Below are 55,548 nucleotides of genomic sequence, written 5' to 3'. Positions count from 1 at the left end.
TCGCTGGCGGCGGGTCTGGGTCTCAACCTTGTGCCATCGGCAGTGCAATATCTGCCCGGCGTGGTCAAGACGCTGATGACATCTGCCGTGGCGCCAACTGCGGCGGTGGCGATCTTCCTCAATCTGCTGCTGCCTGACGAGGTCTGACCACCAAGATCGGATAACCAACTCGAAAAGCGGGGGCAGTGCCTCCGCTTTTTGCGTTTTGGTCTGCGCGGATATTCAAGACCCGCGACAATACGCGCATGTCGGGCACATGCGCATGCTGTCGCACCTCCGGTGATATTAAGGCTTTGCCCGCTATATCAGCATCAAGACGCGAATTCTTGGCGGTTTTGACCATCGGAGGCTCACATGGACACCCTAATGCTGTCCCGCATTCAATTCGGAGCGAACATCTCGTTCCACATCCTGTTCCCAACGATCACGATCGCGCTGGGCTGGGTGCTCTTGTTCTTCAAACTGCGCTTCAATGCGACAGGTGATGACAAGTGGATGGAGGCCTACCGGTTTTGGGTCAAGGTCTTTGCCCTGTCCTTTGCCATGGGGGTTGTGTCGGGCATCACTATGTCTTTCCAATTCGGCACCAACTGGCCCGGGTTCATGGAGATCGTCGGCAATATCGCGGGGCCGCTCCTCGCTTACGAGGTTCTGACGGCCTTTTTCCTTGAGGCGGTGTTCCTTGGGATCATGCTGTTCGGTTTTTCGCGCGTGCCGGGGTGGTTGCACACCACCGCGACGTTCCTTGTGGCCTTTGGCACCACGATGTCGGCCTTCTGGATCATCGTGCTGAATTCGTGGATGCATACGCCACAGGGCTATGAAATGCGCGATGGTGTGGCCTTTGCCACCGACTGGATGGCGATCATCTTCAACCCGTCGATGCCCTATCGCTTTATCCATATGCTTCTGGCCTCGGGTCTGACGGTTGCGTTCCTCGTGGCTGGCTTCAGCGCCTTTCGCTGGCTGCTGGGCGACCGGTCCGAAGGGGTCCGGGCAACGCTGAAAACCGGCGTCTATCTGGGTGCTTTGCTGATCCCTGTGCAGATCTTCATGGGGGACTTGCATGGCCTCAACACGCTGGAACACCAGCCCCAAAAGGTCGCCGCGATGGAAGGCAACTGGGACACCGGGCCGAGCGTTCCGCTGCTGCTGTTCGCCCTGCCGGACGAAGAGGCGCGCGAGAACCGATTTGAAGTCGGCATTCCCAACGGCGCTTCGCTGATCCTCAAGCACAAAGCCGATGGTGTGGTTCCCGGGCTCAATGACTTCGTGACCGAAGACGGCGAGGTGCTGCACCCGCCCGTCGCCCCGGTGTTCTGGTCCTTCCGGATCATGGTCGGCACCGGGTTTGCCATGCTGTTCCTCAGTTGGGGCGCTGCATTCCTGATGCTGCGCAAGGGGCGTGGTCCTGAAGGTCTGCCTAAACTCGTGACATATGCGATGGTGCCGATGGCCTTTTCGGGTTGGGTGGCGACCCTTGCGGGCTGGTACACCACCGAAATCGGGCGCCAACCTTGGCTCGTGCAGGGTGTCCTGACCACCGAGATGGCCGTGGCCGATGTGCCCGCACCTTTCGTGGCAATCACGCTGACCACGTATCTGGCCATCTACGTGCTGCTGCTCGGGGCCTATATCGGCGTGCTGTTTTACCTTGCGCGCAAGGCGGCCCATGGGGACATCCCGCGCCGCCGCACCCCTCAATCGGGCGAGGCGATCACACGCACCGTCCCAGCGGAGTAGTGACATGGAACTCTTTGGCGATCCGGCACAATGGCTGCCATTCACCTTTGCCGCGCTCATGGGCGTGTCGATCCTGATCTATGTGGTCCTTGACGGATTTGATCTGGGCGTGGGGGTTCTGTTCCCCTTCGCCTCGAATGATGAAAAGGACATGATGGTGGCCTCGATCGGCCCGTTCTGGGACGCGAACGAGACGTGGCTGGTGCTGGCCATCGGCCTGTTGCTGGTGGCCTTTCCAACAGCGCATGGCACAATCCTGACCGCGCTTTACCTGCCTGTGGCCATCATGCTGATCGGGTTGATCCTGCGCGGCGTGGCCTTCGAATTCCGGGTCAAGGCGCCGACCCCGCACAAGGCGACATGGAACTGGCTGTTCTTTGCAGGTTCGCTGATGACCTCGCTGGCACAGGGTTTCATGCTGGGCAAATACGTCATGGGGTTGGAAAGCACGCTGGGCACATGGGTCTTTGCGATGATCACTGCCGTGTTCCTCACCGTCGCCTATTCCTTTATCGGGGCATGCTGGCTGATCCTGAAAACCGAATACACTCTGCAGGCCAAGGCGGTGGACTGGGCCAAGGGCGGCATCTGGGGCCTCGTTCTCGGGCTCGGGGCGGTGTCTTTGGCCACACCACTGGTCAGCCCGCGCATTTTCGACAAGTGGTTCACCTTCCCCGAAATCTTTATTCTGGCCCCGCTGCCCATCATGTCGGCGGCGCTGGTCTGGTTGCTTTGGCGGTCGCTGCAAGTCCTGCCCAACCCTACGGACGCAGGCGCGCGTACTCCCTTTCTTTACGCCATCGCGCTGTTCGTACTGGCCTTTGGCGGGTTGGCCTATTCCTTTTACCCGTACGTCGTGCCGGAAAAGCTGACGATCTACGAGGCCGCCAGCGCGCCCGAAAGCCTGTTCATCATCCTCGTCGGCACCGTTTTCGTCCTTCCGATGATTGGCGGCTACACCGCGCTCGCCTATACCATCTTCAAGGGCAAGGCGGCCGAATTGCGCTACGACTAGGCTTCTTCTGACCAAAAATACCACGGGGGAGGCCGAAGGCCGGGGGCAGCGCCCCCCTGGAAGCCCTTTCGTCTCCCCACTCGCCCGTCTAGTCTAGCAGGCGAAACCAAGGGGACACACCAATGTACGATCTGGCCGCACTGGGCGCATGGGCCGAATTCGCTATTCGCTGGCTGCATGTGATCACGGCGATCGCGTGGATCGGGTCATCCTTCTATTTCATCGCGCTTGATCTGGGCCTGCACCGCGATCGCAACCTCAAAAGCGGTGCGGATGGCGAGGAATGGCAGGTGCATGGGGGTGGATTCTATCACATCCAGAAATACCTCGTGGCCCCGGCGGATATGCCCGACGGGCTGATCTGGCACAAATGGCAAAGCTATTGGACATGGATAAGCGGCTTTGCCCTGCTGGTGCTGGTCTACTATCTTGGCGCAGAATTCTACCTGATTGATCCGGCCGTGATGGACCTCGCGCCTTGGCAGGCGGTGGGCATCTCGCTGGCCTCGCTCGCCTTTGGCTGGTTGGTCTACACGCAGTTGTGCAGCCTGTTCGTGAATGCCAACCAAACCACGCTGATGGTGGCGCTTTTTGCCGTGCTGATCGCGATGGCTTGGTTTTATACGCAGGTGTTCACGGGCCGCGCCGCACTGCTGCATCTGGGCGCCTTCACCGCCACGATCATGTCGGGCAACGTGTTTTTTGTCATCATCCCGAACCAGAAAGTCGTGGTCGACGACCTGATGGCCGGGCGCACGCCAGATGCAAAATACGGCAAGATCGCCAAACAGCGGTCGACCCACAACAATTACCTAACTCTGCCGGTCATCTTCCTGATGCTGTCCAACCACTACCCGCTGTCCTTTGCGAGCCCGTACAATTGGATCATCGCCAGCCTCGTCTTTCTGATGGGCGTCACGATCCGGCACTGGTTCAACACGCATCACGCGCGCACAGGCAACCCGCATTGGACATGGGGGGCGACCGCGCTGATTTTTATCGCCATCGTCTGGCTCAGCACGGCACCCGCACCTGATCGCGAGGCACGGCTGCTTACCCGATTTGCGGAGGCGGAAGGGTTCACACAGGTTCATGACATCGTGCTGGGCCGGTGCAGCATGTGCCATGCGGCTGAACCCGTCTGGTCCGGGCTGCTCTGGGCGCCCAAGGGGGTGAGGCTCGAAACCGAAGGGGATCTGACCCGCAATGCCCGCGCCATTTACCTGCAATCGGGGATCAGTCACGCGATGCCGCCGGCAAATCTGAGCTATATGGAAGAGGACGAGCGCGCGGCTATCGTCGCCTGGTACCGCGCTGCACTTGATGGTTGAGATGTAAGGCGGACGTGTCATCCGCCCCACCGCAAGGTGTGGTCGAATCGCAGCCCATCATGCTAAGTCTTGTGGCATGAACGACCAGACCCCCAACATACGTCCCGTGATCCGCCAACTCGACACTGCGGCTGTCAACCGCATCGCAGCGGGCGAGGTGGTCGAACGTCCGGCATCTGCCGTCAAGGAACTCGTTGAAAACGCAATAGATGCAGGCGCCCGCCGCATCGGGATCGACGTGTCGGGTGGTGGCAAAATCCTGATCCGGGTGACGGATGATGGCTGCGGAATCGCGGCCTCTGACCTGCCGCTCGCGCTCAGCCGCCATGCCACGTCCAAGATCGACGGATCGGATCTGCTCAACATCCACACCTTCGGCTTTCGCGGCGAGGCATTGCCCAGCCTCGGGGCCGTGGGCCGCCTGACCATCACCAGCCGCGTGCCGGGTGAAGGTGCTGCCGAAATCACCGTCGCAGGTAGCGTCACCTCGCCCATCAAACCCGCCGCGCTCAACAACGGCACGGTTATCACCCTGCGCGATCTGTTCTACGCCACGCCAGCGCGCCTCAAATTCCTGCGCACCGACCGGGCGGAGGCGCAGGCGATCACTGATGTGGTCAAGCGCCTCGCCATGGCCGAACCCTTCATCCGGTTCGAGTTGCGCGACGTGACAGGCGATCCGCGTACCGTGTTCCGGGCCGAGGCGCAGACAGGTGATCCCATGGCCGCCTTGCGCGCGCGACTGTCGGATGTGCTGGGTACCGAATTTGCGGAAAACAGCATTGCCATCGACACGATGCGCGAGGGGCTGCACCTGACTGGCTATGCCGCTTTGCCGACCTACTCGCGGGGCGCGGCGGTGGCGCAATTCCTGTTCGTCAATGGACGGCCCGTCAAAGACAAGCTGCTGACCGGGGCATTGCGCGCCGCCTATTTCGATTTCCTCAGCCGGGATCGCCATCCTGCGGCGGCGCTATTCGTCGATTGCGACCCGCAACTGGTCGACGTGAACGTGCACCCGGCGAAATCCGAAGTGCGCTTTCGCGATCCGGGCCTTGCACGTGGGCTGATCGTTTCGGGCCTGCGACACGCACTGGCTGACGCTGGCCATCGTGCGTCTTCGACCGTGGCGACGGCCACACTGGGGGCCATGCAACCCGAACCAACCGCGCCGCGTGTCTACCAGATGGACCGGCCCAGCCTTGGGCCGCGTGCCTCATCGGGCTTTGCCGAAATGGCGCAAGACTATAGCGCGCAGGTGGTCGAAACCCCGCCCGAGGCGGACCCGTCTGACCTGCCCCTGGGTGTCGCGCGCGGGCAGTTGCACGAAAACTACATCGTCGCCCAGACCGCCCATGGCATGGTGATCGTGGATCAGCACGCAGCCCACGAACGGCTGGTTTATGAAAAGCTGAAGGCCCAGATGGCCGAGACAGGAGTCGCGGCGCAGGCCCTGCTGATCCCCGAGATTGTTACACTGTCGCCGGCCGAGCGCGACGCGCTGATGGAGATCGCAGACGATCTGGCCCGCGCGGGTCTGGGCATCGAGCCTTTTGGCGGGGATGCCATCGCCGTGCGGGAAACGCCCGCGATCCTCGGTGAAGTGGACGCCACGGCGATGATCCACGACATTCTGGACGAGTTGTCCGACCTCGGCTCCAGCCATTCCGTGCAGGCGCGGATCGAGGCGGTCCTGTCTCGCGTGGCCTGCCATGGCTCCGTCCGGTCGGGGCGGCGCATGCGGGGCGAGGAAATGAACGCCCTGCTGCGCGAGATGGAGGCGACACCCCATTCCGGCCAGTGCAACCACGGGCGGCCGACATATGTTGAACTCAAACTGGCCGATATCGAACGGCTGTTCGGGCGGACATGATCCAGATCGGTGAAATGACAATCGACACCTCGGACCCGCTGGTCATCGCGGGACTGGTCGGTGCCGCGGTGGCGCTGCTGATTGTTGTGCTGCTGATTGCCGCCCTGCGCGCCGCTGGCCGTTCGGCCCGCGCGAGCGAGCCGCTGGCGCAGCAGCTTGGCTATCTCGGGCAGCACGTGCAGGGACTGGCGCAAGGACAGGAAGGCTTGCGCGCCTCGATCCAGACGGTGTCTGACACGTCGACCACCGGGCAGGCGCAACTGGCCCAGACCATCGAACAGCGCCTCGCCCACGTGCAGCAGCAGATGCAGGACCGGCTGGCGGACAATGCGATGCGCAGTCAGCGCGGCCTGACCGAAATGCAGGAACGGATGAAGGAAACGCTGCACGGCTCGTCCAAACAAACCACAACCAGCCTGACGCAGCTGCAGGAACGCCTCGCGTCCATCGACAAGGCGCAGGACAACATCACCAAACTGTCCGGCGACGTTTTGTCGTTGCAGGATATCCTGTCCAACAAGCAGACGCGGGGGGCCTTCGGGGAAATTCAGTTGCGCGATATCGTGTCCAAGGCGTTGCCGAGCGACAGCTATGCGCTGCAGCACACGCTTTCCAATGGAAAGCGTGCCGATTGTCTGATCGACCTGCCCAACCCGCCGGGCCCCATCGTGATTGACAGCAAATTCCCGCTGGAGGCTTACGAGGCCCTGCGTGCCGCCGACACGGATCTCGCGCTCAAAGCGGCGGTGGCGCAGATGAAGGTTGCTGTGAAAAAGCACATCACTGACATCTCTGACAAATACATCATCGAGGGCGAGACGGCGGATGGCGCACTGATGTTTCTGCCCTCCGAAGCGGTCTATGCCGAACTGCACGCCAATTTCCCCGATCTTGTGCGCGCAGGGTTTGATGCGCGGGTGTGGATTGTTTCACCCACCACCTGCATGGCTACGCTGAACACGATGCGCGCGATTCTCAAGGATGCGAGGATGCGCGAACAGGCCGGCGAGATCCGCAAGATGCTGCGCAACCTGCACCGGGATGTAGAGCTGGTGGTGGAACGCGCAGGTAAGTTGGAAACCCATTTCGATCAGGCCCGCCGGGACGTCGAAGGGATCGCGACCGCTGCGGAACGGGCGGGCAAGCGGGCGGCCCGGTTGGACAATTTCGACTTTGAAGAGGTCGAGGCTCCGACACCAAACGTCGTGCCATTGCAAGCCCCGGACAACTAGGGCGCTGCACAGCTGCGCCTTACGGGTTTATCCCGAGGCACGTCCCTTGTTATCCGTAAGGCGTAGCTGCGCTGTGCCTTTGTCCACCAATGGCACCCGCACGCCCGGTTGAATGATGCCCAGATCGTACGGTTCGCGCGCAAACACCTGGCGCACCAGCGGGCGAAAGTGATCGAGCGGCAGCGATGGATAGGCGGGGTCAAAGCTCGATTGATCCCAACGCTCGCAGAACATCGCACAATCGTCGAAATAGGGATGCCCGGCATAGGCGTCGCGTTTGTGCGGGTTGGCGCCAACATGTTGCCCGTAATAGATCATCTGGAAATCGCCGTGCTTTTCCACCACCCATGTGCACTGTTCCCGCACAAACGGTTTGAGGATGCTGGCCGCATATTCGTCGTGATTGTAAGGGGCAAAGATGTCGCCAATGTCATGCAGCAGGGTCGCGACCAGCCAGTCGGTGTCCGCCCCGTCCCACCATGCCCGGGTGGCCGACTGCAGCGAGTGGCCCAGCCGCGTGACCTGATAGCCCGACAGCCCCTCGTCCAGCGTTTCCAGCGCTGTCATCAGCCGATCCGCCGTGCCTTTGGTGAATTCAACCTCATGCTCGGTCAGGAACGCGTAATCCTCCTGGTCGCCATCCTTCATCGCGGTGAATTTGACCTGATCCATCATGCGTAGATCTCCGTTGATCCCTTGGCGCCCTTCATCATGACGCGGGCCTGTTGGTCGCGGATCTCATCGTAGAGCGTCAGCGCCTCCGGAGCAAAGTTCTGCTCTGGCACCGGGACGTGGATAAAGTTGCCATGTGTGTCAGTGCCGCGTGCGTGCATGGCATAATCCTTGCCACCGACCTCTTGGGCCATGTCGGGGCGGATATAGCGCACAACGCAGGCGATGCGCCGGTCGTCGGATGTGTTGGGGCCTGAGCCGTGGATGGTCAGGCCATGATGCAGGCTCATCTGGCCGGGGTGGATTTCAATGGCGGTCTTGTCCTCGGGCTTGACGTCGACCTTCACCTCCTGCCCGCGGCTGAGCAGGTTGTCGGGATCAAAGCTATCCTCATGTTCGAGGATCGCGTTCTTGTGGCTGGCGGCGACGAAATCCATGCAGCCCGAGGCTGGTGTTGCAGGCGACAAGGCAATCCACGCCGTGACCAGTCCGTCAATCGCGCCCAGCCCCCAATAGGTGAGGTCCTGATGCATCGACACGATCTGGCGGGTGTTGGGCTCCTTGATAAAAAACTCGGTGGAATAGATCAGGATGTCGGGGCCAAGAATGCCCTCAATCACGTCCAGAATGGCCGGGTCCTGTGCCACACGCGCAGCCATCGGCATCACCACATGGGCGTTGACCCGTTTGTAGGTGTTGAGAGGGTGGGGCAGGTCCGCCTCCCGCCACGTCGCCTCGACATCTTCCAATTCTGTGCGCGCTGTCAAGGCCGCCTTGGGACTGATGGCAGGGAGTGGAAACAGAAAGCCGTCGCGCCAGTATTGTGCCTGTTGCACCCCTGTCAGGTGACCATTTTCAAGCGTAATCGTGTCCAGCATGCCGAGCCCCTCGCAAGATTGCTGATGGGGTCAGGGTCACCGACAGTTGTTTCGGCTTCTATCTTGGGGACGACATCAGTGATGTCGGTTCTGATCAGGCAAAGATGCGGTAGTAGAGCCAGTCGGGCAGGAATTGCGAGCCCCGGAACAGCAGCGAAAACACGGTTGGAAAGCTCTTTTTGAAATGATCGGTCAGCATAAGTTCGAACATCTCGCGCGCGGCATCTTCGGGTTCCATGATGAAGGGCATCTTGAAATCGTTCTTGTCGGTCAACTGGGTCTTTATAAAGCCCGGATTGGCCACCTGCACCCGCACGCCGGTCTTGTGCAGGTCGGCATACATGCATTCGGCCAGCGACATGGTAGCGGCCTTGGACGCTGTGTAACCGATGGAGCCCGGCAGGCCGCGAAAGCCCGTCAGCGACGAGGTAATCACGATGTGACCTGCGTCCTTTTCGACGAATTTCGGCACCACCTGCCCCAGCACCCGCATGAAACCGGTAAAGTTGATGTCGGCCATTGCCACGGCCTGGTCTGCGTTCCAGTTGCGGGCCGAGAACGGCCAGTAAACGCCCGCCAGAAGCACCACGCCGTCGATTTCACCGACCGCCTCGGCGGCGTCTTTGACGCTGGCGTCATCGGCGATGTCCACGGTCTGGTACGACGCCTTGCCCGGCAGTTCCTCGACCAGCACGGCGAGCTTTTCCTCGCTGCGCGAAGAGACGATCACCTCGATGCCTGCACGGCTCATGTGATGGGCCAGCGCCTTGCCAAGCCCATCGCCGCCTCCGACGATCCAGTACCGTTTGCCGTGCAAGTCCATATTAGTCATGCTGCTTCTTTCATCTCCGCTGCGGGTGCGGGGCGCATTGTGGCGACCAGTTCAGCCACCTTGACCCCGAATTTGCGAAACTGCGAGCGGTTCACGATGGTGCCGTTCGGGGCCAGATACATCCAGTCCACTGTGTCCAACACGTGCCCGCCGGATTTTTCGGGCAAGCGGAACCGGTATTTCAACTGCACCGCGTTCCCGGCCTGCTTGCCGGTGCCCTCGCCTTCGACATCGTCGGCCAGCGCGCGGATGCGCCCGTCATTGCCAAGGGTCAGATCCCAGGCCCGCGTCTGTTCGGACCCGTCATCATAGCGGAAATGTTCTTTCATCACGCCTCGGTTGCCGTCCCAGCGGCAGTCGAATTCGCCGACAAAGCGGGACGAGACACGACCCGTTGGCCCATAGATCACACCCTCGCAGATGATAGGCCCATTCAGGTGCGTGCGAATGTCAAACACCGTGCCGTCGGCAGCATAGTCGTCCGGCGATTGGGCAAGGAACCCGGCATAGCGTGTCCACGCCCAGTTCAGGGCGATGATGGTGCCCGCGCCGATCAGCGCAAAAATCAGTCCGTCCATATCACGTCTCCTTCAGGTCTGTTGTCGCCAGCAAAAGGATGGCGACAAGCTTGAGGCCACAAGGCACAGCTGCGTAAAGCAGGGTGAGAAGCGCGAGCGCTTCGGGCGTGTTACTGGCCGCGCCACTGTCAAATCCCGCCCGCTCAAGCAGCGGCAGCAGGGTGACGGCGGCAAAGGCCAGGGTGAATTTCGAAACAAAGGACCACAGGCCAAACCCCTCGGCGGCCGAGGGGCTGATGCGGGCCATGCGGTTGGCAAAGACCGCGGGCAGCAACGTAAGGTCCGCGCCCAGCGTGGCCCCGGATGCGACGCAGATCACCGCAAAGGCAACCCAGTCGCCGGGCCCCAGCATCAACGCCCCGCCAAAGGCGGCAATGGCCAGCACCATCGCGCTCAGCAGCACGGGCTTGGTCCCATGCCGTTCGGCCAGCTTGCCCCAGACCGGGGCGGCAACAGCGGCGCTGAGGAAGAAGAGCAGCAACAGCGGCCCCTCGAAACCAGGCGCAAGCAGGCGGCTTTCTACAAAGAACAGGAACAGGGTCGAACTGACGGCCACCGGGGCGGCATTGACCAGCGCGATCAGCAGCAAGCGCCGCGCAAGGGCGTCACCCAGAACGGCGCGGAACCCAACCGAAGGCGGCAACCCGTCATTGGCCCATTCACCACGCATCATCACGAGGGCCGCGAGTGCAAGCACACAGAAACCGACCGCGAACCCGGCAAAGGGCGCGCCCATAAACCCGCCCAGCATCACCGGCGCAATGGCGGCCACGCACACCCCCAGCAGCGCGCCCGTCTCGCGCCAGCGCGCCAGTGACAGGTGCCCGTTGCCGGGCAGGCGGTCGGCCTTGACGACGCCTTGCGCGTAGAAATTGATGGTCAGAAAGCTGAAGGCGGAAAATACGCCCGTCAGCATGAGCGCAAACCAGATCAGCGGCGGCAGCAGCGGCGGCACCGCGAACAGGCCCAGCATCGACAGCGCCATGACGTTACTGCCGATCAGCACGCCCAGACCCCGGCGACTGCGCAGCGCCTCGCTGAGCCGTCCAAACAGTGGGTCCTGCACCACATCCAGCAGGCGCAGGCCGAACAGCACAGCCCCGAGCGCAGCCAGCGATACGCCATACTCATCCACGTAGAATTTAGGCGCGTGGATATAGATCGGCAGCCCGGCAGAGGCGAGCAATGCGGCAAAGACCGCATAGGCGGACAGGCGATGGGGACCAGTGTTGTTCACCGTGACACCTCGTCCGTCGGGGGCACAGGACAGGGGCGAAAGGTTGCCCGTTTGATCCAGAGCTTGAGCGCCTGCCAGTGAATCAGCGCCAGCACCCGGCGTGCGCCAAGGGGGCGCCGCAGAAAGGCGCGCAGGATCGAGCGATTGGTGAGGGCCGCGCGCTTGCCTGTCAGCGTAGCGATCAGACCGCCTTCGCCACGGGTATAGTCGATCCAGACGCCGATGCGGTCGTCGCGGATGTCAAAGCGGAACTCATACCCGCCTTCGACCGGCTGAAAGGGCGAGACATGCAGGATCTTGGTGGCCTGCAGGCGATCTTCGGGCGCGATGGGGCGCAGGTCAGAGTGATGGACTAGGTAGCTGTGGCGGTCTCCGAACGTGTTGGTGACCTCGGCGATGACGGCGATCAAGGCCTCATCATCACGCCGACACAGCCAAAAGCTGACCGGGTTGAACACATGGCCGAGCACCTTGGGCTGGGCCAACAACTCGATCCGAGCCACGCCGGTGACCTGATGGGCCTGCAGTACATCCCGCACCCAAGACGCGCCGCGCCCGTCCTTGGGCGGGCCGCCATGGTCGATATCATCAAGGGCCATCAACCCCCGCCCATTGCGCGCAAACAGGGACGGAGTCGAAACCTCCGTCTCGGCATCCAGCAGCATGTAATCCACCGAATATCGAAAGGCGTTGTTCACCGCCCCCTTGCGCCCATGAAAGGTCACGCCGGAAATATGATCGACCGTTGCGGTCATTTATGCGGCCACCTGCAGGGTTGGGGTCCGGTTGATCGCACGCACGACATCCACGGCGCTGGACAGACCGTCCTCATGGAACCCGTGACGCATCCATGCGCCGCAGAACCACGTGTTGTTCGCCCCGTTCATAGCCCGCACCGTCTCCTGCGCTGCCAATGCGGCCAGATCATAGACCGGGTGGCGCAACAAGGTCTTGTCATAGATCAACTCGTCCCTGATCTCGCGTTTGGTGTTGAGGGTCACGAAATGCGGATCATCCATCGGCACAGGCTGCAGCGAATTGATCCAGTAGGTAAGGTCGATCCGGTCATTCTGCGCGCCCGCGTCTTCGGTATAGACCCAGCTCGACCAGGTCTGGCGGCGTTTGGGCATGATGCTTTCGTCGCAGTGCAGGATCACGTCATTGGGCTGGTATTTGACCGCACCAAGGGCCGAGCTTTCCGCAGCGGTTGGGTCAGCCAGCAGCGACAGGCTGTCATCGGAATGTGTGGCAAAAATCACGTCGTCAAATGCCTCCCACTCACCGCCCCACGCCTTGACCTCGACCCCGGCGTCGGTGCGGCGCACCGATTGCGTGGGTGCCCCAAGGCGGATGTCGACGCCATTGGCGCGCATCGCCGCCTCGAGCCGACGGACATATTCAATTGAGCCACCATTGACCGTGTACCACTGGTGCTGGCCCGTGTGGCTGAGCAGGGCGTGGTTTTCAAAGAACTGGATCATGGCGTGGGCCGGGAAATCCATGATCTTTTCCGTGGGCGTCGACCAGATCGCGCCGCTGAGGGGCAAAAGATAATAATCGCGGAACCACGTGCCCGTGCCCATCACGTCCAGAAATTGACCCACCGTGCGGGTGCGATCCTCGTTCGCGACGCGCAGCGCACTGCGGTTAAAGCGGAACACATCGCGCACCATACCCAGAAAGCGCGGGTTCACTGCGTTGGAGCGTTGGGCAAAGAGCGCATCAAGGCTGGCGAGCCCGTATTCCAGACGCCCACCGTCGATAGAGGCGCCAAAGCTCATGTTGGATTTCACGACAGGGACATCGAGTTCCTCAAACAGGGCGGCCATGTGTGGATAGTTGGCATAGTTGAACACCAGAAATCCGGTATCCACCGGCTGATCACCGTTTTTACCCGCCATGATCGTGCGGGCGTGACCACCCAGACGCGGTTCGGATTCGAACAGGGTGACGTGATGATCTGTGGCCAGCATGTGGGCTGCGCCCATACCGGAAATGCCCCCTCCGATCACGGCGATACGTTTGCGGATGGCGGCAGAAGTTTCAAAAGGCATGTGTCTGGGGCGTCCCTGTCGTCTGTGTTGTTCTATTGTCTACGTCCCACTGCGCAAAACGGATGAAGAAAGACCAGACATTTATTTTTTGATCCGAATGACGCGAGAGGCCGTAGACCGTTCATGTACGCGGGTTTAGATACGGCGCAACCAGATGCACAACCACCCATGGGACTTGTCCCGGGGGCGGCGACAGGACCTGCAAAGATGAGTGACAATGACGGCAAGCGGATGTTGTGGGTCAGCCACATGATCCGCATCCGGGATGATCAGGATCAGGCGGCCTTTGCCGAGCTGTTCGAACATTTTGCCCCAAGGGTGAAGGGATTCTTGATCAAGTCGGGGTCAGATGCGTCGCTGGCTGAGGAGTGCGCGCAAGAGGTGTTGGCCACCTGCTGGCACAAGGCGCACATGTTTGACCCCGCGCGGGCGTCGGTGGCGACCTGGATCTTCACCATCGCGCGGAACCGGAAGATTGACGTGCTGCGCAAGCAGCGCCGCCCCGAGCCCGAAGATTTGGCGTGGGGCCCCGAAGAAGAACCTGATCAGGCCGATGTGATGGCTCTGCAACAGGAAAGCGAACTGCTGGGTCGGGCGATTGCTGAATTGCCCGCCGCTCAGCGGGAATTGATAGAACAGGCGTATTTCGGGGATATGTCCCACAGCGAAATCGCCCAGAAAACCGGTCTGCCTCTGGGCACGATCAAAAGTCGGATACGTTTGGCGCTGGAACGACTGCGCCACGCAATGAAGTGATGAATGAAATGGAACAGAACATTAAACACCACCTGACGGATGATATCCTGATGGCCTATGCGGCGGGCACCTTGCCCGAGGCGTTCAACCTGTTGGTTGCAGCACACGTGTCCTTGTGTGACGCCTGCCGGGCCGAGGTCGAAAGCTATGACGCTGTGGGCGGCGAGATGCTGGCGCAGGAACCCTCCAACGACATCGCGCTGGCGCCGGGCAGCTTTGCCGCAACCATGGCGCTGATCGCAGGTGGCCCTGTGGACGAAGCGCCCAAGGCGCGGGTGCGGGGTTCGATCCTGCCAGGTCCCTTGCAGGACTATGTGGGCGGTGACCTCGACAGCATCAAATGGCGCGGCATTGGCCTTGGCGTGAAACAGGCGATCCTGCCCACTTCGCGCGATGCATCTGCCCGCCTGCTCTTTATCCCGGCCGGGGCTGCGATGCCCGATCACGGCCACCAGGGCAATGAGATGACGATGGTGCTGCAGGGCGCGTTTCAGGACGAAGACGACTATTTCGCGCGTGGTGATGTCGAGGTTGCGGACAGCGATATGCACCACACACCCGTGGCCGATATCCACGAGGATTGCATTTGCCTGACTGTCACGGACGCGCCGCTGCGGTTTCAGGGGCTCATTCCGAAAATCGCACAGCGGTTTGCGCGGATCTGATTATCGCCACATGGTGAGTTTGTAAGGCGGGGGTGTCCCCCGCCTTTTTCATGTCTGCGCCATGGCCTGATCAAATGTCGCCCTTGCCCGGCCCCAGACACCTGCATTCAGATCGCCCAGGGTCCGCAGGCTCGGCAACAACTGATCCGCGTAATCCTCGGAAGATTCCACTGGCAGCATCGAGGGCAGATTGTCGATCGCCGTCACATCCAAAGGTGGTGCATCATGCACGCGCAGCGACGGGGCCTCCCACGTGGTGGTGCGATCATAGACCTTGATCGGGGAAAAGTCGCTGTCCGGGTCGCAGGCGATATCACCAATGACGCTGAGGCGACGGGGTTGATGCGCAGCGTTTGACGGTACAAAAACCGGTGTGCCGGGCCGCGCGAGGATGCAGTTGAAAAAGATGTCATGGGCCAGCACTTCGGGGAATGGGCCGCCATGGGCCGTCTCTTCCATGTCCCAGCGCGTGGTGGGCACACCCATAACAGTGCACAGGTCCGCCGCCCCGGTGCCGACCCGCCCAAGCGCGCCGATGATCAGTGCGCTGGGGCGGTGAGTGCCCGTGCCGACCAGTTCGGATTGCAAATCGGCCAGCAGGTGGTTGGAACTGGGATAGGGCGCAACCGGCCCCGACACCTGGTCGCGTTGCTGGGCGATCCAGCATTTCAGCGCAACGGCGGCCCCGGCATAGCCCGCCCAATAGCCAAAAGCGGCAACGCGGCGGTTGTCCGCATCCACCAGGTATTCAAGATCATAAAGCGCACCGCCCCCCGCCTTGAAACGCGCCAGCAGGCGCTGTCCGGCAGGTTGTCCCTTGAACGCATGGCCGAACATGATGTGGCGGTGCGGCAGGGGTGTGCCGTCTTCGGGCAGTTCCTTCAGGCCAAAGATGATCGCATCGCTCGGCGCGTCAGGCCATGTGTTCTGGCCAGCAATCGTCGCCCCGGCGGCGGCGTAGCGCTCGGTGGGCAAGCAGCGGGTCGGGCTGTCTTCGACTGTCACGGTGATGCCTGCGGCAATCAGCGATGCGGCCCCCTCGGGGGTGAGACCAACGCGGGTTTCGTTGGCGCGCTGCTCGGCCCGGACCCACAGATGTGTCACGGCAGCATTCCATTGGCGCGCACGGCCTGCACACTGGGGCGCGCCTCCATCGCGGCCATGAAGGCGCGGAGTTTCGCGAAGGGCGCAAGGTCGACGCCGTCCCCTTCTAGCCAGTTGCAGACCACGAACAGGTAGGCGTCGGCGATGCAGATATGTTCGCCCAGAACAAAGGGGCCGCGCAGGCACTCGGCCTCTACAAATGCGGCAGAGGCGGTCATCGTCTCTGGCACCTTGGCCGCCATGTCGGCCCAGCTGGCCTCGGTGTTGGCCCAGCGGCTGCCGCGCATCTTGTGGGCGTGGTTCACGTGCATCGTCGAGGCAAGGTAATACATGACCGACCGGGCATGGGCGGCATGCAGCGGATCGGCGGGCATCAGGCGTTTGTCCTGCGCTGCGATGTAGTCAAGGATCGCGCCGGTCTCGGTCAGGATCGTCCCGTCAACCTCCAGCGCGGGGACACGCCCCTTCGAATTGATCGCGGCATAGCTGTCGCTTAATTGCTCGCCCGCGCCAAAGTCGATGCGCTGAGTATCGTAGTTGATCCCGGCCTCGTTCAGGGCGATGGCTACGGCGATGGAAATGGTGCCAGTGGCGAAATAGAGTTTCATATCAAGCCTTTCAAACGTGGGTCTGGGCGTGGTGACGGTCAGGGGATTCAAGGTGCGGCACGGCGTTGAACATGACCGGTGACCATGTGCCGCCAATGGGATGCAGACGGTGGATCGAAGTGTTCATGATGGCCAGCGCCACGTTGGCCATCGCCTCGACGCTGAGCCCCAGATGCTGGCGCATTGTCATCGAAATCAACCCGCCCGAGGTGACCACAAGTGCGGGACCTTCGCCTGCGGCGATGTCGGTCAGGGCAGCCTGAACACGGGTCTCGAAGCTTTCAAAGCTTTCCGGGGCGCCCTTGAGGATGCCGTCCTGCCAGGCTGCGAAAACGCGGGGCAGGTGTTTGGTGAAATGGGCTTGTTCGGTGGGGATCGGCACCCCGTGTTCATCGCGCAAGGCGGCGGCGAGGGTGAAATATTCCAACTCGTTCAGCCGCGCGTCCTCGACAGGCTCAAGCCCGGTGGCCATGCCAAGCGCCGTTTCGCGGTGCCGCCGCAGCGTGCCTGTGTAAAGGCGCAAATGCCGCTGATGGGTGGCCTGCAAATGCTCGCCCAGCCACGCGGCCTGCTGGTGACCAAGGGGGCTGAGCCGATCATAGCTCGCCTCGTCTTTGGCCTGTGAATTGGCCTGACCGTGCCGGATGAGAGTGATGTGGGACATGGGTGCCTTTGGCTCGTGTTCGCATTCTTCTAGGCCAGAGCCGGGGTGGTGGAAAGCGCAGGTGCCTCCGGCGGGGATATTTTTGAAACAGAGACAGGGGGACGCCGTGCCGTTTATCGGAAACAGCAGGGACGCGAAAACGGGATTTGGTGTCGGGATTGGGAGTCCCCTTGATCTGCATGCTGGTCTAGGTTGGCCGCAATTGCAGGGAGTTGTGCGCGATGACGGACAAGGTGACATTTACGCTGGACGGGGCTGAGGTCGAGGCCGAAGCGGGCATGACCATCTGGGAAGTGGCCCATGGCCGTGGTCTTGTGATCCCGCATCTGTGCCACAAACCCGCGCCCGGCTATCGCCCCGACGGCAACTGCCGCGCCTGCATGGTCGAGATCGAGGGCGAGCGTGTTTTGGCGGCCTCGTGCATCCGTGAACCGTCCGAGGGCATGGTGGTCACCACCAATTCCGCCCGCGCCGAAACCGCCCGCAAGATGGTGGTCGAGATGCTGGTCGCCGATCAGCCTGAGCGCGATGTGGCCCATGACAAATCCGCCCATCTCTGGGACATGGCCGAGGCGAATGGCGTCACGGAAAGCCGCTTTCCCAAGCTGGAAGAGGGGCGTATTCCGCTGCTCGATGACAGCCATGTTGCGATGTCGGTCAATCTGGATGCCTGTATTCAATGCGGCCTGTGCGTGCGCGCCTGTCGCGAAGTGCAGGTGAATGACGTGATCGGCATGGCGGGGCGCGGCCATGACGCCTATCCGACCTTTGATCTGGCGGACCCGATGGGCGACTCCACCTGCGTGGCCTGCGGCGAATGCGTGCAGGCCTGCCCGACGGGGGCGTTGATGCCCGCCACTGTGGTCGATGACCAGCAGGTCGGGGACAGTGCGGATTTCGATTCAGAGGTCGAAAGTATCTGCCCGTTCTGCGGCGTCGGCTGCCAGATTTCGCTAAAGGTCAAGGACAACAAGGTCAAATATGTCGAAGGCATCAACGGCCCCGCGAACGAAGGGCGTCTGTGCGTCAAGGGCCGCTTTGGCTTTGATTATATCCACCACAACCACCGCCTGACCAAGCCGCTGATCCGCCGCGAGGATGCACCGGCCAAGGGGCTGAACGTCGATCCCGGCAATTGGGGTGAAGTGTTCCGCGAGGCCACGTGGGACGAGGCGCTGGACTTTGCCGCGAACGGCCTGAAAGGGCGTGGGCGCGAGGTGGCGGGCTTTGGCTCGGCCAAGTGCACCAACGAAGAGGCCTACCTGTTTCAGAAGATGATCCGTCAGGGTTTTGGCCATAACAACGTCGATCACTGTACGCGGCTGTGCCACGCAAGCTCGGTCGCGGCGCTGATGGAGAATGTTGGATCGGGTGCTGTGACCGCCACCTTCAACGAAATCGAGAATGCGGATGTGGCCATCGCCATCGGCTGCAACCCGATTGAAAACCACCCCGTCGCGGCGACCTATTTCAAACAGTTCACCAAACGTGGCGGCAAGCTGATCGTGATGGATCCACGCGGGCAGGCGCTGAAACGCTTTGCGTCCCACATGCTGCAATTCCGCCCCGGCGCGGACGTGTCGATGTTGAATGCGATCATGCATGTAATCGTAGAAGAGGGTCTCTATGACCAGCAGTATATCGACGCCTATACTGAGAACTGGGAGGCCGAAAAGGCGCATCTGGCGGGCTTTGCCCCTGAAAAGATGGCCGAAATCTGTGGCATTGATGCTGAGACCCTGCGCGATGTGGCCCGCACCTTTGCCGGGGCCAAGTCTGCGATGATATTTTGGGGGATGGGTGTGTCCCAGCACATCCACGGTACGGACAATTCGCGCTGCCTGATCAGCCTCGCGCTGATGACCGGGCAGGTTGGACGACCCGGTGCCGGGCTGCACCCTTTGCGCGGGCAGAACAACGTGCAGGGCGCGTCGGATGCGGGCCTGATCCCGATGTTCCTGCCGGATTACCAGTCGGTGACGGATGATGGTGTGCGCTCGGCCTTTACGGACGTTTGGAAGTCAGGGGATTTCTCGAATGAGAAGGGCCTGACCGTGACGGAGATCATGGACGAGGTGCATCGCGGATCGATCAAGGCAATGTATGTGCTGGGCGAAAACCCGGCCATGTCGGACCCGGATGTGGAACATGCACGCGCCGCCTTGGCCAAGCTCGATCATCTGGTGGTGCAGGACATCTTTATCACCGAAACGGCCAACTATGCTGACGTGATCCTGCCGGCCTCGGCCTTTGCCGAAAAGACCGGCACGGTGACCAACACCAACCGTCAGGTGCAGATGGGCCGACCCGCGCTGCCGCCCCCGGGCGAGGCGCGCGAGGACTGGTGGATCGAGGTGGAACTCGCCAAACGGCTGGGCTTGGGGTGGACCTATGACGGCCCGGCGGATGTCTTTGCCGAGATGAAGCTGAACATGAAGTCGCTGGCCAACATCACGTGGGACCGGCTGGAGACGCAGAATGCGGTGACCTATCCGTCGCTGTCACCCGAGGACCCGGGGCAGGCGATTGTCTTTGGCGATGGCTTTCCCCGTCCCGAAGGGCGCGCGCGCTTTACCCCTGCGGCGGTGATCCCTCCGGACGACGTGCCGGATGCGGACTATCCGATGATCCTGACCACGGGTCGGCAGCTGGAGCACTGGCACACAGGTTCGATGACGCGCCGCGCCTCGGTGCTGGACGCGGTGGAGCCGGAGGCGAACTGTTCGCTGCACCCCTCGACCTTGCGCAAGCTGGGTGTGCCTGCGGGTGGCGTGGTGCGCTTGACAACCAAGCGCGGGTCGATCGAGATCATGGCCCGCGAGGACCGCGCCGTGGCACCGGACATGGTGTTTGTGCCTTTTGCCTTTGTCGAAGCGGCCGCCAACATCCTGACCAACCCGGCGGTGGACCCCTATGGCAAAATCCCGGAATTCAAGTTCTCGGCCGTGAAGGTTGAGGCGGTGACAGGTGCTGTTGCTGCGGAGTGATCCGATTGTGCGCCTGACTGCGCACGCGATTTGATCTTGTGAATGAGGGGCGCTGCCCCTCAAACTCCCCGTGGTATTTTTGGTCAGAAGAAGGGGATATCATGGCGCTTGATCCGGGACGGTTTTTGGCTGATCTGCATCGCTTGCGCCAGTTCGGGGCGTCGGGTGTTGGCAAAGGTGTTGTACGCCCGGCCTATTCGGAGCCGGATATCGCAGCGCGTGATTGGCTGGCAGAACAGATGGCCGAGGCTGGGTTGCGCCCCCGATTTGATGCGATGGGCAATCTCTTTGGTCTGGCGGAGGGGCCGTCGCTGTTGCTTGGTTCGCATTCCGACAGTCAGCCGACGGGTGGGTGGCTCGACGGGGCGCTTGGTGTTGTTGCGGCCCTCGAAGTGGCGCGGGCGGCACGTGAGGCGGGTGGGCCTGCCATATCCGTCGTGTCCTTTCAGGATGAAGAGGGCCGGTTCGGGGTCACCACCGGATCTGCCGTCTGGACAGGTGGATTGTCACTGGCCGAAGCCGATCAGTTGCCTGATCACGAAGGTGTTCTGCTGGGGGATGCACGTGCCGCGCTGGGGGACCGCGTAGGGGCGGACGTGGACCCGGCGCAGTTCACCGGGTTCATCGAGATGCATATCGAACAGGGTCCGACCCTTGATACGTCCGGCGAACAGATCGGTGTTGTCACTGACATCGTGGGCATTCGCGATCAGGTGATCATTTTGCGTGGGCAACAGAACCATGCGGGCACGACGCCGATGGCCCTGCGCCGCGATGCGTTTCAGGGGTTGAGCGCCTTTAACACCCGACTCAACGACCGCTTGCGCAATGTGGTGACGCCGCAAACCGTGTGGACCATCGGGCATGTGTCTGTCGGGCCCAATGCGTCGTCGATCGTGCCGGGATCGGTGCGGTTTTCAATGCAGTGGAGGGATGGGGACACGGAACGTCTAGCGCGGATGCAGGCGGTGATCCTCGAGGTGCTGGACGAGGTGACGCGTGAGATGCAGCTGGAGGTCGAGATGGGCCCGATGCTGGGGCTGGAGCCAGTGGCGATGGATGGGGCCTTGCGCGCACGACTTGAGGCCGGGGCCAAGGCGTTTGCACCCGGCAAGTGGCGGCGCATGCCGTCCGGGGCCTTGCATGATGCGACTAACGTTGCGCGGGTGATGCCGGTGGCGATGCTGTTTGTGCCGTCCATCGGTGGGATCAGCCACTCCTTTGAAGAAGACACCGCCGAGGATGACCTTGTGGCGGGCTTGCGGGTTCTAGGGATGGCAGCGGGAATCGGCTGATCCCGGCACGTGCGACGGTGGATGCCCTGCCCTTTCGCAAGACGCGTCCTTTGCTGCACTTGATCTGATGTGGTGAAAACTGCAAGGATTGGGAAAACATCAGGAAAACGTTGACGACGGCCAGCAGAACAACATCCTTATGTGACATAGAATCGCCTGAGCGATCGCGTGGACCTGCCAGACATGGGCACGGGCACGCATGGGAGGAAAGAAATTGGTTGAAACGCCTGTGAGCGGGGGGGACCTGACGTCCATCCCGGCGCTTTTGCACCGCAATGCCACGCAATTCGGAAACGCCCCGGCGTACCGTGAAAAGGAATTCGGAATCTGGCAAAGCTGGACCTGGGCCGAAACCCGTGAAGAGATCGAAGCCCTTGCGCTGGGTCTGATTGACCTTGGCGTGGCCGAGGGTGATTTCATCGCGGTGATCGGGCGGAACCGTCCGACGCTGTACTGGTCGATGATGGCGGCGCAAATGTGTGGCGCGGTGCCTGTGCCGCTTTATCAGGACGCCTCGGCCGAAGAGATGGCCTATACCTTGGGTCATTGCGGCGCGCGTTTTGTCATCGCAGGTGATCAGGAGCAGGTGGACAAGGTGATCGAAGTGCAGCGCGAGTTGCCCGACTTTGAGCAGATGATCTATCTCGATCCGCGGGGCCTGCGCAAATACGATCATTCCAAGCTGCACCAGTATTCCCATGTGCAGGATGCGGGGCGGGCCAAGCGGGACGAATTATCGCCCGAGATGGCGCGACGGATTGCCAAGCTGGGTTACGACAGCACCTGCGTGATGCTGTATACCTCTGGTACTACGGGCAAGCCAAAGGGCGTGGTGCTGAGCAATCGCAATGTGATCGAGACGTCAAAGTCGTCGTCGGCCTTTGACGATCTGCGCCAGTCCGATGACATCCTTGCCTACCTGCCGATGGCCTGGGTGGGGGATTTCATCTTTTCCGTCGGCCAGGCGCTGTGGACGGGGTTTTGCACCAACTGTCCGGAAAGTGCGGAGACCATGCATGTGGATCTGCGCGAGATCGGACCGACCTATTACTTTGCCCCGCCGCGCGTGTTTGAAAACCAGCTGACCAACGTGATGATCCGGATGGAGGATGCGGGAAAATTCAAACAGCGCATGTTCCATCATTTCATGGCCCATGCCCGCAAGGTTGGCCCGGCCATTCTGGACGGCAAATCTGTGAGCTTTATGGATCGGCTGAAATACCGGCTGGGCGAGTTCATGGTCTATGGTCCGCTCAAGAACACGCTGGGCTTTAGCCGCGTGCGTGTCGGCTATACCGCCGGTGAAGCGATCGGGCCGGAAATCTTTGATTTCTATCGGTCTTTGGGGATCAACCTGAAGCAGCTTTATGGACAGACCGAGGCCACCGTGTTCATCACCGCCCAGCCAGATGGAGAGGTGCGCAGTGACACGGTGGGTGTGAAATGCCCTGGGGTGGAGCTGAAGATCGCCGAGAATGGCGAGGTGTTCTATCGCTCGCCCGGCGTGTTTGTGGAGTATTACAAGAACGCCGAGAGCACCGCCGACACCAAGGACTCTGAGGGTTGGGTGGCGACGGGGGATGCCGGGTTCATCGAGGAAGACACCGGGCATCTGCGCATCATCGACCGCGCCAAGGATGTGGGTAAAATGGCCTCGGGTGCGATGTTTGCGCCAAAATATGTTGAGAACAAGCTGAAGTTCTTTCCCAACATTCTGGAGGCTGTGGTGTTCGGCAACGGGCGGGATGAGTGCACGGCCTTTATCAATATTGACCTGACAGCAGTGGGCAACTGGGCCGAGCGCAACAATATTGGTTATGCGTCCTATCAGGAACTGGCCCAGCACCCGCAGGTGCTGGCCACGATCAAGGGCCATGTGGAAGAGGTGAATGCCAGCGTCGCGCAGGACGAGATGTTGTCGAGCTGTCAGGTCCACCGTTTTGTCGTGTTGCACAAGCAACTGGATGCGGATGATGGCGAGTTGACCCGCACACAAAAGGTGCGTCGCCGGATCATTGAAGAGAAGTACTCAGATATCATCGCCGCGCTTTATGACGGGTCCGATCAGGTCTCGACCACCACGGAAGTGACCTATGAGGATGGGCGCAAGGGGGCGATTTCTGCGACGCTGCTGATCCAGACAGCGCAGACCTCGGCCGCGGTGCACAAGATGGCGGCGGAGTGATGATGTGTGACGCTCGCCCTTTGGGCATCGCCCCACCCACCATCCCTTTTGGAGCATCGAGTGATGGTGCGGCGCAGGTGGCCTATCGACCCTCCGGGGGGGATTTTTTGAAATCAGAGAAGGGTCTGGGTTTTGCCTTAGCCATCGCCAAAGACATGGCGGACGGCGCAGCGCAGGCGGTTGTCGTTGGTAATGGCACCGATGCTGTCGCGCATGACCCGGCGGGTTTCCGGCGCGCTGAGCCCTTTTTGGTGGCACGCATAGGCGAGGTTCAGCAGGTAGCGGCGTTCCGTTTCATCAAGCATTGCAAGCCCTCCGATATGGCATGGATCAAGACTACGCAGAAAATGGTTAATATCTTGCTGAAGGGTCGGACGATGGAGGCTGGATATGCTTGATCAGAGCGAAGGATACACCACCGCGGATGGCCGTAAAATCGGTGCCGTCGTAATGGAGATGAAGAATATTACTCTGCGTTTTGGCGGGGTTGAGGCGATCAAGGACATCTCGTTTGACATCCGAGAGGGCGAGATTCGCGCCATTATCGGGCCCAACGGAGCGGGTAAATCCTCGATGTTGAACGTCATTTCGGGGTTTTACATCCCGCAAGAGGGGCAGGTGTTTTACAAAGGCGCGCCGCGCCCGCCGATGAAACCCTTTGAAGTGGCGCGCCAAGGCATTGCGCGCACCTTTCAGAACATCGCTCTGTTTGAGGGCATGAGCGTTCTGGACAACGTGATGACGGGGCGCTTGACCCATATGAAAACGGGTATGTTTTCCCAAGCCCTGTGGAAGGGTCGCGCCGAAGCCGAGGAGACGGCCAACCGCGAAGTTGCTGAAAAGATTATTGATTTCCTTGAAATTCAGGCGATCCGCAAGACGCCTGTCGCCCGTTTGCCTTACGGTTTGAAAAAGCGTGTCGAATTGGCGCGCGCGCTGGCGGCCGAGCCGTCGCTGTTGCTGCTGGACGAGCCGATGGCGGGTATGAACGTCGAGGAAAAGGAGGATATGAGCCGCTTTATCCTCGATGTGAACGACGAATTTGGCACCACCATTGCGCTGATCGAACATGATATGGGCGTGGTTATGGACCTCTCGGACCGTGTTGTCGTGATGGATTACGGCAAGAAAATCGGTGACGGCACACCGGACGAGGTGCGCGGCAATCAGGCGGTGATCGACGCATATCTCGGGGTGGCCCATGACTGAGGGATTGGCCCGAAAACGGCGTACACCACGCGTACACAGGTTGTGCAGCACCTGTGCACCGATTGTGTGTTTTGCGCTGTTTTCGGGTGCTGGGGCCGCGCAGGCCGGAACCGCCTGGGAGATGTTTGTCGCCCGCTGCCTGGATCCGTTTGAGCATCAGACCCTGCCCATTGTCGACGGTCTTGCGCCGCACCCGATTGATCAGATGCATGAGGCGCGCCGGGTCTATGGGCCGAGCGCCGAGGGCTATCTGCTGGTGCTGGATGCCGCACCTGCACTGGGCGATCGCGCCTGCGCTGTTGAGGTGCCCCACGCCGCGCCGTCACAGGATGCGCAAGCCTGGCAGGAGGCGCAGATTGCGACCGGCCGTTACGTCCCGGAAGGGGAGTGGTTGATGAGCAATGAATGGATCGAGCCGCGTGTGATGATGCGTGCCGAACAGTCCGATGCGCGGACTCTTTATGCTGTGGTGGAGACCGACCTTGAGAGTTAGAGCGTTTGCCCTGATCGCCGCCCTTTGGGGGGCTCCGGCGTTGGCCGAAGAGCCTGCGATTTGCGATGCGTCCCAGCCGGGCATGGCGGGTCTTTGCGGTGTGATTGAAGCGCGCTGCCTGCCGTACCTCGAAGATCCGGCGAGCCTGTCGCCCCGGGACATCATGCCGATCCCGCGCACGTTCCGCCGCTATTTCGAAAGCACGCTGAATTCCTATGCGCTGGGCTATCAGGAGACGGACCTGCCTGCGACGCTGGTCGTGTTCATGTATGACGAACCGGCCTGCGAGATCATTTCGAGCGGGCTCAGCTATTCCGAGCTGCTGCTCGCCTTTATGGAGTGGCGCGCGGGGGCAGGGGCGCGTTTCGTGTCGACCACCGGGTTTGAGCCGCTGAGCCGGGTGACCATGCCGCGTGCCTATGCCGCGACGTTCCTTGCCTCGCCCCGCCGCGATGGCCGGGTGACCGAGATCACGCTGAACTGGAACCTGACATTTGAGGGGCTGACGCGGTTGCGGGTCAGCTATCAGCCGTTGCGCCAGCATACGGCGGACCTGATGGGGGTGGCGGTGAAATGAGGCTGTGTTTTGTTATACTTGCGCTCTTTGTGCCTCAGCTGGCCGCAGCGCAGGATCAAGCGGCGTTCGAGACGGCGCTGGGAGAATGCGCGCGTTACGTGGTTGCGCAGCCCGAGGCGGAGTGGACGTTCCAGACCCCGCCGGCCTCTACCTCGTCGGATGAGGGCGGGACGGATGCCAGCGTGGTCTATCCCGTTGGATCGGGCGGCAATTTCGACTTCGCCGTCAGCTATTCGCATTATCGTGGCACGTCGACGACTCCGGGCACGTGGAACTGCGCGGGTGTGGGCCCCAAGTCGCCCCTGTGGCCGCAATTCAACATCACCGGTTGGATCGGGGCGGATGCGCGGCTGCGCGCGGCGGGGTTGGTGGAGCTAAAGTTCCCGCCACCGCAGCGCGCCTATGCCAATTGCACGGCTGAAATGCCGGATGTGTACGTGTTGTTCAACGCAGGTGAGGGAGACCGCGTGGTCTTTGCTGCGACAACGGGGCCGGCGGCTGCTGCGTTTTGTACCTCGATGGGATGGAAGGGTTAGATCATGCCTGAGCAGTTGATTTTTGCGATGGAGGTATTCCTCAACGGGCTGATGGCCGGGGTGATGTATGCCCTTGTGGCCCTTGGGTTCGTGCTGATCTTCAAAGCCTCTGGCATCTTCAACTTTGCCCAAGGGGTGATGGCGCTGTTTGCGGCGATGACACTGGTGGGCATCCAGACCGGCCAAGTGCCATTCTATCATCTGATCAACGCGGTCTTTGGCACCAACATCCACTATTTCGGTTGGGAGATTCATTCGATCATCGCCATTGTGTTGACGGTTGTGGTGATGATTGCGCTGGCCTGGGCGGTGCAGCGGGTCATTTTTTCCAAGCTGGTGGGGCAGGAACCGATCATCCTGTTCATGGCGACCATTGGTCTGGCCTATTTCCTTGAAGGGGTGGCGGACCTGATGTGGGGCTCCGAGATCAAGAAGCTGGATGTCTGTCTGGCCGAGGGCACCTGCCTGCCGCAGGGCATCAACCTTGCCATCGACGAGGCGACGTTCAACATCTTTGGCTACGGGTTTTTCATCGACAATCTGGACATCACGGCGACGATCATCGCGATCATTCTGGTGGCCGTGCTGGTCGCGTTTTCGCAATACACCAAGCAGGGCCGCGCGATGCGGGCAGTGGCGGATGACCATCAGGCGGCTTTGTCTGTTGGCGTGTCGCTGAACTACATCTGGATCCTCGTGTGGTCGGTCGCAGGCTTTGTCGCGCTGGTTGCGGGCATCATGTGGGGCGCGAAATCAGGGGTGCAGTTTTCGCTGTCCCTGATCGCGCTCAAGGCGTTGCCGGTGCTGATGCTGGGTGGTTTCACCTCGATCCCCGGCGCCATCGTGGGGGGCCTTATCATCGGGGTCGGCGAAAAGCTATTCGAGTTCTTCATGTCCAGCAGCGAGTTGGCAGGCGCACTGTTCGGGTTCACGATGAATGCGACCGAGAACTGGTTTGCCTATGTGCTGGCGCTAATCTTTCTGGTGTTCCGCCCGCAAGGCCTGTTCGGGGAGAAGATCATTGAACGTGTATGATCATCCGTCGAGCTGGCGAAACAGCATGATCGTGATGGCGGCCAACACGGTGATCGCAAGCGTCGCTGACAACATGAGGTCGCCGGTCAGAACTAGCGCAGCCCCGGCGCAGATGGTCACAACCATCACGCAGAGCAACAGCATCGGCCAGATCGTGGCCCGCCTGGCGCGCCGTGCAGGTGCCGCGCTGCGAGACGCTTCGGACGCGTCCGGTACGGAGTCCAGCAGTTTCGCCTTGGCCGCGGCCAGATCGACGGCGGTGATTTCGCCACGCGCATGCGCGGCATCGAGACGACGCATGTCGTCCAGTATTGCAGTCATGGTTCCCACTCCACTTTCCCACAGCCAAGGTGGCATGGGGATTGGGGCGAAATATGGCAAAACAGCAAAACCGGATATGGTGGTAAACGGCGCGTTCACTTTGAACGGCCTGGGGGAGGTAAGTCATGCTTTATCGTGAGGCGGGCGATTTTTCGACGACATATCCGCAGGATAGCCAGACGTTCCCGATCAGGTTCGACCGCTATCGCTATTACGTCGTGCTGGCCATCGCGGTTCTGGTGCTGCCCTTCGTGATGACCGATTATCTGGTCAATTCTATCTTTCTGCCGTTTTTGATCTATGCGATCGCGGCCATCGGGCTGAACATCCTGACGGGCTATTGCGGGCAGGTGAGCCTTGGGACGGGCGGGTTTATGGCTGTGGGCGCCTATGCCTGTTACAAGTTGATGACCGCCTTTCCGGATGTGAACATCTTTTTCCACGTGATCATTGCAGGCGGGATCACGGCCCTTGTGGGCACCGCCTTTGGTCTGCCGTCCCTGCGGATCAAGGGGTTTTATCTGGCCGTGGCGACGCTGGCGGCGCAGTTCTTTCTGGTGTGGCTGTTCAACAAGGTCAGTTGGTTTTACAACTATTCCGCCTCGGGCCAGATCAACGCGCCCGAACGGACTGTGTTCGGGATCGCGGTCACTGGGGCGAACACGGCCGGCTGGGCCACCTATCTCTTCTGTCTGGTGTTCACGGTGGGCGCGGCGCTGATTGCGCGCAACCTCACCCGTGGCGCGATGGGGCGGCAGTGGATGGCGATCCGGGATATGGACATCGCGGCCGAGATCATCGGGGTGAACCCGCTCAAGGCCAAGCTGACCGCCTTTGCCGTGTCGTCGTTTTTTGTCGGGGTTTCGGGGGCGCTGTTCTTTGCCGTCTATCTGGGCGCGGTCGAGGTGGGCGAAGTGTTCGGCATCCAGAAGTCGTTTCTGGTGCTGTTCATGATCATCATCGGCGGGTTGGGGTCGATCTTTGGCGCGTTTGCGGGGGCCGCATTCCTTGTGGTGCTGCCTGTGATCCTCAAGGTGGTGGGCGTCGACATGCTGGGCTGGCCCACGGACATCGTGGCGCATTTCAATCTGGTAATTGTCGGTGGTTTGATCATCATGTTCCTGATCCTCGAACCCCACGGGCTGGCGCAGTTGTGGCGCGTGGCCAAGGAGAAGTTGAGATTGTGGCCGTTCCCGCACTGACGGGGTGGTTGCCAATGGCGGTGGGGTGAAACCCCACCCTACGGACGGCCCAAACGGGTCAAAATCGGATAAAACCAATGGGAGGAATACCGATGAAGATGAAACTCGCAACCTGGGTAACGGCGGCCATGATGGCAGCCAGCCCCGTGATGGCGGACCTTGTGTTTCCGTCAATGAGCTACCGCACCGGGCCCTTTGCCGCTGGTGGCATCCCTTTTGCGGATGGCTATGCCGACTATTTCACCCTGCTCAACCAGCGTGATGGCGGTATCGGCGGCGTGAAAGTCAACGTTCCGGAATGCGAAACCGGCTATAACACCGAAAAGGGTGTGGAGTGCTATGAAAGCCTCAAGCCGCTGAACCCGCTGGTCCTGCAGCCGCTGTCCACCGGCATCACCTATCAGATCATTCCAAAATCCATCGTCGATGACATTCCGGTCCACACGATGGGATACGGGCGTACATCGGCCAAGAACGGCGGCGTCTTCAGCCACACGTTCAACTATCCGGCCAACTACTGGGACGGCGCCTCGGGTGTCGTGAATTACCTGCTGGAAATCAACAACGGTGACATCAGCGGCAAGAAGCTGGCGCTGGTCTATCACAACTCTGCCTATGGCAAGGAACCGATCCGCACGCTTGAGGCCCTGGCCGAAAAGCACGGGTTCGAACTGACCACGCTGGCCGTGGATCACCCCGGTCAGGAGCAGAAATCGCAGTGGCTGCAAATCCGCCGCGAGCGTCCCGATTATGTCACCATGTGGGGCTGGGGCGTCATGAACCAGGTCGCCATTCAGGAAGCCGCCAACATCCGCTTCCCGATGGAGAACTTTATCGGTGTCTGGTGGGCCGGTGCCCAACACGACGTGCTGCCCGCGGGTGATGCCGCCAATGGCTACAAGGCGATCACCTTCCATGCGGTAGGCAAGGATTATCCCGTATTTGACGACATCCAGAAATATGTTGTCGATGCAGGTCTGGCCGCTGGATCCGGGGATCAGATCGGCACGGTGCTTTACAACCGTGGCGTCTATGCCGCGATGCTGGCTGCCGAGGCGGCCAAGGATGCACAGGCCGCAAATGGCGTGGAAGAGATCACCTCTGGCATGATGCGCGATGCAATGGAAAAGCTCAGCATCACCGAAGAGCGCATGGCCGCCCTCGGCATGCCGAATTTTGGTCCGGCCTTTGATGTGAGCTGTGAAAACCATGGCGGCAACGGCCTTGTCGGTGTGGCGCAGTGGGATGCCTCGGCGCAGGAGTGGAATCTGGTATCGGACTTTAAACAGTCCGATCAGGACCTGATTTCCCCGCTGGTCAAGGAAGATTCCATGGCCTTCGCCGCGGAAAGCGGGATCGAGCCGCGCTGCTGATCTCTTGTTCCCGGCGGCAGCACCTGTTGCCGCCGGGGATTTGCATATTTTTTGGAACAATGAAGGTGTGATCCATGCTGGACGCCGAGGCCAAGACCGAGACCGTTCTTGAGGTCAGCAATATCGAGGTGATCTACAATCACGTGATCCTCGTGTTGAAGGGCGTCAGTTTGAAGGTTCCCAAGGGTGGCATCACTGCCCTGCTGGGTGGCAATGGCGCAGGCAAAACCACGACCCTCAAGGCCATATCCGGCCTGCTGGCCAGCGAGCGCGGCGAGGTCACCAAGGGATCAATCCAGTATCGGGGCGAAAACACCGCCCATGCCGACCCCGCCGATCTGGTCAAGCGCGGCGTTGTGCAGGTGATGGAGGGCCGGCACTGTTTTGAGCACCTCACGGTCGAGGAAAACCTGATGACCGGCGCCTATACCCGCGCGGACGGCAAGGGCGCGATCGCTGCTGATCTTGAGATGGTCTACAATTACTTTCCCCGCCTGCGCGAACGGCGCAAATCTCAGGCGGGGTATACGTCGGGTGGTGAGCAGCAGATGACGGCCATTGGCCGCGCGCTGATGTCCCGCCCCGAGACGATCCTGCTGGATGAGCCCTCCATGGGTCTGGCGCCGCAACTGGTGGAACAGATCTTTGAGATCGTGAAGTCGGTGAACGAGAACGAGGGCGTGACGTTCCTTTTGGCCGAGCAGAACACAAATGTTGCCCTGCGCTTTGCCCATTATGGGTATATTCTGGAATCGGGCCGTGTGGTGATGGATGGCCCTGCCGCTGAATTGCGCGAGAACCCGGATGTGAAGGAGTTCTATCTGGGCATGTCTGATGAGGGCCGCAAATCCTTCCGCGATGTGCGCAGTTATCGGCGGCGCAAGCGCTGGCTGAGTTGACGCCGCAAAAGGAGAAACACGATGAAAGTGATGATAACGTCCATCCTGTTGACGCTGTGTGCGGCCGGGGCCTGGGCCCAAGAGGTGATGCGTGAGGAAATCCGGCGTGCGGCGGTGCCTGGGTCCGACAATATGGAGGTCATCGTCACCCGTCTGACGGTGCCCGTCGGCGCGACGATCCCGCTGCACACCCATCCGGGCGACGAACATGCCGTTGTCATTACCCCGGCCCAGGCTGAGGCGCCCAATGGCAATATCGTCGAATTTGCCGTTGGCACGCCGCTTTATTTTCCCGAGGGGCAGGTGCATGGCGGGCTGACCAATGTGGGCGACGCTCCGATGATTGCCATCACGACGCATGTGGTGCGCAAGGGTGTGCCGCTGGTCGAGCCTGTGAATTGACATGGAACGGGTGGCCTGCCGCACCCCGACACCGGGTCGGGTTGGTGTATCGAACATCCCCGTCTGGAAGTACGATCTGCTGGAGACGCATATCCGCGCCGCCCTCGCGGGTGGCGAGATGACCTCCAAAGCCCTGCAAGCCGATGTCCGTGGCAGGTTGAACCCCGAAGAGTTGGCCGATCTTGGCAGTTTCGGCTGGCATCTGTGCACCGTGCGTCTTGAGATGGAAGTGCGCGGCGATATTCAAAGGGTTCCGGACAAGGGCCCCTTAAAGCTGAGGCTGAGTGAATGACATATTTTGACGATCTGGAAACGCGGTCCGCGGATGCGCGCGCGGCGGCCCAAATGGCCACTTTGCGCAGGTTGTTGGATGGCATCACCGTCGCTCCGGACGCGTGGCGTGCCACTGCCGCCGCGGTGCGCGATATTGCCGACCTTCCCAAGCTGCCCGTGCTGCGCAAATCCGAACTGGCGGAGTGGCAAAAGGCGCGCCCCCCCTTTGGTGGGATCACCGTCAAGAACCTCGCCCATGTGTTCCAATCCCCGGGTCCGATCTATGAACCCGGGGGGATCAGCCATGACTGGTGGCGCATGGGCCGGTTTCTGCATGCGGTGGGGATCGGGGCCGAGGACATCGTGCAGAACTGCTTTGGCTATCATCTGACGCCTGCGGGCATGATTTTTGAGTCCGGGGCGCGCGCTGTTGGCGCGGCTGTGCTGCCCGCCGGCACTGGCCAGACCGAATTGCAGGTCACTGCTGCGCGCGACATCGGGACAACCGCCTATGCGGGCACACCCGATTACCTCAAGGTGATCCTCGACAAGGCGGATGAGATGGGGGTGGAGTTGAAACTCTCCAAGGCGGCGGTTGGGGGTGGGGCGCTGTTTCCCTCGCTCAGGCAGGAATATGCGGATCGCGGCATCACCTGCATGCAGTCCTATGCCACTGCCGATCTGGGCAATATCGCCTATGAGACCCCGGCGCTGGAAGGCATGGTGGTGGATGAAGGTGTGATCGTCGAAATCGTGACCCCCGGTACAGGTGATCCGGTGCCCGAAGGCGAAGTGGGCGAAGTTGTTGTGACCGCGCTCAACCCCGACTACCCGCTGATCCGCTTTGGCACAGGCGACATGAGCGCTGTGCTTCCCGGTCAAAGCCCTTGCGGGCGCACCAACATGCGCATCAAGGGTTGGATGGGCCGTGCCGATCAGACGACCAAGATCAAGGGGATGTTTGTGCGTCCCGAACAGGTGGCCGCCCTTGTGGCCAAACACCCCGAGGTCAGCCGCGCCCGTGTGCTCGCGCAGCGTGATGGGCAGCAGGACGCGATGGTGGTACAGCTTGAAAGCAGCGGCACTGACCCGGAGGTCTATGCGGCGAGCATCGCGGAGACGTTGAAGCTGAAAGGCACAGTGGAATTGCACGCGCCCGGCAGCCTGCCGCGTGACGGCCTCGTGATCGAGGATCAGCGCAGCTACGACTGAGCAGGTAATGGCATGCGGCAGGCGGGGTCTTGGGGGCGTTCCCATTGCGACCTGAACAAGCAGGCCTGCCCGCGCCGCCCGGCAGCGATGCGCGAAAAGAGCGCTCCACTCAAGGCTTTCCAGGACGGTCTGGGGCTCCGCCCATTCGCAAGCGAAACGCTCCACTGGAGCGTGTCCGCGAAGCTTGCTCCTTCTCTGATTTCAAAAAATCCCGGGGGAGTCCGAAGGACGGGGGCTGGCCCCCCTCACACTGTCCATCCCATCGCATCATCTGCATCAGTCCGTAAGGCGCAGGTGTCCTGCGCCACCCCGGGGCTGGAAACCCGAGCGAAAACGTAAGATAAGCGAGGCCTGTGATCCAAGGACACCCCCAAGTGACGGCATCCACCACCATCCCGCGCATCCGCACGACACCGCGCCTGTTGTCGTGGACGGCGCTTGGCGTGGCGGGTATCTGCCTTTTGCCCATGCTGGCTGTGGCCATTGCGGCCCTGTCGGGGGGCACGGACACGGTGGTGCATCTGGCAGGCAACGTGCTGGGGCGCTACGTGGCCAATACGGTTCTGCTGGTCCTTCTGGTGTCACTTGGCACCTTCACCATTGGGGTGGGCGCTGCGTGGTTGGTCACGATGACCCGCTTTCCCGGCGTGCGCGTACTGGAGATTGCGCTGGTCATTCCGCTCGCCTTTCCGGCTTATGTTCTGGCCTATGGCTATACCCATGTGCTGGATCATCCGGGCATTGTGCAGAGCACCCTGCGTGCGGTCATGGACTGGGGGCCGCGCGATTACTGGTTTCCGGAAATTCGCAGCCTTGGGGGCGCGGCGCTGATGCTGGTGCTGGTGCTCTATCCGTACGTTTACCTGCTTGCGCGGGCGTCGTTCCTGCAGCAAAGCGGGTCGACCTTCATGGCAGCGCGCGCGCTGGGGTCGCGTCCCTGGGCGGCGTTCTGGCGGGTGAGCCTGCCGCTGGCCCGTCCGGCCATCGCCGCAGGTGTGCTTCTGGCAGTGATGGAGACAATCGCCGATTTCGGCACCGTCGCCTATTTCGGGGTGCAGACCTTTGCCACCGGCATCTATACCAGCTGGTTCTCGCTGGCGGACCGGGCGGGTGCAGCGCAGCTGGCGCTCTGCCTTCTGAGTTTTGCGCTGCTTCTGGCGATGCTCGAACGCAAGCAGCGCGGGCGGGCGAAATACCACGATCCCAGCCGGGGCCAGAAAGAGCACCCGCCCATCGACCTCAAGGGCTGGCAGGCGGGTGCGGCGATGACCCTGTGCGGATTGCCGGTTCTGTTTGGCGCCGTGATCCCGGTGATTGCGCTGGTCGGCCTTGGCATCGGGTCCGGGCAGGATCTGTTCAGCCCCCGGTATATGGGATTTGTGCGCAATTCGCTGACGCTGGCGTCGCTGGCGGCTGTGCTGACGCTGGGGGCGGCGATTGTGCTTGGGTTCTTTCAACGCACGCAGCCGGGGCGCGCGTCCGCCTCGGCCACCTATATCGCGCGGTTGGGCTATGCGGTGCCCGGCGGGGTGATCGCCGTGGGGCTGCTGGTGCCCTTTGCCGCCTTTGACAACGCGCTTGATGCGTGGATGCGGGCCACCTTCGATATCTCGACGGGCCTGCTGATCACAGGATCTATCTGGTTGCTGGTCTTTGCCTATATGGTGCGGTTTCTCGCAGCGGCCCTTGGCGCCTATGAGGGTGGACAGGCGCGGGTGCATGCGAACATGGATGCGGCCAGCCGGTCGCTGGGCAAGGGGCCGTTTGCCACCCTGCGCCGGGTGCATCTGCCGATCCTGACGCCCAGCCTGCTGACCGCGCTGCTGATCGTCTTTGTCGATGTGATGAAAGAACTGCCCGCTACGTTGATCATGCGCCCGTTCAACTTTGACACGCTGGCGGTGCAGGCCTACCGCCTTGCGTCGGACGAGCGTCTGGACGGCGCAGCCGTGCCCAGTCTGGTCATTGTGGCCGTTGGTCTGCTGCCCGTGATCCTGATCTGTCGTCAGGTCGGACGCCGGTAAGGCGCATCTAAATGCGCCTTACGACAGGCACGGCGGGAGCGACAGGCGGGCGGTGCCGGTGGCATCAAACAGCGCTTCTTGCCCCACAGCCCGCAGCGTCGCGCCTGCCATTTCAGAGCCATCGACGGTGATCTGCCGGGAACTTGTCGTATCATCAATATCGACGGTGAAGGCGAGCATTGCGCCCGGTGCCAGAGCATCTAGATCGAGGCGCACCACTGTGTCTCCGTCGGTCACGGTCGAGGTGCGCGCGCGGCCCACAACCCATTCGAGTGGTTGGAAGACTTCAACCCCTGCCCCCGCGCTGGTGATGTCAAAGATCAGGCCTGCCGGGGCCGTGCCGAGATCAATCGCGACCTGCATCGCGTCCGCAGCACAGGACCCGTCATAGGAAATCGTGAACCGATCCTTGGGCGCGCCGTCGCGAAAGGTGACGGTCAGATCGCCTGCCACAGCAGGTGTGGCAAGGCAGAGGGCGGCGCAGAACAGGGGCAATCGCATGGCGGGATCCTATGTTGGTCCCGCCATGACGTAGCGTGCCGGGTGGACCCGGCAACCGTGACAATCACTCGGTGCTGTCGGTGCCGATCTTGTCCTGCGTTTGCGTGTCGAAATCGGACGCATCGTGGCGCTCGTGCAATTGCATCTCTGGCTCGCCAAAGGCGCGGTTGACCATGCGCCCGCGCAAGGTCGCAGGCCGCGCGTCGATCCTTTTCGCCCAGGCCATGACGTTCTTGTAGCTTTCCACATCCAAGAATTCAGCCGCGGAATAAAGCCGCCCAAGGCACAACTGCCCATACCACGGCCAGATCGCCATATCGGCGATGGAGTACTCATCCCCCGCGATGTAGGGCCGCGTCGCCAGTTCCCGGTCAAGCACGTCAAGCTGGCGTTTGCTTTCCATTGCATAGCGGTTGATCGGGTATTCGTATTTCTCGGGCGCGTAGGCATAGAAATGGCCAAAGCCACCGCCAAGGAACGGGGCCGAGCCCATTTGCCACATCAGCCAGTTCATCACTTCGGTGCGGGCAGGCCCTTGGCTGGGCAGGAACATCCCGAATTTCTCGGCCAGGTGGATCAGGATCGAGCCGGATTCAAACACCCGCACAGGGTTGTCTCCCGAACGATCAATCAGCGCCGGGATCTTGGAGTTGGGGTTGGCGTCCACAAATCCCGACCCGAACTGTTCGCCGTCACCGATCTTGATCAGCCAGGCGTCATATTCGGCCTCTTTGACGCCTGCGGCGAGCAGTTCCTCGAACAGCATGGTGACCTTGACCCCGTTGGGTGTGGCCAGAGAGTAAAGCTGGAAAGGGTGCTTCCCGACTGGCAAGTCCTTGTCCGCGGTGGGGCCAGCGATGGGGCGGTTGATCGACGCGAATTGACCGCCGGATTCCGCGTCCCATGTCCATTTTTCGGGCGGTGTGTAGGTTGGATCGCTCATGCGTGACGCCTTTCGGGTGTGTCCTTGGTTGAGGGCAAACCTATGCCAACAGAGCAGATGTACAAGGGCGGCGTCTGTGCGCGTTGGCAGAGGGGGTTGTGTGTCAGCCCAGCAGGGTCGCCAGCATCGGATGCGCAAAGCTGCGCCGCGTGGTGATCGCAAAGAACCGGTCGGTGATGCCCAGATCGAAGGGGGCAGTGACCAGAGTGCCCGCCGCGATTTCATCCTTGAGCACTATGGGCGGGGCCAGGGCGAGGCCTGCGCCACTGTTGGCCAGCAGGCGCACCATCGCCATGTCGTCGACATCCGCAAGGATTCGTGGCTGCACGCCGATGCGCGCCGTCAGGCTGTTGAACCCGGTGCGGATGGCGCTTTCGGTGGGGACGATCACCGGCTCGTTTTCCAGGAGGTCGCGCAGGGTGGTGTGGCCCATCCGGGCGGGAACGCCGTACAGGCGGACCTCGGTTTCGGCCAATTGGTGGGCGATAAAGTCCTGCCCTGCAGCACTGCGCGGTGCGTCGGTGGTCAGCACCACATCCAGCGCGAGGTCAGACAGGTCGGCCAGCAGTTGATCGGCGCTGCCGGATTTCAGGACCAGGTCGAGGGTTGGATCACCCAAGACGGGGTTCAAAAACTGCATCTGAAAGTTGCGCGACAGGGTCGACAGCGCCCCCACGCGCAAGGGTGGCACCGTTCCGGAGGTGCGCGCCAGCGTCTGCATCAACTCGGCCCCGGTGCCAAATATCCGGTCGGCGTGATCAAGGGCGATGCGTCCGACCTCGGTCAGCACCAATTGGCGGCCCACCCGGTCAAACAGGTCATGGCCCAGCCGCGCCTCCAGCGCCTTGATCTGCGTGGACAGGGCCGATTGCGACAGGTTCAGTTTCTCCGCTGCCCGCGTGAGGTTGCCCTCATGCGCCACGGCGCGGAAATAGCGCAGGTGGTGATAGTTCAATTGATCCATAGTTCACATAAATAGAACGGAAACACATAAAACATCTATTTTTTAATTTCACAGCACGGCGCTACTTGCACCCCATCAGCAAGGAGGCACCGCCATGGACATCATCCTGAGCATCACCACGAACATCGTCGAACAAATGCAAAAGCCCACGTTGGCCTTTCTGATCGGGGGGATGATGATTGCCGCCCTTGGCAGCAAGCTGGAGGTGCCCGAGCCGGTCTACAAGTTCATCGTGATCCTGCTGCTGCTCAAGGTGGGCATCGGGGCGGGGATCTCGGTGCGCGAGGCGGATTTCGTTGAACTGGTGGTGCCGGCGCTGCTGGCGGCCGGGGTGGGGATCGCGATTGTGCTTTTGGGCAAGGTCACGCTCGCGCGCCTGAAGGGCGTGTCGCAGATGGACGGGATGGCGACGGCGGGTCTGTTCGGGGCCGTGTCTGCCTCGACCCTCGCGGCTGGTATGGCGATGCTGGATGACGCGGGCGTGGCCTATGAAGGGTTCATCGGAGCGCTTTACCCGTTCATGGATGTGGCGGCGTTGGTTACGGCCATCGTGCTGGCCCGGCTGGCGGCGGCGCGCAAGGCGGCTGCGGCCTCTGTTCAGGGTGGGACGATGGTGATGGGCGGCGGAACTGGCGGGATGGCAGACGCGGTCGAGCCGGGTCTTGTGCGGGGTATCCTGACGGACACGGTGCGCAGCCCCGCGATCTCTGCCCTGCTGCTGGGGCTCGCCCTTGGTCTCTTTGCGCGGCCCGAGACGGTTTATGACAGCTTTTACGAGCCGTTGTTCCGGGGCCTGTTGTCGATCCTGATGCTGATCATGGGGATGGAGGCGTGGTCGCGCCTGTCCGAGCTACGCGGTGTGGCCCATGCCTATCTGCTTTATGGGCTGGCTGCCCCGGTGGTGCATGGCGCGTTGGGCTTTGGCGTGGGGCTGATCGCGCATCATCTGACCGGGTTTTCGGGTGGCGGCATCGTGCTGCTGGCGGTGATGGCGGCCTCAAGCTCGGACATTTCCGGCCCGCCGACGATGCGCGCGGCCCTGCCGGATGCCAACCCGTCGGCCTATGTCGGCACCTCGACCGGTTTGGGCACGCCCATCGCGATCCTGAGCATTCCCGTCTTCATGGCTCTGGCGGACTATTTCGTCGGGTTGTGAGGCATGGTGCACAGGGACACATTCGCTACATCGCGCGGGTGGGCCGCAGTAACAGGATCAGGGCCACCGTGGCGACCATCAGCGCGTAAGCCACCAATGCGTGCACGGCAAAGCTGGGGATCATCCACAGGATCAGGGTGTCGTTACCGCCGGGCAGCATCTGCGCCCCCGCCCCCATCAGAATACCACCGGCAAAGCAGGACAGGGTCCCGGTGACCCCGAGCAGGCGCAATTCAAACCGGTTGTTCAACGCGGACGAAATCGTGGCCCCGGCAAACAGCGCGGCGACCGTCAGCACCACCACGAGGTTGTCCAAAACGTTTTCGCCATGCACGAGACGTCCGATCAGGGCCTCGTAGCTCCAGCTGGGTTGCAGTGAATAGACCAGCGCGGCGGCGGCCCCCATCACGGCCAGCGCGATGATCGCCTCTTGCCTGCGCCGCGCGATGCGCCAGATGCTCCACCCCAGAAGCAATGCAAAAACGGCGATGAAGGCCCAGAACGGCTCGCCCGATTGTGCGGACAGGCGGCTGGCGGGTTCCATCGGGGCCATGCCGACCATGACGCCGATATCTCCCAGCAGGCGCGAGGCCGCGAGGCCTGCAAAGGTTGCAAGAAACGAGAGGTTGCCGCTGCTGATCCGCCCGACCGCGCCGATGAAACATCCGTCATTCAGCCACGCGCCAACCCCCATGATCAGTGCGGCGACCACAACCGTGGTGTTGACCGCAAACGCCTGCGGGACGGCCATCCTGTCGGGTGCAAACAGACCGATCAGCACGAGGGCAAGCGCGGACCACCCGATGGCGATACCGATCCCGACCAACCAGTCGACCTTGCGCTGCAACACCAGACGCTTGGTCGCAGCCACGGTGCAGGTCGAGGCCCGCGACAGCGCAAAGCCCAGAATAAATGCCGCCAGAATTGTCAGGACGTTTGTCATGGGGTGCCTTGTGCCGTCTCGCCAAGATCAAGAGCATCCGTCCCCGGTTCTGGCAAGACACAATGGCTTCAGCCTGCTGTCATCGGCGCAGATATCTCGCATTTGAATCCCATTGCGCACGTTCTCTTGCGGATCGTGAGGGCTTTGTTCAACAGGTGTTAACGGCACGCCCTTACGCATGTGGCGGGGCAGTATCGGGGATGCATGAAGACACACATGCCAGGCCCAGTCCGGAGCATGTGCGATGACCACGTTCAATCTGAGCGTTATCCACCTTGGCAATGTTGGCGACCTTGATCCGGTCGATGGCAACGCGACGGCCGAAAACCAGTCCGAGCTGCTGGGCACCTATTACAGCGCTGCCGACCCCGCCTCGGACCATATCGCCAGCATCTCCGCCGATGACGCCAACGAGGATGGGCTGATCAACACCAATGATCGTCCGGACGCCGAGGATGTGACGTTTGACATCGGGGGCGGTCCGGTGGCCACGCAATATGACAGCCTGTTCAATGCGAATGTGACCGTCACCTTTCCGCCCGGCACCGGGCAGCCCGACTATAACGGACTTGGTGGGATCATTCAGACAGAGACGGGTGATCTGTTCTTTGTCATGATCGACGATGGTGAGGGGTTTGGATCGAACCCCTTTGATGACTTTCCAATTGAATCCATCACAGTCAACAGCATCTCCGCCTTCGGCTCGCAGCAGATGGCCGGGGTCAGCGACAGCCAGTCCTTTGTGCCCTGTTTCACGACCGGTACGCGGATTTTGACGCCGCGCGGACCTGTGGCGGTCGAGGCGCTGCGCGTCGGGGATCAGGTGGTCACGATGGACAATGGCGTCCAGGTGATCCGCTGGACGGGAACCCGTCGCATCTGCGCTGATCAACTGGCGCTCAGACCGCGCGCGCGGCCGATCCGGATCAAGGCAGGGGCGCTTGGCCCCGGTTATCCGGCCAGCGATCTTGTGGTGTCGCCGCAACACCGGTTCTTGCTGGCCTCGAAGATCACCGCCCGTGTTGCGGATGCACCCCAGGTTCTTGTCGCGGCGGCCAAATTGGAGGGGTTACCGGGCATTCGCCGCTGTGAGGCGGCCCGGTCAGGCGTGCAATATCACCACTTTGCCTGCGAGGGGCACGAGGTTGTGTGGGCCAATGGTGCCCCGGCAGAAACGTTTCTTGTCGGGCCGGAGCTCGACAAGGCGATGCGCGCGGACTGCTATGGCCCGCTGGCCTCGATCTGGCCGGACCTCGCGTTGTCGCAGGCGGGCCCACGGGTTCCGGCGCGCCGAATCCTGGACCGGGGGCGTGTGTTACGTCCGCTGCTGGACCGCCATCTGCGTCACGCCAAACCGCTGTTCAGCATCTAGGCAGAACGAAACAGGCCGCCCCCGAAGGAGCGGCCTGTGTGTCAGTCAATGTCGCTGGGGCTTAGCCCTGGCGTGCTTTGAACCGGCGCTGCGTCTTGTTGATGACGTATACGCGGCCTTTGCGACGCACAACGCGGCAATCACGGTGCCGGTTTTTGAGCGAACGGAGCGAGTTGCGAACCTTCATGGCGCTTCTTCCTCATGTTTCATGGCGCGAAGCAGCGCCGGGTTGCGTTTTGGCACGAGAGGTGCCGGTGTCTGTTGCCGCAGGGCGCAAAGGCCCGTTGGCGGAATGCGGTGGTGCGAGATACAAGGATCGAACTTGTGACCCCTTCGATGTCAACGAAGTGCTCTACCGCTGAGCTAATCCCGCACGTTGCCCTGCGCATTTTTACGGCCCACAATAAAAGTGGGCGCGGAAATCCGCGCCGGGTATGGGGGCTATAAAAGGAGTCGAACCCGGGATCAAGGGCTTTTGGCTTTGGACCGGGATGGTCTATGCTGAAAGCCAAGAGGAGGGCCCATGCCGAAAGTCGCCTACGAAGTCATACACCCGGAACGCCGTACAAGTTGCGTGGTGTTTGCGTCGCCTCATTCGGGGCGCGACTATCCGTGGAGCTTTCTGCGCCGGACGGTTCTGGACGAGATGACGGTGCGTTCTTCCGAGGACGCGTTTGTGGATCGCCTTTTTGCCTCGGCCCCGCGTGCGGGCGCGCCCTTGCTCAAGGCCGGTGCGCCGCGTGCCTATATCGACCTCAACCGCAGTTCGGATGAATTGGATCCGGCCCTGATCGAAGGGGTGCGCCGGCAGGGACACAATCCGCGCATTGCCAGTGGCCTTGGGGTGATTCCTCGCGTGGTGGCGAATGGGCGTGCGATTTATCGCGGCAAGTTGAGCATGGAAGAGGCCGAGCAGCGCATCGATCTTTATTGGCGCCCCTACCATCACATGCTGCAAAAGCTGCTGGATGGGGCGCATCAGTATCACGGTCAGGCCATCCTGATTGATTGCCATTCAATGCCGCACGAGGCGATGGATGGAATCGCGCGTGGTGGCATGGCCCGTCCGGATGTGGTTTTGGGGGATCGCTTTGGCGCCGCTGCAGGTAGCGTGATCATGGATCATGTCGAAGCCGCCTTCGCCTCCGCCGGGTTCACTGTGGCCCGCAACGCGCCCTTTGCGGGGGCCTATATCACGCAGGCCTATGGCCGACCGTCCCGCAACCAGCACGCCATTCAGGTCGAGATCGACCGCTCGCTTTACATGGACGAGCGTCTGATCAAGCCCGCCAGGGACTTTGACGCGGTGCAGGAGCGTCTGAGTGCGGTGATTGCCGAAATTGCCGAGATTGGCCAGATGCGGGTGCCATTGGCGGCTGAATAGGCTAACGCAGCGCCCGCCCTTTCAGGATTGCATTGTGCCCGAACCGGTCGCGGATCGCGTCCGCGGCCCGTTCCGCCTGCCCGCGCTTGCGCGCATCCGGGTCGAGCAGGTCGCCCGATACTTCGGCCTCGTCCGCGCTGCACAGATCGCTGAGCCCGCAGCCGAGCAGACGGTAGGGCCCCTCATCCCCCACCTGATCAAACAGGCCGCGTGCGATGCGATAGACCGTGTCGGCCAATTGCGAGGGATCGCGCAAAGACACGCGGCGGGTCAGCGAAGAATGATCGTGGCGCTTGAGTTTCAGCGTCACCACGCGGCCCGCGAGCCCCTTGGCCTTGGCCCGGTCGGACACCTTTTCGGCCATCCGCCACAGGTGCCCGTCCAGAATGTCGGGGTCGCTGGTGTCGTCGTTGAAAGTGGTTTCGTTGCTGATCGATTTCATTGGTGCGTCGCGCGACACGCGCCGTTTGTCCTGCCCGCGCGCCAGATGCCAGAGCCGGTCGCCCATCGATCCGAACCGCGCGATGAGGTCGGTCTGCTCCCACCGGAGCAGATCGGAAAAGGTGCGAATACCCGCCTTTTCCAGTGAGGCCTGTGCCGCAGGTCCAATCCCCCAGATCAGGCGCACTGGTTTGTCCCGCAGAAAGGCGTCGGTGTCGCCCTTGCCAATCACCGAAAAGCCGTGCGGTTTTTCGAGGTCCGAGGCGACTTTGGCGAGGAATTTGTTGTGGGCGAGACCGATGGAGCCGGTCAGCCCCAATTCATCCCGCATCCGTCGCACGAGCCGCGCCAGCATCACCGCAGGGGGTGCACCATGCAGGAGGGCGGTGCCCGAGAGGTCCAGAAATGCCTCGTCCAGCGACAAGGGCTCGATGGCGGGGGTCAGTTCCTCCATCATGGTGCGGATGGCGCGCGAGGCGTCGACATAGGCCTCCATCCGCGGCTTGATGATCACCGCCTCGGGGCAAAGCTTGAGCGCCTGGAACATCGGCATGGCCGAGCGCACGCCACGGATGCGCGCCACGTAACAGGCGGTGGACACCACGCCGCGCCGCCCGCCGCCGATGATCACCGGCTTGCCTTCGAGGCTGGGGTCATCCCGCTTTTCCACCGAGGCGTAAAACGCGTCGCAGTCCATATGCGCGATGGTCAAATCAAACAGTTCGGGATGGGCCACGATGCGCGGGCTGCCACAGGCGGGACAGCGCGTGGCGGCGTCAAAATCGGTCAGACATTCGCGGCAGAGGCTGGGCATGATCGGGCTTTGTGGCTAGTGCTGATCAGCATAGCGACTGGCGCGGGGTTTGAACATGGCAGGAAGGGTGATCGGGGCAAAACTGGCGCTGTTTGTTGGCGAAGACCTCGCCACGCTGCAGCGCGACGATCGCCCCGGATTGATGTGGGCAGGCTATTGGGATCTGCCCGGTGGCGGGATCGAGCCGGGTGAGACGCCGCTGAATTGCGTGCTACGCGAAACCCACGAAGAGCTGAGCCTTGTGATCGCGCCCGAATTGATCACGTGGGGGCGCGACTATGGCACCTCCAGCGGTGACATTTCCTGGTTCTTTGCAGCACACCTGCCTGCCGATACCGAGGCGCAGATCGTGCTGGGCGATGAGGGGCAAGGCTGGGCGCTGATGTCGATTGCCGCGTTCATGGCCCATGACCGGGTCGTGCCGCAGTTCAAGCCGCGACTGGGCGATTACCTGGCGGGTGTCGTTTCGGGCCACATTGATCGGAGCGGATGACGCCTGTCCCCCAAAAGAACCCCCCGCACGTGAGCGGGGGGAGGTGACGAACCTCAGGAAGAAACGGTTCGTCGGGGAGTATCACCTAGCGTCAACTTACCACCTGAAGGCGAGTTGGCACAGTCATGAAATCCATACCCTGCGATATAGAGTGTCCTGTTGCCCTCAAGGCACAATCTGTTGATTAAAAAAGTAGCGCTCGGAATCCTGTGGATATGTCATAGGACACACCCAAATTCTTGTGTCTTGTCAGCGATTTGGGCTGTGGGCTTGTGGGCTGCGCATCTCGGTCAGGATGCTGTTTGCGGCCTGTTTCGGGTCAGGTGCACGCCAGATCGGACGGCCCACAACAATGTGGTCAACCCCGTTTGCAATGGCATTTGCGGGGGTTGCGATGCGTTTCTGGTCCCCCTTGTCGGCCCCTGCGGGGCGCACGCCGGGGGTCACAATCAGCCGATCCAGCGACTCAGGCAGGGCGCGGATGGCGGGTGCCTCGTGCGGAGAGGCGATGACGCCGTCGGCCCCGGCCTCAAACGCGCGCCCCGCCCGTTCGGGCACCAGATCGCCCACCTCACCCGCCTTGATCATCGCGTCATCAAGGTCAGCGCGATCAAGCGAGGTCAGGATGGTGACGGCCAGTATCTTGAGGGATGACCCCGCGGCCCCTTCCTTGGCTGCGCGCACCACGTATGGGTCGCCGTGCACCGTCAGAAAGTCGAGATCGAACTGCGCCAGACCGCGCACCGCCGCCTCGACCGTGGCGCCGATGTCGAACAACTTCATATCCAGAAAAATGCGCTTGCCGTGTTCCTGTTTCAGCTCGTTGGCAAGGGCGAGGCCGCCGCCGGTCAGCATGCCCAGACCGATCTTGTAAAAGTTGACGCTGTCCCCCAGCGCTGCGGCCAGTTCCAGCCCTGCAACCGCGTTGGGCACGTCCATCGCCACGATCAATCTGTCATCTGCCATTTTGCTGCCCCTCGCGCTGGTTTTGAGAGGTCATACGGCAGGTGCGGCGTGAAATCCATTGACGAAAAACGCCCGAACGCGGGGGGACAGCGTTCGGGCGTCAACTTCCAGGTGGTCGCAGGCGTTGGCCTGCATCTGGAATGCTCTGACACTTGGGCGCGCCTGACCGAGGGAGATCGCGGCGTTTGCGACTTGCGTGCCAGAAATCGGCTGCCTCAGGCGGCGCGCGCGTGGGGCGGACGTGCCGGTTGGCGCACCATCTTGTGCACCTGACCCTTGCGGGCGGCGCGTGTTGGAACGGCCGTTGCTTCGATCACCGAATCCGACTGTCCGCGCTTGTGGCGGCGCAGCGCCTGGGTGGACAGGCCGCGCGCGGCGTCCTCAAATTCCATATCGATGGGTGCGTCGATGGCGCAGGCATAGCGCCGCGCGTTGGACCCATCATGTACCGACACCAGCGCCTCAAAGGTCTGGTTGGCTGCGTTGTAAATCACGTCACTGAGTTGCAAAGGAACGGTCTGCATTTTGACACCTGTTTTTTGTACTACTCTTGTGGATAACTATGTGGACGCTTCCGTCTGGTTTTAAAGAGATGGGACACTTGACGAAGAGTCACGAAACTGTGGGTGTGTGCCTGTATTGGCGGTCGGTTGCTCGTAAATTATTGAAAATTCTTTGTTTTCTGAGTGCGTCCGATCAACCTGCGCGCCATACGCCGCCTTCCGGGAATCGGCGAAAATCCGCCACAACAGGTTGATTTGATGAGGAAAAACTTTTGGCAGCGCCAGAGAGACCCGACGTCCCGGTACTGAACCAGCGGCCCGCGCAGGATGGTGGTAGCGTCGCGATAAGCCTGCGCTCAGGTCTTGCGACAGGCCTGCACTGACCCCATCTTTACGCTTGTAGGCCCATACCTCGGCGTGCCTCTTTGAGGGCGCAGGACATACGGGCGCTGTGTAAGAGGAGAGAGACCATGGACTTGAGCAAGTTCACGGAGCGGTCGCGCGGGTTCGTGCAGGCCGCGCAAACGATCGCGACACGCGATAGCCACCAAAGACTGACCCCCGAACATCTGTTGAAGGCCCTGATGGACGACGATCAGGGCTTGGCCGCCAACCTGATCACCCGCGCGGGCGGCGATCCGGGCCGCGTGCTGACCCATGTGGATCAGTTGCTGGCCAAACAGCCCAAAGTGAGCGGCGATGCCGCGCAAGTGTACCTCGATCAGGCCACCGGCAAGGTGCTGGCCGAGGCCGAGGCGCTGGCGAAAAAGGCTGGCGACAGCTTTGTGCCCGTCGAACGGGTGCTGATGGCGCTTGGGATGGTCAAATCCGGCGCGCGCGAAGCGCTGGAGGCGGGCAAGGTTTCGCCTCAGGATCTGAACTCCGCCATCAATGACATCCGCAAGGGCCGCACTGCCGATACGGCAAGCGCCGAGGATGGTTATGAGGCGTTGAAGAAATACGCGATGGACCTGACCGAACGCGCCGAGGCGGGCAAGATCGACCCGATCATTGGCCGCGATGAGGAAATCCGCCGCGCCATGCAGGTGCTTTCCCGTAGGACCAAGAACAACCCGGTTCTGATCGGTGAGCCCGGCGTGGGTAAAACCGCCATTGCCGAAGGCTTGGCCCTGCGCATCGTGAACGGAGACGTGCCCGAGAGCTTGCGCAACAAGCGTCTTTTGGCGCTGGATATGGGTGCACTGATCGCCGGTGCAAAATACCGGGGTGAGTTCGAGGAGCGGCTGAAGGCTGTTCTGACTGAGGTCACAGAAGCTGCGGGCGAAATCATCCTGTTCATCGACGAAATGCACACGCTGGTGGGTGCCGGTGCCTCCGAAGGCGCAATGGATGCCGCCAACCTGATCAAACCCGCCCTTGCGCGGGGCGAGTTGCACTGTGTGGGCGCGACAACCCTCAACGAATACCGCAAATACGTGGAAAAAGACGCGGCCCTTGCCCGTCGTTTCCAGCCCGTTCTGGTCGAGGAACCCACGGTCGAGGATACGATCAGCATCCTGCGCGGTATCAAGGAAAAGTACGAATTGCACCACGGCGTGCGGATTTCGGACAGCGCGCTGGTGACGGCGGCGATCCTGTCGCACCGCTACATCACCGACCGGTTCCTGCCCGACAAGGCCATCGACCTGATGGATGAGGCCGCCAGCCGTTTGCGGATGGAGGTCGACTCCAAACCCGAAGAGCTGGACGCGCTCGACCGTCAGATCCTGCAGATGCAGATCGAGGTTGAGGCGCTGCGCCTTGAGGACGATCAGGCCTCCAAGGACCGGCTTGAGACGCTGGAAAAAGACCTTGCCGATCTGCAGGAACGCAGTTCCGAGATGACGGCGCAGTGGCAGGGGGAACGGGACAAGCTGGCCTCGGCCCGCGACCTCAAGGAACAGCTTGATCACGCCCGCGCGACGCTTGATATCGCCAAGCGCGAAGGCAACCTGGCCAAGGCGGGTGAGCTGTCCTATGGCGTGATCCCCGAGCTGGAGCGCAAGCTGGAAGAGGCCGAAGGGGCCGACTCCGACGTGATGGTGTCTGAGGCCGTGCGCCCCGAGCAGATCGCAAGCGTGGTCGAACGGTGGACGGGCATTCCGACCTCCAAGATGCTCGAAGGCGAGCGGGACAAGCTGCTGCGGATGGAAGAGCAGTTGCACACCCGCGTCATCGGGCAGGACAGTGCCGTGCGTGCGGTCGCAAATGCGGTGCGCCGGGCGCGGGCGGGATTGAACGACGAGAACCGCCCCTTGGGTTCATTCCTGTTTCTTGGGCCCACCGGCGTGGGCAAGACAGAGCTGACCAAGGCCGTGGCCGAGTATTTGTTTGACGATGACAGCGCGATGGTGCGCATCGACATGTCCGAGTTCATGGAGAAGCACGCGGTCGCGCGACTGATCGGCGCGCCTCCGGGCTATGTCGGCTATGACGAGGGCGGTGTCCTGACCGAGGCGGTGCGGCGCAGGCCCTACCAGGTCGTACTGTTTGACGAGGTCGAAAAGGCGCACCCGGACGTGTTCAACGTCCTGTTGCAGGTGCTGGATGACGGCATCTTGACAGATGGGCAGGGGCGGACCGTGGACTTCAAGCAGACGCTGATCATCCTGACCTCCAACCTCGGGGCGCAGGCGCTGAGCCAACTGCCGGACGGGGCGGACCCGAGCCAGGCGCGGCGGGACGTGATGGACGCGGTGCGCAGCCATTTCCGGCCGGAGTTCCTGAACCGTCTGGACGAGACCATCATCTTTGACCGGCTGGCGCGCGAGGATATGCACGGGATCGTGACGATCCAGATGCAGCGGCTGCTCAAACGGCTGGCGGCGCGCAAGATCACGCTGTCGCTGGATGAAGGGGCAAAGAAGTGGCTGGCCGAGGAAGGGTACGACCCGGTGTTCGGGGCGCGCCCCCTGAAACGGGTGATCCAGACGGCCCTGCAAAACCCGCTGGCAGAGATGCTGCTGGCCGGGGATGTGAAGGACGGGGAGACCGTGGAGGTCACCGCCGGGTCCGAGGGTCTGATCATCGGGGACCGGGTGTCGGGCACGAACCGCCCCCGCCCGGACGACGCGGTGATCCACTGATCGGATGGGCCCCGGATGTGGGCGTATTGAGGGTGTCCCACGCAGGGACACCCACCCGCCCCATAGACTTCAATGAGTTACAGAGGTGGTTTTAGGGTTTGTTAAGGTTTGGGGGTTGGAAAGGGGTGCTGTTTGGCGGGGGTTTTGTTCTCGATGACATACAAAGGGCTTAGCGCTTTGCTTTCGACCCAGACATCAGTTTTGCGTAGGAAGCGGACTTTGCGAAGTTATGCAGCTAAAGTCAGCAAAGAGCCCAAACCTCCTTAGTAATTCTGTTCTCAAGTGCTCTGCATCGGGCTATATTCTTAAGAGAAATGCCCCCAGCGATGGTTTATCGGAAGGCATTCTTCACAAAGCTCTCTGCCATCGTGAGTTCCACCGTCCAAACAAAGGCTATCACTGTCCTCAAAATGATCGCTGCCGCCGAACTTTGTTGGATTTACATCTCTGTTAATCATCAACTGGCTGCATTCCTCACAGCGACACATAGACAGCTTATCCATAGGAAATAACGCTGCTTCATAATGGGATAGCTTGATATCGTATTTGCCGAAAACGGTTTTGAGTTCGTTGAAAAGGCGCTCCATTTTGTCGTCGTAAATTTCGCTTTCAACATCTTCTGTAGTCGTCTCGAAAACTGACAAATGCTTCATAAACACTATTTGACGCATGTTTTGACTTCCGTTTAAACGCATTTTGTGCTCGCGGCCTAGCTTTCTCGATTTCGGCGAAATCCGCGACGGTTACCATGCGTTGGCATTTGAATGGATCGAATTTATGTCTTTGCTGGGGCGCAGCTAACGGCAGCAAAGTCCGCAACCCGGTCAACAGACGACTTCAGATCGATGTCACCTTCTGGCTGCCCGCGGACATCCCGTTTGACCGATTGGCGACCCACAGCGCACAAACCATGATCAATGCAACATCGAGCCAAGCAAAACTTGGCGCAACGCTTCGTGCGCAAATTTGGTGCGCTTTTCCCTGATTGCCGTCCGGCGCGGCGGGGTGGAACCCCGCCCTACGGGAGGGGGATGGGGTGGGGCTTGAGATCACGCAGCCTGCGGGGTGATGCGTGGTTTGGCGTTTTGTCGTGCTGCTTTGTTCCCGCACGGATTCAGGGCGCAGCCGCGTCGCCATTGTCGCTCGGACCAATGGCGCTTTTCTGGCGACCGGCGCAAGACCGCCCCCCGGCTGGCGATTTGGCTGTCGTGTGCGCTTACCGGAGAGCGGGGATGTGTTTGGCTGCCATAAAGTGTGGGGCGGGGCGGTGGATCGCATCCCGCGGTCTGGCGATGCACGGCTTTGGGTGGGCATGGTTGGTAGGCGGCTGTGGTGGGCAGATTGCCCACCCCATGGAATGGGGTTTGGTTCTGTATGGTCTTTGGTGGAGTGAACCCCGCCCGACGCGGAGGTGGATGTTGCGGTGCGCGAGATCACACATCACGCGCTGGTGTGCGGTCTGGTGATGCACGGCTTGGCGTTTGGGTTTTTTGGTGAGGGGTGATGGGCAGATTGCCCATCCTACGGTGCGGGGTTTGGTGGGGTGGTGCGGGAGATCGCGCGCCTTGCGGGAAGACTTGGTGGGGCCTTAGCGTTCTTCGGCGAAGAGGCGTTCGATGTGGTCCATGACGTCGTCCATGAGCCCGGGGGTTTTGGCCTCGGGACCCGAGAACCGCAGGATCCAGCCGGATCGGGTGAGTTCGCGCCGGATTTGCAGGGCGTTTTTGTACTTGATCGACCGTTTGGGCGCGCGGCGGGTGCCGGGGGCGGATTCGTTGTGCCGTGGGTTCAGTGCTTCGTCGATGGCCGGTTCGAGTGCGGCCCATTGCCCTTCGAGCGTGTCGCTGGGCGATGTGCGCAGGGCGTCGAGCAGCAGGCCTTCCCATCCTGCCCTGAGTGCGGCGGCCAGACGTTCGATCCGTGCGATGGAGAGCAGTTCGGGGGAGGTGAGCGCGCCGTCAAAAACCTGCACCACCGTGGTGATGCTGCGCAGGCGCGCCTTTTTCTGGCGTGAGAGGGTGCCGAAGAGGGCGTTGATCGCCCCGTCTTCGGTGTCGAAGAGTTCGGAGGCGAGGCAGTCGATGATCAGCCCGCCTTTCTCCCACGGGCTGATTTGCGCGCGGATTTCGTTTTCGCTGACCATGGTGGCCAGCGCGTCGGAGATGTCGCGCGGCGTGCGCACGAAGGCGGGGATGGTGTCGTGTTTCAGCGCCTTGGCGGCCGAAAGCCGTCGGTAGCCGGAGATGAGCCCGTATTTGTGCGTCTCGTCCGGTGTGCTCAGTTCCCAGACCTCGATCGGTTGGCGCAGGCCGGTGGTGAGGATGGAGATTTCAAGCTCGTCCTGTGCTTCGGGGTCGATGCTGCCCCGGTCGCGCGGGAGGGCGTGTTCGTCGATTTCGCTGAGCGGGATGGCGTGGAGGGGGTCGGTCATGGGGGGTCTCGGTGGCGTTGCTGCGTTTGGGCGCAGTATGCCGCCGGGCGGTGGGGTGTTGCGTGTTGGTGTGTGGGGGCGTGCGGTTTGGGTGCCCGGCGTTGCCGCCGGGCCCGGTGTTTTGGGTGTGTGATCAGTCGCCGGGGATGATCACGGTGTCGATCACGTGGATCACGCCGTTGGAGGTTTCGATGTCGGCTGTTGTTACTGTCGCCTCTTCGACCATGACGCCGTTGTCGAGATCGATGGTGACGCTGTCGCCTTGGACCGTTGCGGCCTCCATATCGTCGGAGAGGTCGGTCGACATCACTTTGCCCGGCACGACGTGGTAGGTCAGGATGGCCACGAGCTGGTCCTTGTTCTCAGGCTTCAGCAGGGTTTCCACGGTCCCTTCGGGCAGGGCGGCAAAGGCCTCGTCCGTGGGGGCGAAGACGGTGAAGGGGCCGTCGCCTTTTAGCGTGTCCACAAGGCCTGCGGCCTGCACGGCGGCGACCAGTGTGGTGAAGGAGCCGGCGTCGACGGCGGTGTCCACGATGTCCTTGGAATGCCCGTCGGCGAGTGCGGCTGTGCCAAGGGTGAAGGCGGCGGCGGTGGCGAGAAGTGTTGTGCGGATCATGTGTGTTTCTCCTGGGTTGCTGTGGCGATTACCGTCTTGCGGCATCGTAAGGGAAACGCGCGCCAGCATCGTTCAGATCACGTGGAAATTTTTCCCACATGACCTTGAAATGGGGGTGGCGGTGCCTAAGCCGGGCGGCAAAATCTTTTCCACTCACAACAATGTCAAATTGCGAATTCTTGCTGATGGGGCAGAGTGGTGCAGGTTACAGCGCTCTGACATCCGTGTGAGGAGGGCTACATTTGCTCGCTTGACCTGATGATCTATGTGACACGCAACCACGCAATAGCTGGAGAACTGTGAATGGCCTACCGCTGGAAGAACGATCTGACCCGTGCAGATGCGACGCCCTATGCTGCCTATATGAACCGCCGTCAGTTGATGGGCGGGGCGCTGGGTCTGGGTGTGGTCGCAGCGGCTGGTGCTGCGCGTGCGCAACAGGCGGAGTTGGTGCCAAGCGCTTGGGATGACGTCACCCAGTACAACAACTTTTACGAATTCGGGACCGGAAAGGCCCATCCGTCGGCCTATGCCGATGCGATGACAACCGATCCGTGGACGGTCACCATCGACGGGATGGTCGAGCGCCCCGGAGAGTTCGATTTCAAGGACATCATGGCCGAGATGACAATCGAGGAGCGCATCTATCGTCTGCGCTGCGTCGAGGCGTGGTCGATGGTTGTGCCCTGGAACGGGTTCGAACTGGCCGATCTGCTGGCGATGGCGGGGGTGAAGCCCGAGGCCAAATATGTCCGCTTTGAAACCCTCTATCGCCCCTCGGAGATGCCGGGCCAGAAATCGGCCTGGATCGACTGGCCCTATATCGAGGGTCTGCGCGTGGATGAGGCTATGCACCCGCTGACCATCATGGCCACGGGGATCTTTGGCAAAACGATCCCGAACCAGAACGGTGCGCCGCTGCGGCTGGTGGTGCCTTGGAAATACGGGTTCAAATCCATCAAATCCATTGTCCGCATCACCCTGACCGACGAACGCCCCATTGGCACATGGGAGCAACTGCAACCGCAGGAGTATGGGTTCTATAGTAATGTGAACCCCGAAGTGGATCACCCGCGCTGGAGCCAGGCGACCGAACGGGTCATCGGCGGCGGGTTGTTTTCCAAACGTCAGGACACGCTGATGTTCAACGGATACGCCGATGAGGTGGCCAGCCTGTACGAAGGCCTGGACCTGCGCGCGAACTTCTGATGGACAACCGCAAGCTCTTGCGCATCGGCGCCATCGGAACGGTTGTCACGGCGCTGTGCTGTTTCACGCCGCTGCTGGTGATCGTGCTGAGCGCAATTGGTCTGGCGGGCGTGATTGCCTATCTTGATCTGGTGCTGCTGCCCTTGCTGGGTCTGTTTGTGCTAGTATTGATCACAGCGCTGATCCGAAAGGTGCGAAGCAATGGCTGAGCTGCACTCCACCCTGACCTGTCCGCAATGCGGCCACAGCAAGGCCGAGGTGATGCCGACCGATGCCTGTCAGTGGTTTTACGAATGCGAAGGCTGCCGGGTCGTCCTGAAACCGCAGGCCGGGGATTGCTGTGTCTACTGTTCTTACGGGACGGTGCCGTGCCCGCCAATTCAGGATGGCGAGGCCTGCTGCGCATGACCTTTGTCGATGGCGTGAACAGGGTGGCCCGCAAGGTCCCCACGTGGGCTATATATATTGCGTACCTCATTCCGGTGCCTGTCCTTCTATATATGGCGCAGACCGGCGGCCTTGGCCGCGAGCCGATCAGTGCGCTGGAACATGAGCTGGGTGAGATCGCATTGCAGTTGCTGATCATCGGCTTGTGCATCTCGCCGTTGCGCAGGTTTTTCGGGATCAACCTGATCAAGTTCCGCCGCGCCTTTGGCCTGTTGGCCTTTACCTATGTGGTTCTGCATCTGCTGATCTGGGTCGTGCTGGATATGAGCCTGCTGTGGGCGCAGATGTGGGGTGATATCTGGAAGCGTCCCTATATCACCGTGGGCATGATGGGTTTCGTGCTGCTGATCCCGCTGGCCGTAACCTCGAACAACCGGTCTGTCCGGGCGCTGGGGCAGGCGTGGCGCAAGCTGCATCTACTGGCCTATCCCGCAGCGATCCTTGGGGCTGTGCATTTTGTGATGGTGCAAAGAGTGTGGGAGATCGAGCCGCTGATCTATCTGGCGGTGCTGGTCGGATTGACCGCATTGCGCCTGCAGCGCGACATTAGGCAGCCTGCGCGGGGCTGAGGTGCATTCGGCATCTGCTGGATGTTCCGACATCCTGTTTTTGTTGATTTTTTCGCATCATCAAAGTAAACGCCAACCCGTTAAACATTTTGACGGGACATATTATGAAGAGTTTCATTCCATTAATCGGTGCTGTTCTGATTGCAGCAAGCAGTGCGTCCGCCGCAGTCGTGGACCTAACGGACAACACATTCACCAGCGTCGACTACGTCGATTTCGTGCAGGGACCGCTTGGGCCCATCGAAGAATTCGTCGAGACCGTGGATGGCGTTGCCTTTACCTTTTCGGCCAAATCCGTGAGCGGCCAGTTCCGCAATGTCGGAACCTGGGGCAATGGCATGTTTGGCGGCGGACCCCATGCGCTGTCTTTCGGGGGTGGGGGCGGCAACACGGCCACTTTTACGCTGTCGGCCTCGGCGGATGTGACGCTGAACGCCTTTGTCGGTTTTGCCCAGCAGTTCAATACGGGCGCAATCTTTGATGTGGCGGGGGCCGGCGTGTCATCGACAGGCAATGCTTTCAGCACTGCGGCCTTCCTTGCCTCTGGAACGCCTGTGGCGGATAGCTTTGTTGGCGGTCCTTTGTCCCTGATGGCGGGGCAGGTCTATACCTTTACCACCACCAACAGTGGAGTGGCCACGCAGAGCCATTTGACGGGGCTGGACTTTACGACTGTTCAGCAGCCTCCGGCTGTGCCGCTGCCTGCGGGTTTGCCGCTGTTGCTGGCGGGTCTGGGCGGATTGGCGTGGATGCGTCGCCGCCAGGGCTGATCTGCGAGTACATCGCATGAGAATCGCGAACGGTGGTCCCTTTGGGGCCGCCGTTTTGCGTTTTGGGGGGCCAGTCGGGGGGTGAATCGGAATCGGTGCCCGGAATCGAGGGTGATTCATCCGCGATTCACTGGTGAGTCTGCCGACTCTTGGGGATAGGTCTGGGGATAACCCTATATCTAGCGGTACGGCGCCCCGAGAGGGATGTTGGTGCGGGTAATTTTCTGCCGATTTGACCTAGGGTTCGCGAAATATCCTTGCCTAAAACTATGTTTTTGCACGGAAAATGGTCATTTTTGAAAAAAGATGAGGTTTCTGCAAAAAAGCACTTGCGGGTATCCCGCACTAACCGTAGAACCCCCCTCACCGGCGGCGCAGAGATGCACCAACGGGGCGCCAGACGGGCGGGACGGAGCGGAAACGCAACAGACCGAGACGAGACGCAAGAATAAAATCAGAGGTAATCGAGGCGGGGCGCGCCAAAGAAGTTAGGGCGCATCCAGTCACTTTTGTCTCTACGCTCTTTGAAATTGATAATAACTGAAGAGATATGTGGGCGGTTTGGTTCATTTCGATGGATCAACCTCTTCATATCGCGCTAGTAGGGGCAACCCGATAATCTAGTGTCAGCTTCACTGTTTGGACGGTTTCTTGTTTTCTTATGAAAACCTGAAG

At 61.3% G+C, this 55,548-nt stretch carries 56 protein-coding genes and 1 tRNA gene (1 of these 57 running past the window's edge); 33 read left to right on the top strand and 24 right to left on the bottom strand.

The features are described 5' to 3' along the window. The 6 genes from Q1A89_RS11230 to rmuC all read left to right on the top strand — a co-directional run. Positions 1-147, top strand: the 3' portion of a protein-coding gene (locus Q1A89_RS11230; protein WP_299727693.1) for a nucleobase:cation symporter-2 family protein. The gene continues 1,173 nt to the left of window position 1, outside the view; 147 of the gene's 1,320 nt are visible here — the last part of the coding sequence; the start codon falls outside the window, past its left edge; the stop codon is at positions 145-147. Positions 148-354: 207 nt separating this feature from the next. Beyond that, positions 355-1,743: a cytochrome ubiquinol oxidase subunit I gene (locus Q1A89_RS11225; protein ID WP_299727691.1), complete on the top strand. Its 1,389-nt coding sequence runs from the start codon at positions 355-357 to the stop codon at positions 1,741-1,743. Between the two features lie 4 nt (positions 1,744-1,747). Beyond that, on the top strand, positions 1,748-2,758 hold the full coding sequence (locus Q1A89_RS11220; protein ID WP_299727689.1) for a cytochrome d ubiquinol oxidase subunit II: 1,011 nt from the start codon (positions 1,748-1,750) through the stop codon (positions 2,756-2,758). 122 nt (positions 2,759-2,880) lie between these two features. Continuing rightward, positions 2,881-4,089 (top strand): urate hydroxylase PuuD, encoded by a 1,209-nt coding sequence (locus tag Q1A89_RS11215; RefSeq protein ID WP_299727687.1) that lies wholly within the window; start codon positions 2,881-2,883, stop codon positions 4,087-4,089. 76 nt (positions 4,090-4,165) lie between these two features. Beyond that, positions 4,166-5,962, top strand: a complete 1,797-nt coding sequence (gene mutL / locus Q1A89_RS11210; protein WP_299727685.1) for a DNA mismatch repair endonuclease MutL — start codon at positions 4,166-4,168, stop codon at positions 5,960-5,962. Then, positions 5,959-7,194: a DNA recombination protein RmuC gene (gene rmuC, locus Q1A89_RS11205; protein WP_299727683.1), complete on the top strand. Its 1,236-nt coding sequence runs from the start codon at positions 5,959-5,961 to the stop codon at positions 7,192-7,194. Before mutL ends, rmuC begins: the two co-directional genes overlap by 4 nt. Before the next feature lie 27 nt (positions 7,195-7,221). On the opposite strand, the gene Q1A89_RS11200 is transcribed toward rmuC, so the two are convergent. The 7 genes from Q1A89_RS11200 to Q1A89_RS11170 all read right to left on the bottom strand — a co-directional run bounded on the left by Q1A89_RS11200 (position 7,222) and on the right by Q1A89_RS11170 (position 13,445). Then, a complete protein-coding gene (locus Q1A89_RS11200; RefSeq protein ID WP_299729131.1) occupies positions 7,222-7,866 on the bottom strand; it encodes a peptidase in 645 nt (214 codons plus the stop codon). Next, positions 7,866-8,744 carry a phytanoyl-CoA dioxygenase family protein gene (locus tag Q1A89_RS11195; protein ID WP_299727680.1) on the bottom strand — a complete coding sequence of 293 codons (879 nt, stop codon included), beginning with the start codon at positions 8,742-8,744 and terminating at the stop codon, positions 7,866-7,868. The genes Q1A89_RS11200 and Q1A89_RS11195 overlap by 1 nt, the downstream gene beginning before the upstream one ends. A gap of 94 nt (positions 8,745-8,838) precedes the next feature. Then, positions 8,839-9,576, bottom strand: a complete 738-nt coding sequence (locus tag Q1A89_RS11190; RefSeq protein ID WP_299727677.1) for an SDR family NAD(P)-dependent oxidoreductase — start codon at positions 9,574-9,576, stop codon at positions 8,839-8,841. Beyond that, complete coding sequence (locus Q1A89_RS11185) at positions 9,573-10,154, bottom strand: DUF3833 domain-containing protein (RefSeq protein ID WP_299727674.1); 582 nt, start codon at positions 10,152-10,154, stop codon at positions 9,573-9,575. The genes Q1A89_RS11190 and Q1A89_RS11185 overlap by 4 nt, the downstream gene beginning before the upstream one ends. A gap of 1 nt (position 10,155) precedes the next feature. Next, a complete protein-coding gene (locus tag Q1A89_RS11180; protein ID WP_299727671.1) occupies positions 10,156-11,391 on the bottom strand; it encodes an MFS transporter in 1,236 nt (411 codons plus the stop codon). Next, a complete protein-coding gene (locus Q1A89_RS11175) occupies positions 11,388-12,146 on the bottom strand; it encodes a DUF1365 domain-containing protein (RefSeq protein WP_299727668.1) in 759 nt (252 codons plus the stop codon). The genes Q1A89_RS11180 and Q1A89_RS11175 overlap by 4 nt, the downstream gene beginning before the upstream one ends. Beyond that, positions 12,147-13,445 carry an FAD-dependent oxidoreductase gene (locus Q1A89_RS11170; protein WP_299727665.1) on the bottom strand — a complete coding sequence of 433 codons (1,299 nt, stop codon included), beginning with the start codon at positions 13,443-13,445 and terminating at the stop codon, positions 12,147-12,149. A 231-nt stretch (positions 13,446-13,676) separates the two neighbouring features. Between Q1A89_RS11170 and Q1A89_RS11165 the strand changes: the two genes are divergently transcribed. Further along, on the top strand, positions 13,677-14,201 hold the full coding sequence (locus Q1A89_RS11165) for a sigma-70 family RNA polymerase sigma factor (RefSeq protein WP_299729128.1): 525 nt from the start codon (positions 13,677-13,679) through the stop codon (positions 14,199-14,201). Positions 14,202-14,209: 8 nt separating this feature from the next. Next, a complete protein-coding gene (locus Q1A89_RS11160) occupies positions 14,210-14,866 on the top strand; it encodes a ChrR family anti-sigma-E factor (RefSeq protein WP_299727662.1) in 657 nt (218 codons plus the stop codon). Positions 14,867-14,914: 48 nt separating this feature from the next. Here the strand turns inward: Q1A89_RS11160 and Q1A89_RS11155 are convergent, their stop codons facing one another. The 3 genes from Q1A89_RS11155 to Q1A89_RS11145 are packed head-to-tail and all read right to left on the bottom strand — an operon-like array spanning position 14,915 to position 17,242. Next, positions 14,915-15,970: a saccharopine dehydrogenase gene (locus Q1A89_RS11155; protein ID WP_299727658.1), complete on the bottom strand. Its 1,056-nt coding sequence runs from the start codon at positions 15,968-15,970 to the stop codon at positions 14,915-14,917. Next, positions 15,967-16,578, bottom strand: coding sequence for a glutathione S-transferase family protein (locus Q1A89_RS11150; RefSeq protein ID WP_299727655.1), 612 nt, complete (start codon positions 16,576-16,578; stop codon positions 15,967-15,969). The genes Q1A89_RS11155 and Q1A89_RS11150 overlap by 4 nt, the downstream gene beginning before the upstream one ends. A 10-nt stretch (positions 16,579-16,588) precedes the next feature. Continuing rightward, a complete protein-coding gene (locus Q1A89_RS11145; protein WP_299727652.1) occupies positions 16,589-17,242 on the bottom strand; it encodes a histidine phosphatase family protein in 654 nt (217 codons plus the stop codon). 221 nt (positions 17,243-17,463) lie between these two features. Between Q1A89_RS11145 and fdhF the strand changes: the two genes are divergently transcribed. The 3 genes from fdhF to Q1A89_RS11130 all read left to right on the top strand — a co-directional run bounded on the left by fdhF (position 17,464) and on the right by Q1A89_RS11130 (position 23,709). After that, positions 17,464-20,229 (top strand): formate dehydrogenase subunit alpha, encoded by a 2,766-nt coding sequence (gene fdhF / locus Q1A89_RS11140; protein WP_299727649.1) that lies wholly within the window; start codon positions 17,464-17,466, stop codon positions 20,227-20,229. A gap of 101 nt (positions 20,230-20,330) precedes the next feature. Beyond that, entirely contained in the window at positions 20,331-21,524 is a 1,194-nt protein-coding gene (locus Q1A89_RS11135; RefSeq protein ID WP_299727646.1) for a hydantoinase/carbamoylase family amidase, read from the top strand. 199 nt (positions 21,525-21,723) lie between these two features. Further along, positions 21,724-23,709: an AMP-binding protein gene (locus tag Q1A89_RS11130; RefSeq protein WP_299727643.1), complete on the top strand. Its 1,986-nt coding sequence runs from the start codon at positions 21,724-21,726 to the stop codon at positions 23,707-23,709. A gap of 137 nt (positions 23,710-23,846) precedes the next feature. On the opposite strand, the gene Q1A89_RS11125 is transcribed toward Q1A89_RS11130, so the two are convergent. Further along, complete coding sequence (locus Q1A89_RS11125) at positions 23,847-24,014, bottom strand: hypothetical protein (RefSeq protein WP_299727640.1); 168 nt, start codon at positions 24,012-24,014, stop codon at positions 23,847-23,849. Positions 24,015-24,099: 85 nt separating this feature from the next. On the opposite strand from Q1A89_RS11125, the gene Q1A89_RS11120 reads away from it, so the two are divergent. Genes Q1A89_RS11120 through Q1A89_RS11100 form a run of 5 tightly spaced genes read left to right on the top strand, consistent with a single transcriptional unit; the run spans position 24,100 to position 27,559 of the window. Next, positions 24,100-24,918 (top strand): ABC transporter ATP-binding protein, encoded by an 819-nt coding sequence (locus Q1A89_RS11120; protein WP_299727637.1) that lies wholly within the window; start codon positions 24,100-24,102, stop codon positions 24,916-24,918. A gap of 40 nt (positions 24,919-24,958) precedes the next feature. Continuing rightward, positions 24,959-25,411, top strand: coding sequence for a hypothetical protein (locus Q1A89_RS11115; RefSeq protein WP_299727634.1), 453 nt, complete (start codon positions 24,959-24,961; stop codon positions 25,409-25,411). Then, entirely contained in the window at positions 25,401-25,988 is a 588-nt protein-coding gene (locus Q1A89_RS11110) for a hypothetical protein (protein WP_299727631.1), read from the top strand. The genes Q1A89_RS11115 and Q1A89_RS11110 overlap by 11 nt, the downstream gene beginning before the upstream one ends. Next, complete coding sequence (locus tag Q1A89_RS11105) at positions 25,985-26,524, top strand: hypothetical protein (RefSeq protein WP_299727628.1); 540 nt, start codon at positions 25,985-25,987, stop codon at positions 26,522-26,524. Before Q1A89_RS11110 ends, Q1A89_RS11105 begins: the two co-directional genes overlap by 4 nt. A gap of 3 nt (positions 26,525-26,527) precedes the next feature. After that, on the top strand, positions 26,528-27,559 hold the full coding sequence (locus tag Q1A89_RS11100) for a branched-chain amino acid ABC transporter permease (RefSeq protein WP_299727624.1): 1,032 nt from the start codon (positions 26,528-26,530) through the stop codon (positions 27,557-27,559). Here Q1A89_RS11100 and Q1A89_RS11095 read toward each other — a convergent pair whose 3' ends face one another. After that, complete coding sequence (locus Q1A89_RS11095) at positions 27,560-27,880, bottom strand: SHOCT domain-containing protein (RefSeq protein WP_299727621.1); 321 nt, start codon at positions 27,878-27,880, stop codon at positions 27,560-27,562. A gap of 125 nt (positions 27,881-28,005) precedes the next feature. Here Q1A89_RS11095 and Q1A89_RS11090 point away from each other — a divergent pair, with 125 nt between their 5' ends. The 7 genes from Q1A89_RS11090 (at position 28,006) to Q1A89_RS11060 (ending at position 35,265) form a co-directional block, all read left to right on the top strand. Then, on the top strand, positions 28,006-29,082 hold the full coding sequence (locus tag Q1A89_RS11090; RefSeq protein ID WP_299727618.1) for a branched-chain amino acid ABC transporter permease: 1,077 nt from the start codon (positions 28,006-28,008) through the stop codon (positions 29,080-29,082). A gap of 92 nt (positions 29,083-29,174) precedes the next feature. Continuing rightward, the gene (locus tag Q1A89_RS11085) at positions 29,175-30,455 is read left to right on the top strand and encodes an ABC transporter substrate-binding protein (protein WP_299727615.1); all 1,281 of its coding nucleotides are present in this window, start codon (positions 29,175-29,177) and stop codon (positions 30,453-30,455) included. Positions 30,456-30,529: 74 nt separating this feature from the next. Then, positions 30,530-31,354, top strand: coding sequence for an ABC transporter ATP-binding protein (locus tag Q1A89_RS11080; RefSeq protein ID WP_299727612.1), 825 nt, complete (start codon positions 30,530-30,532; stop codon positions 31,352-31,354). Between the two features lie 21 nt (positions 31,355-31,375). Further along, on the top strand, positions 31,376-31,756 hold the full coding sequence (locus Q1A89_RS11075; RefSeq protein WP_299727609.1) for a hypothetical protein: 381 nt from the start codon (positions 31,376-31,378) through the stop codon (positions 31,754-31,756). 1 nt (position 31,757) lies between these two features. Further along, positions 31,758-32,048 carry a hypothetical protein gene (locus Q1A89_RS11070; protein ID WP_299727606.1) on the top strand — a complete coding sequence of 97 codons (291 nt, stop codon included), beginning with the start codon at positions 31,758-31,760 and terminating at the stop codon, positions 32,046-32,048. Next, positions 32,045-33,241, top strand: coding sequence for a phenylacetate--CoA ligase family protein (locus Q1A89_RS11065; protein WP_299727603.1), 1,197 nt, complete (start codon positions 32,045-32,047; stop codon positions 33,239-33,241). Before Q1A89_RS11070 ends, Q1A89_RS11065 begins: the two co-directional genes overlap by 4 nt. Positions 33,242-33,633: 392 nt before the next feature. Continuing rightward, on the top strand, positions 33,634-35,265 hold the full coding sequence (locus Q1A89_RS11060; RefSeq protein WP_299729125.1) for an iron ABC transporter permease: 1,632 nt from the start codon (positions 33,634-33,636) through the stop codon (positions 35,263-35,265). Between the two features lie 18 nt (positions 35,266-35,283). Here the strand turns inward: Q1A89_RS11060 and Q1A89_RS11055 are convergent, their stop codons facing one another. The 3 genes from Q1A89_RS11055 to Q1A89_RS11045 all read right to left on the bottom strand — a co-directional run bounded on the left by Q1A89_RS11055 (position 35,284) and on the right by Q1A89_RS11045 (position 37,673). After that, on the bottom strand, positions 35,284-35,766 hold the full coding sequence (locus Q1A89_RS11055; protein ID WP_299727600.1) for a hypothetical protein: 483 nt from the start codon (positions 35,764-35,766) through the stop codon (positions 35,284-35,286). A gap of 64 nt (positions 35,767-35,830) precedes the next feature. Continuing rightward, positions 35,831-36,709, bottom strand: a complete 879-nt coding sequence (gene yghU / locus Q1A89_RS11050) for a glutathione-dependent disulfide-bond oxidoreductase (protein ID WP_299727597.1) — start codon at positions 36,707-36,709, stop codon at positions 35,831-35,833. 103 nt (positions 36,710-36,812) lie between these two features. Further along, complete coding sequence (locus Q1A89_RS11045) at positions 36,813-37,673, bottom strand: LysR family transcriptional regulator (RefSeq protein WP_299727594.1); 861 nt, start codon at positions 37,671-37,673, stop codon at positions 36,813-36,815. Positions 37,674-37,767: 94 nt separating this feature from the next. On the opposite strand from Q1A89_RS11045, the gene Q1A89_RS11040 reads away from it, so the two are divergent. Further along, the gene (locus Q1A89_RS11040; RefSeq protein WP_299727591.1) at positions 37,768-38,829 is read left to right on the top strand and encodes a sodium-dependent bicarbonate transport family permease; all 1,062 of its coding nucleotides are present in this window, start codon (positions 37,768-37,770) and stop codon (positions 38,827-38,829) included. Between the two features lie 25 nt (positions 38,830-38,854). Here the strand turns inward: Q1A89_RS11040 and Q1A89_RS11035 are convergent, their stop codons facing one another. Further along, entirely contained in the window at positions 38,855-39,772 is a 918-nt protein-coding gene (locus Q1A89_RS11035; RefSeq protein WP_299727588.1) for a YeeE/YedE thiosulfate transporter family protein, read from the bottom strand. Positions 39,773-40,016: 244 nt separating this feature from the next. Here Q1A89_RS11035 and Q1A89_RS11030 point away from each other — a divergent pair, with 244 nt between their 5' ends. After that, positions 40,017-41,144 (top strand): Hint domain-containing protein, encoded by a 1,128-nt coding sequence (locus tag Q1A89_RS11030; RefSeq protein WP_299727585.1) that lies wholly within the window; start codon positions 40,017-40,019, stop codon positions 41,142-41,144. A 61-nt stretch (positions 41,145-41,205) separates the two neighbouring features. Here Q1A89_RS11030 and ykgO read toward each other — a convergent pair whose 3' ends face one another. Together ykgO and Q1A89_RS11020 are read right to left on the bottom strand one after the other, a co-directional pair. Then, positions 41,206-41,331 (bottom strand): type B 50S ribosomal protein L36, encoded by a 126-nt coding sequence (gene ykgO / locus Q1A89_RS11025; protein WP_005850168.1) that lies wholly within the window; start codon positions 41,329-41,331, stop codon positions 41,206-41,208. A gap of 111 nt (positions 41,332-41,442) precedes the next feature. Further along, positions 41,443-41,517: transfer RNA gene (locus tag Q1A89_RS11020), tRNA-Val, on the bottom strand. A 150-nt stretch (positions 41,518-41,667) separates the two neighbouring features. Here Q1A89_RS11020 and Q1A89_RS11015 point away from each other — a divergent pair. Beyond that, positions 41,668-42,528 (top strand): N-formylglutamate amidohydrolase, encoded by an 861-nt coding sequence (locus Q1A89_RS11015; protein WP_299727582.1) that lies wholly within the window; start codon positions 41,668-41,670, stop codon positions 42,526-42,528. A gap of 1 nt (position 42,529) precedes the next feature. Here Q1A89_RS11015 and Q1A89_RS11010 read toward each other — a convergent pair whose 3' ends face one another. Next, the gene (locus tag Q1A89_RS11010) at positions 42,530-43,783 is read right to left on the bottom strand and encodes a DNA polymerase IV (protein ID WP_299727579.1); all 1,254 of its coding nucleotides are present in this window, start codon (positions 43,781-43,783) and stop codon (positions 42,530-42,532) included. Positions 43,784-43,838: 55 nt separating this feature from the next. On the opposite strand from Q1A89_RS11010, the gene Q1A89_RS11005 reads away from it, so the two are divergent. Further along, positions 43,839-44,276, top strand: a complete 438-nt coding sequence (locus Q1A89_RS11005; RefSeq protein WP_299727576.1) for an NUDIX hydrolase — start codon at positions 43,839-43,841, stop codon at positions 44,274-44,276. Between the two features lie 249 nt (positions 44,277-44,525). Here Q1A89_RS11005 and pyrF read toward each other — a convergent pair whose 3' ends face one another. Together pyrF and Q1A89_RS10995 are read right to left on the bottom strand one after the other, a co-directional pair. Next, positions 44,526-45,242, bottom strand: a complete 717-nt coding sequence (gene pyrF, locus Q1A89_RS11000; RefSeq protein WP_299727573.1) for an orotidine-5'-phosphate decarboxylase — start codon at positions 45,240-45,242, stop codon at positions 44,526-44,528. A 215-nt stretch (positions 45,243-45,457) separates the two neighbouring features. Next, positions 45,458-45,766 carry an orotidine 5-phosphate decarboxylase gene (locus Q1A89_RS10995; RefSeq protein WP_299727570.1) on the bottom strand — a complete coding sequence of 103 codons (309 nt, stop codon included), beginning with the start codon at positions 45,764-45,766 and terminating at the stop codon, positions 45,458-45,460. A gap of 449 nt (positions 45,767-46,215) precedes the next feature. Between Q1A89_RS10995 and clpB the strand changes: the two genes are divergently transcribed. After that, on the top strand, positions 46,216-48,831 hold the full coding sequence (gene clpB, locus Q1A89_RS10990; RefSeq protein WP_299727567.1) for an ATP-dependent chaperone ClpB: 2,616 nt from the start codon (positions 46,216-46,218) through the stop codon (positions 48,829-48,831). A gap of 305 nt (positions 48,832-49,136) precedes the next feature. Here clpB and Q1A89_RS10985 read toward each other — a convergent pair whose 3' ends face one another. From Q1A89_RS10985 to Q1A89_RS10975, 3 genes are all read right to left on the bottom strand, one after another. Continuing rightward, positions 49,137-49,502 carry a hypothetical protein gene (locus tag Q1A89_RS10985; RefSeq protein ID WP_299727564.1) on the bottom strand — a complete coding sequence of 122 codons (366 nt, stop codon included), beginning with the start codon at positions 49,500-49,502 and terminating at the stop codon, positions 49,137-49,139. Positions 49,503-50,419: 917 nt separating this feature from the next. After that, on the bottom strand, positions 50,420-51,262 hold the full coding sequence (locus tag Q1A89_RS10980) for a ParB N-terminal domain-containing protein (RefSeq protein ID WP_299727561.1): 843 nt from the start codon (positions 51,260-51,262) through the stop codon (positions 50,420-50,422). Between the two features lie 133 nt (positions 51,263-51,395). Further along, the gene (locus tag Q1A89_RS10975) at positions 51,396-51,878 is read right to left on the bottom strand and encodes a fasciclin domain-containing protein (RefSeq protein ID WP_299727558.1); all 483 of its coding nucleotides are present in this window, start codon (positions 51,876-51,878) and stop codon (positions 51,396-51,398) included. A 303-nt stretch (positions 51,879-52,181) separates the two neighbouring features. Between Q1A89_RS10975 and msrP the strand changes: the two genes are divergently transcribed. The 5 genes from msrP (at position 52,182) to Q1A89_RS10950 (ending at position 54,873) form a co-directional block, all read left to right on the top strand. After that, a complete protein-coding gene (msrP, locus tag Q1A89_RS10970) occupies positions 52,182-53,087 on the top strand; it encodes a protein-methionine-sulfoxide reductase catalytic subunit MsrP (protein WP_299727555.1) in 906 nt (301 codons plus the stop codon). Beyond that, positions 53,087-53,296, top strand: a complete 210-nt coding sequence (gene merF / locus Q1A89_RS10965) for a mercury resistance system transport protein MerF (protein ID WP_299727552.1) — start codon at positions 53,087-53,089, stop codon at positions 53,294-53,296. The genes msrP and merF overlap by 1 nt, the downstream gene beginning before the upstream one ends. Further along, on the top strand, positions 53,289-53,495 hold the full coding sequence (locus tag Q1A89_RS10960) for a GDCCVxC domain-containing (seleno)protein (protein WP_299727549.1): 207 nt from the start codon (positions 53,289-53,291) through the stop codon (positions 53,493-53,495). Before merF ends, Q1A89_RS10960 begins: the two co-directional genes overlap by 8 nt. Next, complete coding sequence (gene msrQ, locus Q1A89_RS10955) at positions 53,492-54,103, top strand: protein-methionine-sulfoxide reductase heme-binding subunit MsrQ (RefSeq protein WP_299727547.1); 612 nt, start codon at positions 53,492-53,494, stop codon at positions 54,101-54,103. The genes Q1A89_RS10960 and msrQ overlap by 4 nt, the downstream gene beginning before the upstream one ends. Positions 54,104-54,207: 104 nt before the next feature. Next, positions 54,208-54,873, top strand: a complete 666-nt coding sequence (locus Q1A89_RS10950; RefSeq protein ID WP_299727544.1) for a VPLPA-CTERM sorting domain-containing protein — start codon at positions 54,208-54,210, stop codon at positions 54,871-54,873. Positions 54,874-55,548 lie beyond the last annotated feature (675 nt).

This window comes from uncultured Tateyamaria sp., assembly GCF_947503045.1.
Lineage (GTDB): Bacteria > Pseudomonadota > Alphaproteobacteria > Rhodobacterales > Rhodobacteraceae > Tateyamaria.
The sequence above is the reverse complement of the archived record's forward strand: the minus strand, read 5'-3'. Positions and strand labels throughout refer to the sequence as shown.

Excerpts from the sequence above, each read along its gene's own strand:
- Q1A89_RS11225 (WP_299727691.1), top strand. The coding sequence starts at position 355 with ATGGACACCCTAATGCTGTCCCGCATTCAATTCGGAGCGAACATCTCG.
- Q1A89_RS11220 (WP_299727689.1), top strand. The coding sequence starts at position 1,748 with ATGGAACTCTTTGGCGATCCGGCACAATGGCTGCCATTCACCTTTGCC.
- Q1A89_RS11215 (WP_299727687.1), top strand. The coding sequence starts at position 2,881 with ATGTACGATCTGGCCGCACTGGGCGCATGGGCCGAATTCGCTATTCGC.
- mutL (WP_299727685.1), top strand. The coding sequence starts at position 4,166 with ATGAACGACCAGACCCCCAACATACGTCCCGTGATCCGCCAACTCGAC.
- rmuC (WP_299727683.1), top strand. The coding sequence starts at position 5,959 with ATGATCCAGATCGGTGAAATGACAATCGACACCTCGGACCCGCTGGTC.
- Q1A89_RS11200 (WP_299729131.1), bottom strand. The coding sequence starts at position 7,866 with ATGGATCAGGTCAAATTCACCGCGATGAAGGATGGCGACCAGGAGGAT.
- Q1A89_RS11195 (WP_299727680.1), bottom strand. The coding sequence starts at position 8,744 with ATGCTGGACACGATTACGCTTGAAAATGGTCACCTGACAGGGGTGCAA.
- Q1A89_RS11190 (WP_299727677.1), bottom strand. The coding sequence starts at position 9,576 with ATGACTAATATGGACTTGCACGGCAAACGGTACTGGATCGTCGGAGGC.
- Q1A89_RS11185 (WP_299727674.1), bottom strand. The coding sequence starts at position 10,154 with ATGGACGGACTGATTTTTGCGCTGATCGGCGCGGGCACCATCATCGCC.
- Q1A89_RS11175 (WP_299727668.1), bottom strand. The coding sequence starts at position 12,146 with ATGACCGCAACGGTCGATCATATTTCCGGCGTGACCTTTCATGGGCGC.
- Q1A89_RS11170 (WP_299727665.1), bottom strand. The coding sequence starts at position 13,445 with ATGCCTTTTGAAACTTCTGCCGCCATCCGCAAACGTATCGCCGTGATC.
- Q1A89_RS11165 (WP_299729128.1), top strand. The coding sequence starts at position 13,677 with ATGTTGTGGGTCAGCCACATGATCCGCATCCGGGATGATCAGGATCAG.
- Q1A89_RS11160 (WP_299727662.1), top strand. The coding sequence starts at position 14,210 with ATGGAACAGAACATTAAACACCACCTGACGGATGATATCCTGATGGCC.
- Q1A89_RS11150 (WP_299727655.1), bottom strand. The coding sequence starts at position 16,578 with ATGAAACTCTATTTCGCCACTGGCACCATTTCCATCGCCGTAGCCATC.
- Q1A89_RS11145 (WP_299727652.1), bottom strand. The coding sequence starts at position 17,242 with ATGTCCCACATCACTCTCATCCGGCACGGTCAGGCCAATTCACAGGCC.
- fdhF (WP_299727649.1), top strand. The coding sequence starts at position 17,464 with ATGACGGACAAGGTGACATTTACGCTGGACGGGGCTGAGGTCGAGGCC.
- Q1A89_RS11135 (WP_299727646.1), top strand. The coding sequence starts at position 20,331 with ATGGCGCTTGATCCGGGACGGTTTTTGGCTGATCTGCATCGCTTGCGC.
- Q1A89_RS11130 (WP_299727643.1), top strand. The coding sequence starts at position 21,724 with ATGGGAGGAAAGAAATTGGTTGAAACGCCTGTGAGCGGGGGGGACCTG.
- Q1A89_RS11125 (WP_299727640.1), bottom strand. The coding sequence starts at position 24,014 with ATGCTTGATGAAACGGAACGCCGCTACCTGCTGAACCTCGCCTATGCG.
- Q1A89_RS11120 (WP_299727637.1), top strand. The coding sequence starts at position 24,100 with ATGCTTGATCAGAGCGAAGGATACACCACCGCGGATGGCCGTAAAATC.
- Q1A89_RS11105 (WP_299727628.1), top strand. The coding sequence starts at position 25,985 with ATGAGGCTGTGTTTTGTTATACTTGCGCTCTTTGTGCCTCAGCTGGCC.
- Q1A89_RS11100 (WP_299727624.1), top strand. The coding sequence starts at position 26,528 with ATGCCTGAGCAGTTGATTTTTGCGATGGAGGTATTCCTCAACGGGCTG.
- Q1A89_RS11095 (WP_299727621.1), bottom strand. The coding sequence starts at position 27,880 with ATGACTGCAATACTGGACGACATGCGTCGTCTCGATGCCGCGCATGCG.
- Q1A89_RS11090 (WP_299727618.1), top strand. The coding sequence starts at position 28,006 with ATGCTTTATCGTGAGGCGGGCGATTTTTCGACGACATATCCGCAGGAT.
- Q1A89_RS11085 (WP_299727615.1), top strand. The coding sequence starts at position 29,175 with ATGAAGATGAAACTCGCAACCTGGGTAACGGCGGCCATGATGGCAGCC.
- Q1A89_RS11080 (WP_299727612.1), top strand. The coding sequence starts at position 30,530 with ATGCTGGACGCCGAGGCCAAGACCGAGACCGTTCTTGAGGTCAGCAAT.
- Q1A89_RS11075 (WP_299727609.1), top strand. The coding sequence starts at position 31,376 with ATGAAAGTGATGATAACGTCCATCCTGTTGACGCTGTGTGCGGCCGGG.
- Q1A89_RS11070 (WP_299727606.1), top strand. The coding sequence starts at position 31,758 with ATGGAACGGGTGGCCTGCCGCACCCCGACACCGGGTCGGGTTGGTGTA.
- Q1A89_RS11065 (WP_299727603.1), top strand. The coding sequence starts at position 32,045 with ATGACATATTTTGACGATCTGGAAACGCGGTCCGCGGATGCGCGCGCG.
- Q1A89_RS11055 (WP_299727600.1), bottom strand. The coding sequence starts at position 35,766 with ATGCGATTGCCCCTGTTCTGCGCCGCCCTCTGCCTTGCCACACCTGCT.
- yghU (WP_299727597.1), bottom strand. The coding sequence starts at position 36,709 with ATGAGCGATCCAACCTACACACCGCCCGAAAAATGGACATGGGACGCG.
- Q1A89_RS11045 (WP_299727594.1), bottom strand. The coding sequence starts at position 37,673 with ATGGATCAATTGAACTATCACCACCTGCGCTATTTCCGCGCCGTGGCG.
- Q1A89_RS11040 (WP_299727591.1), top strand. The coding sequence starts at position 37,768 with ATGGACATCATCCTGAGCATCACCACGAACATCGTCGAACAAATGCAA.
- Q1A89_RS11035 (WP_299727588.1), bottom strand. The coding sequence starts at position 39,772 with ATGACAAACGTCCTGACAATTCTGGCGGCATTTATTCTGGGCTTTGCG.
- Q1A89_RS11030 (WP_299727585.1), top strand. The coding sequence starts at position 40,017 with ATGACCACGTTCAATCTGAGCGTTATCCACCTTGGCAATGTTGGCGAC.
- ykgO (WP_005850168.1), bottom strand. The coding sequence starts at position 41,331 with ATGAAGGTTCGCAACTCGCTCCGTTCGCTCAAAAACCGGCACCGTGAT.
- Q1A89_RS11015 (WP_299727582.1), top strand. The coding sequence starts at position 41,668 with ATGCCGAAAGTCGCCTACGAAGTCATACACCCGGAACGCCGTACAAGT.
- Q1A89_RS11010 (WP_299727579.1), bottom strand. The coding sequence starts at position 43,783 with ATGCCCAGCCTCTGCCGCGAATGTCTGACCGATTTTGACGCCGCCACG.
- Q1A89_RS11005 (WP_299727576.1), top strand. The coding sequence starts at position 43,839 with ATGGCAGGAAGGGTGATCGGGGCAAAACTGGCGCTGTTTGTTGGCGAA.
- pyrF (WP_299727573.1), bottom strand. The coding sequence starts at position 45,242 with ATGGCAGATGACAGATTGATCGTGGCGATGGACGTGCCCAACGCGGTT.
- Q1A89_RS10995 (WP_299727570.1), bottom strand. The coding sequence starts at position 45,766 with ATGCAGACCGTTCCTTTGCAACTCAGTGACGTGATTTACAACGCAGCC.
- clpB (WP_299727567.1), top strand. The coding sequence starts at position 46,216 with ATGGACTTGAGCAAGTTCACGGAGCGGTCGCGCGGGTTCGTGCAGGCC.
- Q1A89_RS10985 (WP_299727564.1), bottom strand. The coding sequence starts at position 49,502 with ATGCGTCAAATAGTGTTTATGAAGCATTTGTCAGTTTTCGAGACGACT.
- Q1A89_RS10980 (WP_299727561.1), bottom strand. The coding sequence starts at position 51,262 with ATGACCGACCCCCTCCACGCCATCCCGCTCAGCGAAATCGACGAACAC.
- Q1A89_RS10975 (WP_299727558.1), bottom strand. The coding sequence starts at position 51,878 with ATGATCCGCACAACACTTCTCGCCACCGCCGCCGCCTTCACCCTTGGC.
- msrP (WP_299727555.1), top strand. The coding sequence starts at position 52,182 with ATGGCCTACCGCTGGAAGAACGATCTGACCCGTGCAGATGCGACGCCC.
- merF (WP_299727552.1), top strand. The coding sequence starts at position 53,087 with ATGGACAACCGCAAGCTCTTGCGCATCGGCGCCATCGGAACGGTTGTC.
- Q1A89_RS10960 (WP_299727549.1), top strand. The coding sequence starts at position 53,289 with ATGGCTGAGCTGCACTCCACCCTGACCTGTCCGCAATGCGGCCACAGC.
- msrQ (WP_299727547.1), top strand. The coding sequence starts at position 53,492 with ATGACCTTTGTCGATGGCGTGAACAGGGTGGCCCGCAAGGTCCCCACG.
- Q1A89_RS10950 (WP_299727544.1), top strand. The coding sequence starts at position 54,208 with ATGAAGAGTTTCATTCCATTAATCGGTGCTGTTCTGATTGCAGCAAGC.